Source organism: Vibrio sp. VPAP30, assembly GCF_001188205.1.
GTDB classification, from domain to species: Bacteria; Pseudomonadota; Gammaproteobacteria; order Enterobacterales; family Vibrionaceae; genus Vibrio; species Vibrio bivalvicida.
Window position 1 is genome coordinate 1 of record NZ_LBLS01000043.1, and the last position, 57,671, is coordinate 57,671.

55 protein-coding genes, 2 tRNA genes and 1 rRNA gene (1 of these 58 running past the window's edge) are annotated in these 57,671 nt (G+C 44.7%); 41 read left to right on the top strand and 17 right to left on the bottom strand.

The window, feature by feature from the left end; translation table 11 throughout:
• The first annotated feature begins 163 nt into the window (after positions 1-163).
• The 3 genes from rrf (at position 164) to ZX61_RS20340 (ending at position 537) form a co-directional block, all read left to right on the top strand.
• Positions 164-279: ribosomal RNA gene (gene rrf / locus ZX61_RS20330) — 5S ribosomal RNA — on the top strand.
• 69 nt (positions 280-348) lie between these two features.
• Positions 349-425: transfer RNA gene (locus ZX61_RS20335), tRNA-Asp, on the top strand.
• Between the two features lie 35 nt (positions 426-460).
• Positions 461-537, top strand: a tRNA-Trp gene (locus tag ZX61_RS20340).
• Positions 538-1,639: 1,102 nt separating this feature from the next.
• On the opposite strand, the gene suhB is transcribed toward ZX61_RS20340, so the two are convergent.
• Positions 1,640-2,443 (bottom strand): inositol-1-monophosphatase, encoded by an 804-nt coding sequence (suhB, locus tag ZX61_RS20350; protein ID WP_049846419.1) that lies wholly within the window; start codon positions 2,441-2,443, stop codon positions 1,640-1,642.
• A gap of 178 nt (positions 2,444-2,621) precedes the next feature.
• Between suhB and trmJ the strand changes: the two genes are divergently transcribed.
• The 12 genes from trmJ (at position 2,622) to fusA (ending at position 13,338) form a co-directional block, all read left to right on the top strand.
• Positions 2,622-3,353 carry a tRNA (cytosine(32)/uridine(32)-2'-O)-methyltransferase TrmJ gene (trmJ, locus tag ZX61_RS20355; RefSeq protein WP_049846420.1) on the top strand — a complete coding sequence of 244 codons (732 nt, stop codon included), beginning with the start codon at positions 2,622-2,624 and terminating at the stop codon, positions 3,351-3,353.
• Positions 3,354-3,466: 113 nt separating this feature from the next.
• Positions 3,467-3,973, top strand: a complete 507-nt coding sequence (gene iscR / locus ZX61_RS20360; protein WP_049846421.1) for a Fe-S cluster assembly transcriptional regulator IscR — start codon at positions 3,467-3,469, stop codon at positions 3,971-3,973.
• Between the two features lie 29 nt (positions 3,974-4,002).
• Entirely contained in the window at positions 4,003-5,217 is a 1,215-nt protein-coding gene (locus tag ZX61_RS20365; RefSeq protein WP_049846422.1) for an IscS subfamily cysteine desulfurase, read from the top strand.
• Between the two features lie 51 nt (positions 5,218-5,268).
• Entirely contained in the window at positions 5,269-5,652 is a 384-nt protein-coding gene (gene iscU / locus ZX61_RS20370; RefSeq protein WP_049846423.1) for a Fe-S cluster assembly scaffold IscU, read from the top strand.
• A 66-nt stretch (positions 5,653-5,718) separates the two neighbouring features.
• Positions 5,719-6,042 carry an iron-sulfur cluster assembly protein IscA gene (gene iscA, locus ZX61_RS20375; protein WP_049846424.1) on the top strand — a complete coding sequence of 108 codons (324 nt, stop codon included), beginning with the start codon at positions 5,719-5,721 and terminating at the stop codon, positions 6,040-6,042.
• Between the two features lie 57 nt (positions 6,043-6,099).
• Complete coding sequence (gene hscB, locus ZX61_RS20380) at positions 6,100-6,615, top strand: co-chaperone HscB (RefSeq protein ID WP_049846425.1); 516 nt, start codon at positions 6,100-6,102, stop codon at positions 6,613-6,615.
• Between the two features lie 19 nt (positions 6,616-6,634).
• Positions 6,635-8,488: a Fe-S protein assembly chaperone HscA gene (hscA, locus tag ZX61_RS20385; RefSeq protein ID WP_049846426.1), complete on the top strand. Its 1,854-nt coding sequence runs from the start codon at positions 6,635-6,637 to the stop codon at positions 8,486-8,488.
• 11 nt (positions 8,489-8,499) lie between these two features.
• Positions 8,500-8,838, top strand: a complete 339-nt coding sequence (gene fdx / locus ZX61_RS20390) for an ISC system 2Fe-2S type ferredoxin (RefSeq protein WP_038206135.1) — start codon at positions 8,500-8,502, stop codon at positions 8,836-8,838.
• Positions 8,839-8,894: 56 nt separating this feature from the next.
• The gene (gene iscX / locus ZX61_RS20395) at positions 8,895-9,089 is read left to right on the top strand and encodes a Fe-S cluster assembly protein IscX (protein WP_049846427.1); all 195 of its coding nucleotides are present in this window, start codon (positions 8,895-8,897) and stop codon (positions 9,087-9,089) included.
• Positions 9,090-9,239: 150 nt separating this feature from the next.
• Positions 9,240-10,538, top strand: a complete 1,299-nt coding sequence (pepB, locus tag ZX61_RS20400) for an aminopeptidase PepB (RefSeq protein ID WP_049846428.1) — start codon at positions 9,240-9,242, stop codon at positions 10,536-10,538.
• A 59-nt stretch (positions 10,539-10,597) separates the two neighbouring features.
• Positions 10,598-11,023: a nucleoside-diphosphate kinase gene (gene ndk / locus ZX61_RS20405; protein ID WP_049846429.1), complete on the top strand. Its 426-nt coding sequence runs from the start codon at positions 10,598-10,600 to the stop codon at positions 11,021-11,023.
• 227 nt (positions 11,024-11,250) lie between these two features.
• On the top strand, positions 11,251-13,338 hold the full coding sequence (gene fusA / locus ZX61_RS20410) for an elongation factor G (protein WP_049846430.1): 2,088 nt from the start codon (positions 11,251-11,253) through the stop codon (positions 13,336-13,338).
• A gap of 327 nt (positions 13,339-13,665) precedes the next feature.
• Here fusA and ZX61_RS20420 read toward each other — a convergent pair whose 3' ends face one another.
• Positions 13,666-14,598 (bottom strand): LysR substrate-binding domain-containing protein, encoded by a 933-nt coding sequence (locus tag ZX61_RS20420; RefSeq protein WP_049846432.1) that lies wholly within the window; start codon positions 14,596-14,598, stop codon positions 13,666-13,668.
• Positions 14,599-14,695: 97 nt separating this feature from the next.
• On the opposite strand from ZX61_RS20420, the gene ZX61_RS20425 reads away from it, so the two are divergent.
• Positions 14,696-14,902, top strand: coding sequence for a DUF1127 domain-containing protein (locus ZX61_RS20425; protein ID WP_049846433.1), 207 nt, complete (start codon positions 14,696-14,698; stop codon positions 14,900-14,902).
• 13 nt (positions 14,903-14,915) lie between these two features.
• Here the strand turns inward: ZX61_RS20425 and ZX61_RS20430 are convergent, their stop codons facing one another.
• From ZX61_RS20430 to ZX61_RS20440, 3 genes are all read right to left on the bottom strand, one after another.
• Positions 14,916-15,815: a LysR substrate-binding domain-containing protein gene (locus ZX61_RS20430; RefSeq protein WP_049846434.1), complete on the bottom strand. Its 900-nt coding sequence runs from the start codon at positions 15,813-15,815 to the stop codon at positions 14,916-14,918.
• A 103-nt stretch (positions 15,816-15,918) separates the two neighbouring features.
• Positions 15,919-17,604 (bottom strand): AMP-binding protein, encoded by a 1,686-nt coding sequence (locus ZX61_RS20435; RefSeq protein ID WP_049846435.1) that lies wholly within the window; start codon positions 17,602-17,604, stop codon positions 15,919-15,921.
• A gap of 189 nt (positions 17,605-17,793) precedes the next feature.
• Positions 17,794-18,531: a helix-turn-helix domain-containing protein gene (locus ZX61_RS20440; RefSeq protein WP_049846436.1), complete on the bottom strand. Its 738-nt coding sequence runs from the start codon at positions 18,529-18,531 to the stop codon at positions 17,794-17,796.
• Between the two features lie 453 nt (positions 18,532-18,984).
• On the opposite strand from ZX61_RS20440, the gene ZX61_RS20445 reads away from it, so the two are divergent.
• From ZX61_RS20445 to ZX61_RS20510, 15 genes are all read left to right on the top strand, one after another.
• A complete protein-coding gene (locus tag ZX61_RS20445) occupies positions 18,985-19,149 on the top strand; it encodes a Flp family type IVb pilin (RefSeq protein WP_049846437.1) in 165 nt (54 codons plus the stop codon).
• 112 nt (positions 19,150-19,261) lie between these two features.
• Positions 19,262-19,426, top strand: a complete 165-nt coding sequence (locus ZX61_RS24400; RefSeq protein WP_167350328.1) for a Flp family type IVb pilin — start codon at positions 19,262-19,264, stop codon at positions 19,424-19,426.
• A gap of 27 nt (positions 19,427-19,453) precedes the next feature.
• A complete protein-coding gene (locus tag ZX61_RS20450; protein ID WP_049846438.1) occupies positions 19,454-19,966 on the top strand; it encodes an A24 family peptidase in 513 nt (170 codons plus the stop codon).
• Positions 19,967-19,987: 21 nt separating this feature from the next.
• Complete coding sequence (locus ZX61_RS20455; RefSeq protein ID WP_049846439.1) at positions 19,988-21,334, top strand: AAA family ATPase; 1,347 nt, start codon at positions 19,988-19,990, stop codon at positions 21,332-21,334.
• Complete coding sequence (cpaB, locus tag ZX61_RS20460; protein WP_049846440.1) at positions 21,331-22,074, top strand: Flp pilus assembly protein CpaB; 744 nt, start codon at positions 21,331-21,333, stop codon at positions 22,072-22,074. Before ZX61_RS20455 ends, cpaB begins: the two co-directional genes overlap by 4 nt.
• A gap of 8 nt (positions 22,075-22,082) precedes the next feature.
• Positions 22,083-23,552 carry a type II and III secretion system protein family protein gene (locus ZX61_RS20465; RefSeq protein ID WP_049846441.1) on the top strand — a complete coding sequence of 490 codons (1,470 nt, stop codon included), beginning with the start codon at positions 22,083-22,085 and terminating at the stop codon, positions 23,550-23,552.
• Between the two features lie 8 nt (positions 23,553-23,560).
• The gene (locus ZX61_RS20470) at positions 23,561-23,827 is read left to right on the top strand and encodes a hypothetical protein (protein ID WP_049846442.1); all 267 of its coding nucleotides are present in this window, start codon (positions 23,561-23,563) and stop codon (positions 23,825-23,827) included.
• 15 nt (positions 23,828-23,842) lie between these two features.
• Complete coding sequence (locus ZX61_RS20475; protein ID WP_049846443.1) at positions 23,843-25,087, top strand: pilus assembly protein TadG-related protein; 1,245 nt, start codon at positions 23,843-23,845, stop codon at positions 25,085-25,087.
• Complete coding sequence (locus ZX61_RS20480) at positions 25,084-25,542, top strand: TadE/TadG family type IV pilus assembly protein (protein WP_049846444.1); 459 nt, start codon at positions 25,084-25,086, stop codon at positions 25,540-25,542. The genes ZX61_RS20475 and ZX61_RS20480 overlap by 4 nt, the downstream gene beginning before the upstream one ends.
• Positions 25,539-26,021, top strand: a complete 483-nt coding sequence (locus tag ZX61_RS20485; protein WP_049846445.1) for a TadE/TadG family type IV pilus assembly protein — start codon at positions 25,539-25,541, stop codon at positions 26,019-26,021. Before ZX61_RS20480 ends, ZX61_RS20485 begins: the two co-directional genes overlap by 4 nt.
• Positions 26,022-26,030: 9 nt before the next feature.
• Positions 26,031-27,254: an AAA family ATPase gene (locus ZX61_RS20490; protein WP_049846446.1), complete on the top strand. Its 1,224-nt coding sequence runs from the start codon at positions 26,031-26,033 to the stop codon at positions 27,252-27,254.
• Between the two features lie 29 nt (positions 27,255-27,283).
• Positions 27,284-28,756 (top strand): CpaF family protein, encoded by a 1,473-nt coding sequence (locus ZX61_RS20495; RefSeq protein WP_049846447.1) that lies wholly within the window; start codon positions 27,284-27,286, stop codon positions 28,754-28,756.
• 9 nt (positions 28,757-28,765) lie between these two features.
• Positions 28,766-29,734, top strand: a complete 969-nt coding sequence (locus tag ZX61_RS20500) for a type II secretion system F family protein (RefSeq protein ID WP_049846448.1) — start codon at positions 28,766-28,768, stop codon at positions 29,732-29,734.
• 2 nt (positions 29,735-29,736) lie between these two features.
• A complete protein-coding gene (locus tag ZX61_RS20505) occupies positions 29,737-30,681 on the top strand; it encodes a type II secretion system F family protein (RefSeq protein ID WP_049846449.1) in 945 nt (314 codons plus the stop codon).
• Positions 30,682-30,691: 10 nt separating this feature from the next.
• Positions 30,692-31,699, top strand: a complete 1,008-nt coding sequence (locus tag ZX61_RS20510; protein WP_049846450.1) for a tetratricopeptide repeat protein — start codon at positions 30,692-30,694, stop codon at positions 31,697-31,699.
• Between the two features lie 50 nt (positions 31,700-31,749).
• Here ZX61_RS20510 and chrA read toward each other — a convergent pair whose 3' ends face one another.
• Positions 31,750-32,895: a chromate efflux transporter gene (gene chrA, locus ZX61_RS20515; RefSeq protein WP_049846451.1), complete on the bottom strand. Its 1,146-nt coding sequence runs from the start codon at positions 32,893-32,895 to the stop codon at positions 31,750-31,752.
• 122 nt (positions 32,896-33,017) lie between these two features.
• Between chrA and ZX61_RS20520 the strand changes: the two genes are divergently transcribed.
• Complete coding sequence (locus tag ZX61_RS20520; protein ID WP_049846452.1) at positions 33,018-33,926, top strand: LysR family transcriptional regulator; 909 nt, start codon at positions 33,018-33,020, stop codon at positions 33,924-33,926.
• A gap of 63 nt (positions 33,927-33,989) precedes the next feature.
• Here the strand turns inward: ZX61_RS20520 and ygjK are convergent, their stop codons facing one another.
• Together ygjK and ygjJ are read right to left on the bottom strand one after the other, a co-directional pair.
• Positions 33,990-36,368: an alpha-glucosidase gene (gene ygjK, locus ZX61_RS20525; protein ID WP_049846453.1), complete on the bottom strand. Its 2,379-nt coding sequence runs from the start codon at positions 36,366-36,368 to the stop codon at positions 33,990-33,992.
• Positions 36,369-36,383: 15 nt separating this feature from the next.
• The gene (ygjJ, locus tag ZX61_RS20530; RefSeq protein WP_049846987.1) at positions 36,384-37,442 is read right to left on the bottom strand and encodes a protein YgjJ; all 1,059 of its coding nucleotides are present in this window, start codon (positions 37,440-37,442) and stop codon (positions 36,384-36,386) included.
• A gap of 285 nt (positions 37,443-37,727) precedes the next feature.
• On the opposite strand from ygjJ, the gene ZX61_RS20535 reads away from it, so the two are divergent.
• Positions 37,728-38,507, top strand: a complete 780-nt coding sequence (locus tag ZX61_RS20535; protein WP_235431368.1) for an AraC family transcriptional regulator — start codon at positions 37,728-37,730, stop codon at positions 38,505-38,507.
• On the opposite strand, the gene ZX61_RS20540 is transcribed toward ZX61_RS20535, so the two are convergent.
• From ZX61_RS20540 to ZX61_RS20550, 3 genes are all read right to left on the bottom strand, one after another.
• The gene (locus ZX61_RS20540) at positions 38,458-39,366 is read right to left on the bottom strand and encodes a DMT family transporter (protein WP_049846454.1); all 909 of its coding nucleotides are present in this window, start codon (positions 39,364-39,366) and stop codon (positions 38,458-38,460) included. The two genes, ZX61_RS20535 and ZX61_RS20540, sit on opposite strands and share 50 nt — an antisense overlap.
• A gap of 186 nt (positions 39,367-39,552) precedes the next feature.
• On the bottom strand, positions 39,553-39,891 hold the full coding sequence (locus ZX61_RS20545; protein ID WP_049846455.1) for a DUF5329 family protein: 339 nt from the start codon (positions 39,889-39,891) through the stop codon (positions 39,553-39,555).
• Between the two features lie 49 nt (positions 39,892-39,940).
• The gene (locus tag ZX61_RS20550) at positions 39,941-40,957 is read right to left on the bottom strand and encodes an MBL fold metallo-hydrolase (protein ID WP_049846456.1); all 1,017 of its coding nucleotides are present in this window, start codon (positions 40,955-40,957) and stop codon (positions 39,941-39,943) included.
• A 149-nt stretch (positions 40,958-41,106) separates the two neighbouring features.
• Between ZX61_RS20550 and ZX61_RS20555 the strand changes: the two genes are divergently transcribed.
• The gene (locus ZX61_RS20555; RefSeq protein ID WP_049846457.1) at positions 41,107-41,718 is read left to right on the top strand and encodes a TetR/AcrR family transcriptional regulator; all 612 of its coding nucleotides are present in this window, start codon (positions 41,107-41,109) and stop codon (positions 41,716-41,718) included.
• 68 nt (positions 41,719-41,786) lie between these two features.
• On the opposite strand, the gene ZX61_RS20560 is transcribed toward ZX61_RS20555, so the two are convergent.
• The 4 genes from ZX61_RS20560 to ebgR all read right to left on the bottom strand — a co-directional run bounded on the left by ZX61_RS20560 (position 41,787) and on the right by ebgR (position 48,244).
• The gene (locus ZX61_RS20560; protein ID WP_049846458.1) at positions 41,787-43,214 is read right to left on the bottom strand and encodes an amino acid permease; all 1,428 of its coding nucleotides are present in this window, start codon (positions 43,212-43,214) and stop codon (positions 41,787-41,789) included.
• Between the two features lie 195 nt (positions 43,215-43,409).
• Positions 43,410-43,862, bottom strand: coding sequence for a beta-galactosidase subunit beta (locus ZX61_RS20565; protein ID WP_049846459.1), 453 nt, complete (start codon positions 43,860-43,862; stop codon positions 43,410-43,412).
• A gap of 3 nt (positions 43,863-43,865) precedes the next feature.
• Complete coding sequence (ebgA, locus tag ZX61_RS20570) at positions 43,866-46,955, bottom strand: beta-galactosidase subunit alpha (protein WP_049846460.1); 3,090 nt, start codon at positions 46,953-46,955, stop codon at positions 43,866-43,868.
• A gap of 302 nt (positions 46,956-47,257) precedes the next feature.
• A complete protein-coding gene (gene ebgR / locus ZX61_RS20575; RefSeq protein ID WP_049846461.1) occupies positions 47,258-48,244 on the bottom strand; it encodes a transcriptional regulator EbgR in 987 nt (328 codons plus the stop codon).
• A gap of 351 nt (positions 48,245-48,595) precedes the next feature.
• Between ebgR and galE the strand changes: the two genes are divergently transcribed.
• From galE to galM, 4 genes are all read left to right on the top strand, one after another.
• The gene (gene galE / locus ZX61_RS20580) at positions 48,596-49,615 is read left to right on the top strand and encodes a UDP-glucose 4-epimerase GalE (protein ID WP_049846462.1); all 1,020 of its coding nucleotides are present in this window, start codon (positions 48,596-48,598) and stop codon (positions 49,613-49,615) included.
• 64 nt (positions 49,616-49,679) lie between these two features.
• On the top strand, positions 49,680-50,732 hold the full coding sequence (locus ZX61_RS20585) for a UDP-glucose--hexose-1-phosphate uridylyltransferase (protein WP_049846463.1): 1,053 nt from the start codon (positions 49,680-49,682) through the stop codon (positions 50,730-50,732).
• A 165-nt stretch (positions 50,733-50,897) separates the two neighbouring features.
• Positions 50,898-52,052 (top strand): galactokinase, encoded by a 1,155-nt coding sequence (gene galK, locus ZX61_RS20590; RefSeq protein ID WP_049846464.1) that lies wholly within the window; start codon positions 50,898-50,900, stop codon positions 52,050-52,052.
• 8 nt (positions 52,053-52,060) lie between these two features.
• Positions 52,061-53,119 carry a galactose-1-epimerase gene (gene galM / locus ZX61_RS20595; protein WP_049846989.1) on the top strand — a complete coding sequence of 353 codons (1,059 nt, stop codon included), beginning with the start codon at positions 52,061-52,063 and terminating at the stop codon, positions 53,117-53,119.
• A 45-nt stretch (positions 53,120-53,164) separates the two neighbouring features.
• Here galM and ZX61_RS20600 read toward each other — a convergent pair whose 3' ends face one another.
• Positions 53,165-53,509 (bottom strand): ribosome recycling factor family protein, encoded by a 345-nt coding sequence (locus ZX61_RS20600; protein ID WP_049846465.1) that lies wholly within the window; start codon positions 53,507-53,509, stop codon positions 53,165-53,167.
• A gap of 228 nt (positions 53,510-53,737) precedes the next feature.
• Between ZX61_RS20600 and ahpC the strand changes: the two genes are divergently transcribed.
• Both ahpC and ahpF read left to right on the top strand, forming a co-directional pair.
• Positions 53,738-54,295, top strand: coding sequence for an alkyl hydroperoxide reductase subunit C (gene ahpC, locus ZX61_RS20605; RefSeq protein ID WP_004747884.1), 558 nt, complete (start codon positions 53,738-53,740; stop codon positions 54,293-54,295).
• A gap of 271 nt (positions 54,296-54,566) precedes the next feature.
• Positions 54,567-56,159 carry an alkyl hydroperoxide reductase subunit F gene (gene ahpF / locus ZX61_RS20610; protein ID WP_049846466.1) on the top strand — a complete coding sequence of 531 codons (1,593 nt, stop codon included), beginning with the start codon at positions 54,567-54,569 and terminating at the stop codon, positions 56,157-56,159.
• A 101-nt stretch (positions 56,160-56,260) separates the two neighbouring features.
• Here ahpF and ZX61_RS20615 read toward each other — a convergent pair whose 3' ends face one another.
• The gene (locus ZX61_RS20615) at positions 56,261-57,151 is read right to left on the bottom strand and encodes a LysR family transcriptional regulator (protein ID WP_049846467.1); all 891 of its coding nucleotides are present in this window, start codon (positions 57,149-57,151) and stop codon (positions 56,261-56,263) included.
• 205 nt (positions 57,152-57,356) lie between these two features.
• Between ZX61_RS20615 and ZX61_RS20620 the strand changes: the two genes are divergently transcribed.
• Positions 57,357-57,671, top strand: the start of a protein-coding gene (locus ZX61_RS20620; RefSeq protein ID WP_082173547.1) for an aldo/keto reductase. 567 nt of this gene lie beyond the right edge of the window; only the first 315 of its 882 coding nucleotides appear in the window; its start codon is at positions 57,357-57,359; its stop codon lies beyond the right edge, outside the window.

The window sequence follows — 57,671 nt, forward strand, 5'->3', positions numbered from 1 at the left end:
CGTTGATAGGCAGGGTGTGTAAGCGTTGTGAGGCGTTGAGCTAACCTGTACTAATTGCCCGTGAGGCTTAACCATACAACACCCAAAGGGTTTTGATGGACTCAAAGCAAGAACAGATTGAATGTGTTAAGAACTTAAAACAGCTTTCCGAATTAAGAATTTGCTTGGCGACCATAGCGATTTGGACCCACCTGATTCCATGCCGAACTCAGAAGTGAAACGAATTAGCGCCGATGGTAGTGTGGGGCTTCCCCATGTGAGAGTAGGACATCGCCAGGCTTACTTTATGTTTTCAGATTTTAGAAAAATCTAAAGGCAAAAACTTAGACTTAAATGTCTAACCAGTGCGGAGCGGTAGTTCAGTTGGTTAGAATACCGGCCTGTCACGCCGGGGGTCGCGGGTTCGAGTCCCGTCCGCTCCGCCACTTATTCGAGAGTCGTCTCACTAAACACGAACAATAGGGGTGTAGCTCCAATTGGCAGAGCAGCGGATTCCAAATCCGCGTGTTGGGAGTTCGAATCTCTCCACCCCTGCCATATTTAAGGCTCTAGTCGAAAGACTGGAGCCTTTTTGCTTTTTTATATTGAAATATTCAATTTGCAGAGCAGCGGATTCCCCGACTTACCAAAAACAGCGCGTGTTGGAGCGAAGCTTTCGAATCTCTCCACCCCTGCCATATTTAAGGCTCTAGTCGAAAGACTGGAGCCTTTTTGCTTTTTTATATTGAAATATTCAATTTGCAGAGCAGCGGATTCCCCGACTTACCAAAAACAGCGCGTGTTGGAGCGAAGCTTTCGAATCTCTCCACCCCTGCCATATTTAAGGCTCTAGTCGAAAGACTGGAGCCTTTTGCTTTTTGGTGTTGAAGTATTCAATTGGCAGAGCAGCGGATTCCTCGACTTACCAAAAACAGCGCGTGTTGGGGCGAAGCTTTCGAATCTCTCCACCCCTGCCATATTTAAGGCTCTAGTCGAAAGACTGGAGCCTTTTGCTTTTTGTGGTGTTGAAGTATTCAATTGGCAGAGCAGCGGATTCCCCGACTTACCAAAAACAGCGCGTGTTGGGGCGAAGCTTTCGAATCTCTCCACCCCTGCCATATTTAAGGCTCTAGTCGAAAGGCTGGAGCCTTTTTGCTTTTTTATATTGAAGTATTCAATTTGCAGAGCAGCGGATTCCCCGACTTACCAAAAACAGCGCGTGTTGGAGCGAAGCTTTCGAATCTCTCCACCCCTGCCATATTTAAGGCTCTAGTCGAAAGACTAAGGCCTTTTTACTTTGTCTTGGATGCACCCTTCGATCAGAATTGTATTTCCGTAGAACGACGAAGGAGTGAGTAGGGCTCCTGTTCACTGTAAGAGATTCTTAACTCGTCCATTCTTTACTCACTATAATAGTCATAAAAACAAAATCTTGGCACCAAACACCAATCCTCCAAAGTTGTCTAGCCACCGTCATGAAGGCAGGAGTGGATAAGCTTTCAGGGTTTCTATACGTTAAGGAGTAGTCCTAACTTAGCCGTGTTTCGCTAAGGGGGACAGCGGTAGTCTCTGATTTGCCCCTCACAGCTTCGATGCGCAGGTATAAAAAAAGCCCACTCAAATGAGTGGGCTAGAAATTCAGCTGTGACGGAGCTTAAGATTATTTTAGTAGTGCTTCATTACCGTTTTCACGGATGTGCTTAAGCATACCTTTAACGCCGCGAGCGCTTGAAGCAACAACGTTACCAGACTTCATGTAGTCAGTGCCGCCTGCAAAGTCAGTCACGATAGCACCCGCTTCACGAGCAATAAGTTCACCAGCAGCGATGTCCCATGGCTTAAGACCAAGCTCGAAGAAGCCATCAACTCGACCAGCAGAAAGGTAACAAAGGTCTAGAGCTGCTGAGCCAGTACGACGGAAGTCTGCACAGTCAACAAATAGAGACGACATAATCTTGAAGTAAGATTCAGAGTGTTGCTTTTGCTTGTATGGGAAGCCTGTTGCTAGAACAGTACCTTGAAGGTCTTTTAATTGCTTAACACGGATACGAGCATTGTTTAGTTGCGCGCCAGCACCACGTTGTGCTGTGAATAGCTCGTTAAGCATTGGATCGTATACACAGGCTACTTCAGTTTTACCTTTGATGCGTACAGCGATTGATACTGAGAAGTGTGGCAAACCTTTAACAAAGTTTGTTGTGCCATCCAGTGGGTCGATGATCCATTGTACGTCTTTATCTTTACCTTCGATTACGCCGTTTTCCTCAGCAACGATTTCGTGCTCAGGGTATGAAGCTTTGATTGTATCGATGATGATAGTTTCAGCTTCTTTGTCTACGTTAGTAACAAAGTCATTCGCGCCTTTTTGAGTAGATTCGATCTTCTCAGCATTTTCTAAAGATTTGGCAATATGGTTGCCAGCTTTTCGTGCAGCACGAATAGCGATATTAAGCATTGGATGCATACTAATTTCCCAACGGATGTTAAAGAACAGAAAAACGGGCGGCAGTATACCAGATAAATGGTGAAATGGAAGTGGTTAATTTTTGCACTTTTAGTTTTATTAGTAGAAAGGGTCTGACCATTTTACTCAGGTATATGATACTATCTTGCAGCTCAATTTTTGTGTTCGGAAATCATCAATGCTTAACAATGTTAAAGTCGTCCTTGTCGGCACTTCTCACTCAGGAAATATTGGCTCAGCAGCTCGTGCTATGAAGGTAATGGGGCTATCTAATCTTGTACTAGTCGATCCTCAGTGTAGCATTGATGAACAAACTTTAGCTTTAGCGGCTGGTGCGGCGGATATTGCTCAAAATTCTCAGGTAGTTTCAACTCTGGCTGAAGCGGTAGAAGACTGCGCTTTAGTCGTTGGATCTAGTGCGCGCTCTCGTACTTTAGAGTGGCCGATGCTTGAACCACGTGAGTGTGGCCAGAAGTTTGTGGAAGAAGGGCAATCAGCGCCTGTTGCATTGGTGTTTGGTCGTGAACGTACTGGGCTAACTAATGACGAGCTACAAACCTGCCACTACCATGTGTGTATCCCTGCTAACCCTGAATACAGTTCACTGAACTTGGCAATGGCTGTTCAAACGTTGAGCTATGAAATTCGTATGGCTTACTTAGAACGAGAGCAAAGTCTATATGAGCCACAAGACGTGATTGAATATCCTAGACACAAAGAACTAGAATTATTTTTTGCACACCTTGAAAAAGTAGCCAAGCAAACCCAATTTATCAGTGAAGAGCAACCTGGTAAGGTGATGATTAAGTTGCGTCGAATGTTCAACCGCGCTAGACCAGAATCGCAAGAGCTCAATATTCTGCGCGGTATCTTAACTTCAATTGAGAAGCGTATCTCTCAACCAAAATAACCACTATAAGCGAATGGTTAAATACCTGACTAAAATAGTCAATCAAATACTTGACCAATTTAGTCAGGTATGTGACAATTCATACCACATTAACGGTGTGGATATGGTGTTATATGAGACTTACATCTAAAGGAAGATACGCAGTGACAGCCATGTTAGATGTGGCTCTGCATTCGCAACAGAACCCTGTACCTCTGGCTGATATTTCAGAGCGTCAAGGTATCTCTTTGTCTTACTTAGAGCAGCTTTTCTCTAAGTTACGTAAAGCTGGCCTTGTGGCTAGCGTTCGTGGTCCTGGTGGTGGTTACCGTCTAGGTGAAGATGCTCATTCAATCGCAATTGGTACAGTGATTGCCGCAGTCGATGAGTCTGTGGATGCAACAAAATGTAATGGTAAAGGAGATTGCCAGGGTGGTTCTCGTTGCCTTACACACACGCTATGGCGTGACTTAAGTTCACGTATCAGTGACTTCTTGAATAACATCACTCTTGGTGAGCTGATGAAGGACAACGAAGTACTACAAATTTCAGATCGACAAGACATTGATCTTGCCGTTAATCATGGGTTCGCTACTAAAAATACAAACACCGCGCCCATCGGTGTAAATGTCCGCTCGTAAGCGGTTTGCCTGTTACATTGGAGTAGAAAATGAAACTGCCTATTTATTTAGATTATTCAGCGACCTGTCCTGTTGATCATCGTGTGGCTGAGAAAATGGTTCAGTACATGACTATGGACGGTACGTTTGGTAACCCAGCATCTCGTTCACACCGTTACGGCTGGCAGGCAGAAGAAGCAGTAGATACCGCTCGTGAGCAGATTGCAGACCTATTAAACGCAGACCCGCGTGAAATCGTATTTACATCTGGCGCTACAGAGTCAGATAATCTGGCAATTAAAGGCGCTGCGCGTTTCTATTCGAAGAAAGGTAAGCATGTAATCACTTGTAAGACAGAGCATAAAGCGGTTCTTGATCCATGTCGTCAACTTGAGCGTGAAGGGTTTGAAGTAACTTACCTTGAGCCAGAGTCAAATGGCCTTATCGATCTTAACAAGCTAGAAGCAGCAATGCGTGAAGACACTGTTCTTGTGACCATCATGCATGTGAACAACGAGATCGGTGTTATCCAAGATATCGCTTCAATTGGTGAAATGTGTCGTGAGCGCAAAATCGTGTTCCACGTAGATGCAGCACAATCAGCAGGTAAGCTACCTATCGATGTTCAAGAGATGAAAGTAGACCTGATCTCTATGTCCGCACACAAGGTATATGGACCTAAAGGTATCGGTGCACTTTATGTACGTCGTAAGCCGCGTATTCGCCTTGAAGCACAAATGCATGGTGGCGGCCATGAGCGCGGTTTCCGTTCTGGAACTCTAGCAACACACCAGATTGTTGGTATGGGTGAAGCATTCCGTATCGCTAAGGAAGAGATGCAACAAGACTTCGAACATGCTTTGGCGCTACGTAATCGTCTTCTTGATGGTGTTAAAGATCTAGAAGCGGTAACTATCAACGGTGACCTTGAGCAACGTGTTCCGCACAACCTAAATATCAGCTTTGCGTTCGTTGAAGGTGAGTCACTACTGATGTCGCTAAAAGATTTAGCTGTCTCTTCAGGCAGTGCTTGTACTTCCGCAAGCTTAGAGCCGTCGTATGTACTACGCGCACTAGGCTTAGACGATGAGCTAGCACACAGCTCAGTCCGTTTCTCATTTGGCCGTGCAACGACTGAAGAAGAGATCGACTACGCAATCGAACAAATTCGTACTGCAGTGCTTAAACTGCGCGACATGTCTCCTCTATGGGATATGTACAAAGAAGGAATTGACCTAAGTACAGTTGAGTGGGCACACCACTAATACTGAGTCAGTCATTCCAAGGATAGAACTAGAGGATTCGAGGTAAATATCATGGCATATAGCGAAAAAGTAATTGATCACTACGAGAACCCACGTAACGTTGGTTCATTTGACAAAGAAGATCCAGCAGTAGGTAGCGGCATGGTGGGTGCTCCTGCATGTGGCGACGTAATGAAGCTTCAGATCAAGGTAACGCCAGAAGGTATTATCGAAGACGCGAAGTTTAAAACTTACGGTTGCGGAAGTGCGATCGCTTCAAGCTCACTGGTTACAGAGTGGGTCAAGGGTAAAAGTGTTGATGAAGCAGCGGCAATTAAAAATGCAGAAATCGCAGAAGAGCTAGAACTTCCACCAGTGAAGGTTCACTGCTCAATTCTTGCTGAAGATGCAATTAAAGCAGCAGTTGCTGACTACAAGAAAAAACACCAAGAATAAGTAATCTGTATATAATGGGGCTAAAATCCCCATATCATTCGCGAAAGAGACAAACTAAGGTGCAGTATGGCCATTACAATGACAGAAACCGCGGCAAGTCGCGTTAGAACATTCCTAGAAAGCCGAGGTAAAGGTATCGGTTTGCGCTTGGGTGTGAAAACGACCGGGTGTTCTGGCATGGCTTATGTGCTTGAGTTTGTTGATGAGCTTAACGAAGAAGACTCTGTATTCGAACACGAAGGCGTCAAGGTTATTATTGACCGAAAGAGCCTAGTGTACTTAGACGGTACAGAGCTTGATTACGTTAAAGAAGGCTTAAACGAAGGGTTTGAATTCAATAACCCAAATGCTAAGGGCGAATGTGGTTGTGGTGAAAGCTTCAACGTGTAATTGATAAGGCCTGTGGGTTTGTGACTCACAGGTTTATTACCAAGGATAGAATTCTCCATGAATTACTTTGAATTATTTGGGCTACCAAGTCAGTTTAAGCTGGATGGTAGCCTTCTTGCTTCACAATTCCGTGAACTTCAAAAACAGTTTCATCCCGATAACTTCGCAACTGCATCTGAACGTGACCGTTTGATGGCTGTGCAAAAAGCAGCCGAAATCAACGATGCCTTCCAAGTTTTGAAGAATCCTATCTCAAGAGCAGAATACATCTTGTCTGAGAATGGTGTTGAGATACGAGGCGAACAGCAAACGATGCAGGATCCTATGTTCTTAATGGAGCAAATGGAGCTGCGTGAAGAATTAGAAGATATCTCTTCAAGTGCTGAAGCTGAAGATGCGCTGTTCGACTTTGAAAGCAAAGTGAGCAAAATGTTTAAGCAGCAACTGACTGCGACCGAGCAAGATTTGAACCATACAGACTGGCAGCAAGCTGCTGACCGAGTTCGTAAACTTAAATTTATTGCCAAACTACAGAACGAAATAGAACTAGTGGAAGATAAACTCTTCGGCTAGTGCAATACAAGGACCATCCATGGCATTACTTCAAATTGCAGAACCGGGTCAAAGCTCGGCACCACATGAGCATAAACTCGCCGCAGGTATTGATTTAGGTACGACTAACTCATTGGTTGCTTCTGTTCGAAGTGGCGACGCGGCAACATTGCAAGATGAGCAAGGTCAAAGCATTTTACCTTCGGTTGTTAACTATTCCGGTGAAAAAACAGAAGTCGGTTACTCTGCGAAAAAGAAAGCTGAGATTGATCCAGCCAATACCATTATTTCGGTTAAGCGCTTACTTGGACGCTCACTCAAAGACATTCAAGCTCGTTATCCGAGTCTGCCTTACCAATTTAGAGCGAGCGACAACGGTCTGCCAGTGTTGCATACGGCAAGTGGTGATAAGAACCCTATTGAAGTATCTGCAGAGATCCTTAAAACATTAGGTCAACGCGCTGAGAAAACTTTGGGTGGGGAACTTGCTGGTGTTGTTATCACTGTGCCCGCTTATTTTGATGACGCTCAACGTGCCGGAACCAAAGATGCGGCTAAGTTAGCAGGTCTACATGTTTTAAGATTGCTTAATGAGCCGACAGCTGCTGCTATTGCTTACGGATTAGACTCAGGTCAAGAAGGAGTGATCGCTGTATACGACTTGGGGGGAGGCACGTTTGATATCTCTATCCTGCGTTTGTCAAAAGGCGTGTTTGAAGTATTAGCAACGGGTGGTGATTCAGCACTCGGTGGTGATGATTTTGACCACCTGCTCGCAGACTACCTGATCGAAAAATCTACACTTACTGAGCCTTTAACCGCAACGCAAATGCGTACGGTACTGAATGTTGCAGCGGCGACCAAGATTGCTTTCTCCGAGCAAGAGTCAGTAGACGTCGATGTTCTAGGTTGGCAAGGTAGCGTTTCTCGCGATGAGTTTGAAGACTTGATTCGTCCGCTAGTTAAGAAGACTTTAATGTCTTGTCGTCGTGCATTAAAAGACGCTCAAGTTGACGCCGAGGATGTGTTAGAAGCTGTTATGGTAGGCGGTTCAACACGCACTCTGCTTGTAAGAGAAATGGTCGGCGATTTCTTTGGTCGTAAGCCGCTAACAAGCATTAATCCAGATGAGGTGGTAGCGATTGGTGCGGGTATTCAAGCGGACATCTTGGTTGGTAATAAACCAGATTCAGAGATGCTGCTACTTGACGTAATCCCTCTCTCCCTGGGTATTGAGACCATGGGTGGGCTGGTTGAGAAGATTGTTCCACGTAATACGACCATTCCAGTTGCGCGTGCCCAGGAATTTACCACTTTTAAAGATGGTCAAACGGCGATGAGCGTGCACATTGTCCAAGGTGAGCGTGAAATGGTTGATGACTGCCGCTCGTTAGCGAGTTTCTCGCTAAAAGGCATTCCACCAATGGCGGCGGGTGCAGCCCACATCCGTGTTACTTACCAAGTCGATGCAGATGGTCTACTGTCAGTCACGGCGATGGAAAAGAGTACTGGTGTTCAGTCTGAGATTCAGGTTAAGCCATCTTATGGTTTGAGCGATGATGAAGTGGCAAACATGCTACGTGACTCCATGACGTACGCGAAGGAAGATATGAACGCGCGAGCACTCGCGGAGCAGCGCGTAGAAGCCGATCGCGTTATCGAAGGTTTGATCGCAGCACTGCAAACTGACGGAGACGAGTTATTGTCTGAGCCAGAGCGCACTGAGTTACTCAAAGCGATAGAATCACTGATCGAGCTGCGTAATGGTGATAGTGCTGACGCGATAGAGCAAGGAATCAAAGATACTGATAAGGCGAGCCAAGAGTTTGCTTCTCGCCGTATGGACAAATCGATTCGAGCTGCTTTGTCAGGTCAATCAGTCAATGATATTTAAGAGAAAGAGTTATGCCTAAGATTATTGTATTACCGCATGAAGATTTATGCCCAGAGGGTGCGGTTTTGGAAGCAAATACAGGTGACACTGTTCTTGATGTCGCGCTAAAAAATGGCATTGGCATTGAGCACGCATGTGAAAAATCTTGTGCTTGCACGACATGTCACGTAGTAATTCGTGAAGGCTTTGACTCACTAGAAGAGAGTGAAGAGCTAGAAGATGACATGCTAGATAAAGCATGGGGTCTAGAGCCAGAGTCTCGATTAGGTTGCCAAGCTAAGGTCGCGGATGAAGACTTAGTTGTAGAGATTCCAAAGTACACCTTGAACCATGCTTCAGAAGATCACTAATCAATAGCTTTTCTCATTCGAATTATCACTACCGGAGAGTAGAAGGAAGGTAAGCAATGAAATGGACAGATTCACGCGATATTGCGATAGAGCTATGCGAAAAATTTCCAGAAATTGATCCTAAAACTGTGCGTTTTACTGATCTTCATCACTGGATTACTGAGTTGGACGAGTTTGATGACGAGCCTAATCGTTCTAATGAAAAGATTCTGGAAGCGGTGATCTTGTGCTGGATGGATGAAATGGATTAATCCTCGGCGGAAAACCATCTCAGTTAACAAATTTTACTAAAAACAACGGACCTTATGGTCCGTTTTTTTATCAATTTCACATTAAAGTGTTAACATCCCTGAACGAATAGAAAAAGGCGTAGGCAGCGCCAGTTCGGACAAGGAGAAACCATGTCTACACAGATGTCAGTATTTCTAAGCCAAGAGGCAGCAGCACCGCATTGGGGAGAGAACGCAATTCTTTCTTTCTCTGAAGCAGGGGCAACGATCCATCTTGGTGACCATCATGATTTAGGCGCGATTCAACGCGCAGCTCGTAAGCTAGACAGCCAAGGTATCGCTTCAGTTTCTTTACAAGGCGAACGTTGGGGGCTTGAGAGTGTTTGGTCGTTCCATCAAGGTTACCGTGGGCCAAAGAAGAAAAACCAACTGGTTTGGCAAGAGCTTAAAGAACAAGATCAATCAGAGCTTACCGCGCGTATTAAAGCAACGGACTTTACTCGCGATATTATCAACAAGCCAGCTGAAGAAGTCGCCCCGCGCCAATTAGCGACTATGGCGGCCGAGTTTATCAAATCAGTTGCGCCAGAAGGCACAGTGAAGGCGCGCGTCGTCAAAGACAAAGACCTGCTTACTGAAGGCTGGCAAGGGATTTATGCGGTTGGCCGTGGCTCTGAACGTACATCGGCAATGCTCCAACTTGACTTCAACCCAACGGGCGATGAAAACGCGCCAGTTTTTGCTTGTCTGGTTGGTAAAGGGATTACCTTTGATTCTGGTGGCTATAGTATCAAACCATCTGGTTTTATGACTGCGATGAAAGCGGATATGGGCGGTTCTGGTACGATTACTGGTGGTTTAGGTCTTGCGATCATGCGAGGTTTGAACAAGCGTGTAAAACTGATCCTTTGTTGTGCAGAAAACATGATTTCGGGCCGCGCACTTAAGCTGGGTGATGTTATTACCTACAAAAATGGTAAAACCGTTGAGATCATGAATACTGATGCGGAAGGTCGCCTTGTACTTGCGGATGGTCTAATTTACGCGAGTGAGCAAAACCCTGAACTAATTATTGATTGCGCTACCTTAACGGGAGCTGCTAAAAATGCACTAGGTAATGATTACCACGCACTAATGAGCTTTGATGATGAGTTATCTCATCAAGCATTGAATGCTGCGCGTGAAGAGAAAGAAGGTTTATGGCCACTACCACTGGCAGATTTCCACCGTAGTATGTTGCCATCTAATTTCGCTGATCTTTCAAATATCAGCAGTGGTGATTACTCACCGGGTGCAAGTACAGCAGCCGCTTTCTTATCTTATTTCGTTGATGATTACAAAAAAGGTTGGCTGCATTTTGATTGCGCAGCTACCTATCGTAAGTCAGCAACAGATAAGTGGTCAGCAGGTGCCACGGGTGTTGGTGTCCGTAGCCTTGCTGGTCTGCTACTTCAGCAAGCAAATAATTAAAAGCTAAGAGGCCGTAGAGCCTCTTTCAATAAAACAAATATATAACGAAAGGATATCCTATGGCTCTAGAAAGAACTTTTTCTATTGTAAAGCCCGATGCAGTAGAACGTAACTTAATTGGCGAGATCTACCACCGTATAGAAAAAGCGGGTTTACAGATTATCGCGGCGAAAATGGTTCGCTTAACTGAAGAGCAAGCGAGTGGCTTTTACGCTGAGCATGAAGGCAAGCCATTCTTTGAAGATCTAAAAGCTTTTATGACATCTGGTCCGATTATGGTTCAAGTGCTAGAAGGTGAAAATGCGATTGCGCGTTACCGTGAATTGATGGGAAAAACCAACCCAGAAGAGGCCGCTTGTGGTACTATTCGTGCCGATTACGCACTAAGCATGCGTTACAATTCAGTTCATGGCTCTGATAGCCCTGCGTCTGCAGCTCGTGAAATCGAATTCTTCTTCCCTGAATCGGAAATCTGTCCTCGATAATTGCAGGACAGCCTTAATAATAGATATGCTGTCTGTATAGTTTATAGGCAGCATTTTTATTCTGAAAAAACTTCGTCAATTCGTTGAAATGCGCCATTAAAGGGCAGATTAGCTGCTAGTATTGGTGAGAAAAGTTTTTTTTACATACAGCGCATGCAAGGGTATCAGTCTTGACAGATTGTGATATACTCTGCGCGCAATTTATACCTTATAAACAGAGTAAGACAATGGCAGATTTATCAAAGTACAGAAACATTGGTATTTTCGCGCACGTTGATGCGGGTAAAACTACCACCACTGAGCGTATTCTAAAGCTTACTGGTAAAATCCACAAAACTGGTGAAGTACACGACGGTGAGTCTACAACTGACTTCATGGAACAGGAAGCTGAGCGCGGTATTACTATCCAGTCTGCTGCTGTAACATGTGAGTGGAATGGCCACCGCCTAAACGTTATCGATACTCCGGGACACGTTGACTTTACAGTAGAAGTATACCGTTCACTTAAAGTTCTTGACGGTGGTATCGGTGTATTCTGTGGTTCTGGTGGTGTTGAGCCTCAGTCAGAGACTAACTGGCGCTACGCGAACGATTCAGAAGTTGCTCGTCTGATTTTCGTAAACAAACTAGACCGTATGGGTGCAGACTTCTTCAACGTTGTTGATCAAGTGAAGAACGTTCTTGGTGCAAACCCACTAGTAATGACTCTGCCAATCGGTCGTGAAGACGATTTCGTTGGTGTTGTAGACGTACTAACTCGTAAAGCTTACGTTTGGGACGAAACTGGTCTACCAGAAAACTACGAAGTTCAAGACGTTCCAGCTGATATGGTTGACGATCTAGAGCAGTACCGTGAAGAGCTAGTTGAAACTGCTGTAGAGCAAGACGACGACCTAATGGAAGCTTACATGGAAGGCGAAGAGCCATCTATCGAGCAACTAAAAGCTTGTATCCGTAAAGGTACTCGCGACCTAGCGTTCTTCCCAACGTTCTGTGGTTCTGCGTTCAAGAACAAAGGTATGCAACTTATCCTTGATGCTGTTGTAGATTACCTACCAGCTCCAGCGGAAGTTGATCCTCAGCCTCTAACAGATCCAGAAACTGGTGAGCCAACTGGTGAAGTTGCTACTGTATCTGCAGATGAGCCACTAAAAGCGCTAGCATTCAAAATCATGGATGACCGTTTTGGTGCACTAACATTCGTTCGTATCTACTCTGGCCGTCTGAAGAAGGGTGACACTATCCTTAACTCAGCAACTGGTAAGACTGAGCGTATCGGTCGTATGTGTGAGATGCAAGCTGATGAGCGTAACGAACTTACTGAAGCGCAAGCTGGTGACATCATCGCTATCGTTGGTATGAAGAACGTTCAGACTGGTCACACTCTATGTGATCCTAAGCACGAATGTACTCTTGAAGCTATGATCTTCCCAGAACCAGTAATCTCTATCGCTGTAACGCCAAAAGATAAAGGCGGCAGCGAGAAGATGGGTATCGCGATCGGTAAAATGGTTGCAGAAGATCCATCATTCCAGGTTGAGACTGATGAAGAGTCTGGCGAAACTATCCTGAAAGGTATGGGTGAACTTCACCTAGACATCAAGGTAGATATCCTTAAGCGTACTTACGGCGTTGAGCTAGAAGTAGGTGCTCCACAGGTAGCTTACCGTGAAACTATCACTCAAGCAGTTGAAGATAGCTACACGCACAAGAAGCAGTCTGGTGGTTCTGGTCAATTCGGTAAGATCGACTACCGTATCAAGCCAGGTGAGCCAAACTCTGGTTTCACGTTCTCTTCAACAGTTGTTGGTGGTAACGTACCTAAAGAATTCTGGCCTGCAGTTGAGAAAGGTTTTGCATCTATGATGGATAACGGCGTTCTAGCTGGCTTCCCTACTCTAGATGTAGAAGTTGAACTATTCGACGGTGGCTTCCACGCAGTTGACTCTTCAGCTATCGCTTACGAAATCGCTGCTAAAGGCGCATTCCGTCAGTCTATGCCTAAAGCGGGTGCACAACTTCTTGAGCCAATCATGAACGTTGACGTATTCACTCCAGAAGACAACGTTGGTGATGTTATCGGTGACCTTAACCGTCGTCGTGGTATGATCAAAGACCAACAAGCTGGTACTACAGGCGTTCGTATTAAAGCAGACGTTCCTCTATCAGAAATGTTTGGCTACATCGGTCACCTACGTACTATCACTTCTGGTCGTGGTCAGTTCTCTATGGAGTTCGGTCAATACGCACCATGTCCAGCAAACGTTGCTGAGCAAGTAATCGCAGAAGTTAAAGAACGTAACGAGAAGAAGTAATTCTTACGTTAGCTAGATAGCTTTGAAAGCCCCAGTCGAAAGACTGGGGCTTTTTTTTGGGAGGAGTGCGGGAACGGGCTTCGCTCTAAGGAGTGCTGGAACGAACTGCGCCCTATGGAACGCTCTGCTATGACAATCGAGATCGGGCTTAGCCCTTCGAGAATTATTGGGTCATTCAATAGAGTGACGAAGGAGCGAGTAGGGAATCTCATCAAGTATCTGATTCGCTTCAAGAGATCCCCAATTCACTCGTTCTTCGCTCTCGAGGATGACAAGAATAAAGGGTTGACGCAAAACGCCAGCACCGCAAATCACCTCGAACCCCGCTCACCTTGGGCTGCGACTATCGATAATCTCCAAACCTAAATGATCTAACTTCTGACATTCTTTAGCTTGGTCAAAAATCCACTCACAGAAGCGTTTGATTTTCTTTCTTTTAAAGTAGGCACGCGGTGCGCACAGAAAATAGTTGTAGTCGGTACGCTGCGCTAGATTGCCGATTCTAACTAGCTTCCCTTCATCAATATAGCGCTGAGCTAAAGTATGTTTCGCTAGCGCAACACCTTGAACGGCTAAAGCGCCTTCTAAAACAAAATGAGAACCATTGTATTTCAGAGTCGGTTTAGAGGCCTTGTGACCAACGTTGTTAAGCCAAATTCCCCAGTCTAGGTCACGCCAGTAATCTTCGATCAAATCCGCACCAGTTAGGTCGCTGAGTTGGTAAATGCCGTGCTGCTCTTGGTAGATGGGGTGACAAACGGGATAGAGCAACTCTTCAATAAGCAACTCTGAGGTGATGTTTGGATAATCACCGGGCCCATATCGAATACACAAATCGAGATTAGAGTTTTGAAAGTCCGCCAGTTCGCTGGTGGGTTCAATCATCAGTTCTAGATCTGGATTTTGCTGTCTAAAGTGGCCAATTCTCGGCACAAGCCAGTGTTGAGCGAAGGAAGGTAATGTCGAAATGGATAACTGGTTGGGATTCGGGTCTTGGTTGATTTGTCGGATACCGCGATGAAGATGCTCAAACCCTCTTATAGCTTGCTCATAGAGTATCTCACCTTCCATCGTTAGTGTGACTTTGCGATGCTGCCTTAGAAACAGTTCTGCGCCTAAGAAGTCTTCAAGTTGGCGTATCTGCTGGCTAATGGCTGCAGCGGTCACATAGAGTTCTTCAGCTGCGAGTTTAAAGCTGCCGAGCCTCGCTGCGGTATAAAAGTAATAAATGCTCTGCAAAGGTGGCAATCGATCTTTCACTTTAGTTTTCCTTAACTGAAGGTTAATTTGTATCGTTTGAGCAACATAGGTTCATGGTTAATTATTTACTCATCAAATGCAATAGAGGAAAGAAACCATGGAAACTTCAGAGTGTAGCTACAAACAGAAACTATATGAAATCTTCGTTTGGGATAAAAAAATCTTAACTATACTGAAGCGCTGGTGGCGGAATCATCGCACTCGAAAACAGTTAGAAAACTTGCCAGATCATTTACTCGATGATCTTGGATTAACTAAAGAGAAAGCTTATGACGAAAGCATTCGTCGATTTTGGGATGAGTAATCCGTATATAGGGTTACTCAGCAATCTCGTTGTGCAGCCAGTTGGCAAATGCTGCTATGCGTTGACGGCGAGGGGATTCGCTATCATAGAAAAGGTTGAATTGAATTCCCGGAGTCATTCCAATATCAAACGGCTTAATGAGTAGCCCCCTTTCTACGTAATCACTAGCCAACGAATCGGAAGCAAGGCAAGCACCATGGCCGGCCATCACGGCATTCATTGCGTGGTCAAAGGTGCTGACATCCATCCACTGTACGGACTCTTTGTTCATAGTAACACCTGCTTGAGCAAACCAGGTCTGCCAAGGGTAGCCACCAGATTCATAGTGAATAAGCCAAGTGTTCAGCAGTTGCTCTGGGCTAGTAAGTTCAATGCTCTTGGCTAGATTAGGTGAACAGAACGGGTAGATGGTTTCTTCAAAAAGAAATTCTTTATGCAGTTTTTGGTTACTGTTGATATCTAGTTCTTCACCTTGCCATATAGCGAGGTCCGCATCACCCAGTTTGAGGTTTGGTGCCTCACAGCTAGTGATAATTCGAATTGGAATACTTGGGTGCTGGGTAGAGAACTTCCAAAGTCTAGGCAGTAGCCAGCGAGAGGCAAAGGATGGAGTGGAACTTACACACAACAGGCCTTCTACAGGCTCACTTTGGATTTGATTGAGGCCACTGACAATATTTTCAAAGCCTTGAGATACATGTTTGAACAAGATTTTACCTTGCTCGGTTAGACGCATTTCTCGGCCATCACGGACAAATAACTTACAGCCTAAACCGTCTTCAAGTTGGCGTATTTTCTGACTGACCGCGGCTTGGCTGATAAATAGCTCCTCAGCTGCGCGGCTATAGCTGTTGAGCCTTGCTGCAACTTCAAAGTAGCGCAATCCCGCTAAGTGGTGCAGCCTTGCATCCATATCGACTTCCTGTGTTTTGTCCTAATGAGTTGGCATCATAATCGGTTTGGTCAGAAAAGCAAAAGGAGAGCCAATGCTCTCCTTTATATTTAGTGAGCTAAGATTATTCTTCCCAAACCACAAGTTGCCCTTTTGGCCAGCTTTGGCCCACATCATGGTATTTCTGTTCCAAGACATGACGTTTAATCTTTAGTGTTGGGGTTAAGATCCCATTCTCAATACTCCAAGGGTCTTTGATCATTAGCACGCCTTTGATCTGCTCGTGAGACTCAAGATCTGCGTTCATTCTTGCAATGACTTTCTTGGTTGTTCTCTCGTAGCGTTCTTTATCAAAGTTAGGGAAATCGTGTGGAACCACCAGTAGAATAGGGGCCGGTAGACCAAGTCCGATTAAGCACATCATTTCAACGCGGCTATACTCAAACAGTTTTTTCTCAATTGGGACAGGGGCGACAAACTTACCTTTGGCGGTCTTGAAGGTATCTTTTTTACGGCCTTGAATGGTTAGGTAACCGTCACTATCAATAAAACCGATATCGCCTGTGTGCAGCCAGCCTTCAGCATTGAATGATTCTTGGGTTGCAATGTCGTTTTTGTAGTAACCAGAGAAGAGGCCTTTGCCACGAACCAAAATTTCCTCATCTTCGGCTATCTTAAGTTCGATACCAGGGCCTGCGTTACCGACACTACCGATTTTGTCAGCACGGAACGGATAATTGAGCGTGCTGTAGGCAAACGACTCTGTCATCCCCCACGCTTCCGTAATATGGAGGCCAACACTGTGGTACCACTCTAGTAGTGCTGGGGAAACAGGTGCTGAACCACAGCCCAGTACGCGTGCTTGGTCTAAACCTAATCCTTCAGCAAGTTTCTTTTTGATAAGAGAACCTACGAACGGTATCTTAAGCAGAATGTTGAGTTTTTTCTGCGGTAGCTTATCTTGGATACGTTGTTGGAATAGTGTCCATAGGCGAGGTACAGAGATGAACAGTGTCGGGCGCTGCATTTTTACATCTTCTATAAAGGTATCTAAAGACTCCGGAAAAGCCGTTTGAACACCACCCATGACCGATGAGCCAAAGATGTACACGCGTTCTGTGATGTGCGCCAGTGGCAGGTATGAGAACAAGCGATCATTTTCTTGAATGCCAATATGATCAATCAATTGTTGAACAGACCAGCTAAATGCACCATAAGTTAACATTGCTCCTTTAGGTAGCCCTGAAGTCCCAGAGGTATACACTAGCGACATCAGCTTGTCGTCATAGTGTTCAGGCCTACTTTGGCTAGGCTCAGCAGAAGCTATCAACTGTTTAAACTGATGTTTGCAGTTTGGTGCGGTATCGTAAGGCAGTGAGATGGTGATCAGATCAGGAAATGAGTCTATCACTTGTTGAGTGGCCGCTGGATCATCGAGCTTACCACCGATTAACACTTTACTTTCGCTGTGTGTTACACAGTATTCAATCGTATCTGCTCCCGCTGTAGGGAAGATTGGCACGCTGACAAAGTCACCGAGCATCATTGCAAGGTCGCAGATAAACCATTCGGCACAGTTTTTCGAAACTAAAGCGACTTTATCTCGTGGTTGAACCCCTAAGGCATTTAAAGCACTCACAAGCTTTAGCGCTTGCTCTGCAACCTCTGCATATGTGTATTCAACAAACTTGCGATTGATAATTTGTTTAAGATAAACCTCATTTGGGCGCTCCTCTGCCCATTTTAGGATCATCTCATTTGGTGGTGGGAGAGCACAGGTTGGTTTGCTTAACTCGTTAGGCTGAATCATTCTCTAACTCCATGTTATTTGCAAAGTTATGGTTATGTTTTTATTGTTAATAGACTGTTAACTCTAACATGTTAATCCAAGCGGAGGAAAGCACTTGTCATGAATTTTCGTGCATCTTGTGAACAACATACCTAAATGTATTCACTTTGACTGGCTTATGAGCTTGCGGCTGTTTCGAGTCGTCTATTACTAGTGTAGTTGACGATAGATGGCAGGGCTGATTCCGGTTTTCTTTTTAAATATACGAGAAAAGTACGAGACGTCGTTGTAACCACATTGGAAGGCAATAAATGAGATTTTCTCTTTCCTATCGTTAGTTAAAAGGTGTTTGGCGAGATTGATTCTTTTTAGTGTCAGGTAATCGCGAAAGCTGACACCTATTGTTTTGTGGAAAAACTTAGAAAAGTAAGTCACTGAATAGTGGCAATATTCTGCAACGTCCTCTTCTCGAATTGTTCTTGATAAGTTTTTTTCTATATATCGCAGCATTTCGACTAAATCTTTGCTGATATGTTTTTGAGATTGTTTCTCAACTAATTTATGAATGTCTAAAATTTCTTGGTGCTTAGTAAACTGATAGTAAACCTGTTTATTTAGTTCATCTGACCATAACCTAACATCATCATGCTCAATGGAAAGTACAGAGAATATGACATCAAGGTCGCTAACGTCTTGTGGAACGTCATCATTACAGACAAGGACAAGTTGTTTATCGAGATTTTGGCAAAGTTTTATCGCAGTATGGAAAAGAGAGTCGTAGCGTGTTTCATAAAAGAAAAAACAGAAGTGAATATCAGGTTCGCTTAAGACAGATACGTCATAGCCATAATCGAGAATATGGAAATACCTTTCTAAATCTCTTACCTGATCTTTTGGTATGTAAGTAACTGATTTTCCTAACCAGTATCCTTTATGTAGTACTTCCACTGTATGCAGTCCTTAGTTAATCTTATTTAGAATAATGAGGAACTATAATCTTGAGCTTAGTATGAGATAGAGTGGTTGATCAATGACGCTATTGAGCCACCATTAAGTTAATTGATTATTTTTATGGATTCGGATCACGTTTTTTGTTTCTTGGTATTTTGTCAAGTATCAAAGATGAGAATTTTAATATTTGTCTTGTTGTAGGCTCGTTTTAATTCAATCAAACCAAAGTAATTTAATGTTAATCAAGATGTTAGTTAAAGTAAAAAAAATAGAGCTATTATTTTAATTATCAAAATTGTGCGCTAAATAAGACAAAAAAGTCCAAATGTTAATTAAAGTATTAGCAAAAAAGTACAATAGATAGATAAAAAAATCCTAACTGTTATGTCCTAATAACTCTAAATTATCAATAAGCGCTACAGCTTAATGAACTTTGGAAGGAGACATATCATGAGCAAGCTTATTACAAACATCACTGCATTTATGAAAGACGAAGAAGGTTTAACGGTTGTTGAATACGTTGTAGGTGCAGGTCTACTCGTACTAGGTCTAGCTGGTATATTCGATCTATTTAGTGCCGAATTACAAGCAGAGCTAAGTACTATTTTTGCTTAACTTTTTATCTGAAATTAGATAAGCAAACTATTGAAACCCGTCTAATATATATTTAAGGCTTGTAGAACTAAACTATAGTTTTACAAGCCTTAATAGTATCTAGGGGGAAATTATGCAAACAATAACTCATATTAAAGATTTTTTTCAGGATGAAAGTGGCCTTACTGTGGTGGAATATGTAGTAGGTGCAGGCTTAATGGTGGTGGGCTTAGCTGGTCTTTTTGTTGCTTTTAGTGACATTTTGGTTGCGGAGATGGGCACCATTTTCGCTGGGTAGCAATGTTATGGATGACAGGTACCTATTATGAGTTATCTTATCTGGTTGGGGTTTATTGTCGTTGCCGTAACGGACGCAAGAGAGAACCGAATCCCGAATTTGTATCTGCTTCTAATTTTGGCAATTTGCATTGTCGATAAAGGGTTGTCAGCAGCGCCTGTTGAGAATCTTCTTTGGTCTGCTGTAGCTGGACTGGGTTTCTTCGTTTCCGCACTACTATTGCATTTTATACGAGTCATGGCTCCTGGTGATGTCAAATTACTAGGTGTCGTTGGCTTTTGGCTTGGTTGGGGAAACTTAATTGATGCCACTGTTTGGATTGCTTTATCTAGCGTTGTCGTTGGGGTGCTTTATGCAGTGATGAATAGGGCAGAGAGCGGCAGTTCAATCAAACAACTTGTTTCTAAATATTCGATGATAGCGGCCTATGGCTCGAGTTCTCACGCCGCGCTATCAGCAGGAGAAAAAATAGAGCGCAAGCTTCGCATGCCTTTTGCCCCCGTCGTGGTCATTGGTTTAGCGATGTATCAATACTTTTAAACTTATAGACAAGGAGTCTATATGGTTCAATCTACAGCTAAAATTAGGCACAGAGTAGAATTGACACCGCAGGCAGATTCGCCCCCAGTGCCAACATCCTTTGACGCTTTAGAAGTTCCCAAAGCGGTATTAGAAAATCTACTGCTCAAGCATTTAGCCGCGTATCCAAAGTCCGATATTCTCCAGTTGACTAAGTTGATGTGTATCAACAGCCATATGATTGAGGAAATGCTTAGTGACTTACGCGCTAAATCTCAAGTCGAAGTCTTTCAGGCACAGAGTTCTACCTTTGCCGCCGCCTCTACTGGGCATGTTCGCTATGGTCTGTCGGAGCAAGGCATGACAGAAGCCGATATTGCCTTCGCAAAGGACGCATATTTAGGTCCCGTTCCTGTCTCTCTAACTAGCTATGATGCCATGGTTAAGGCGCAAGATGTGCGCGCGCAAATGGTAAATCGACAAGACGTTACTTACGCCTTGGAAGAAGTGCTGGGCGCCGATCGTATGATAGGCAGCTTAGGCCCTGCGATTAACTCGGGTCGCGCGCTGTTACTTTATGGTGACGCGGGTACTGGTAAAACCTTTGTTGCGACAAGAATCTTAAACTCTCTAAACACGTCGGTTTATATTCCATATGCTGTTTACGCAGCGGGTAATATCATCAAGGTGTTTTCTCCTCAGCATCATAAACGTGTCACTAGTGCTGAAAATCAATCCATTACGTTTAAAGAACAGTTTGACCGCCGCTGGAGCCTGTGTGAACGCCCAAGTATCCAAGTTGGTGGTGAGTTAACTATGGATATGCTAGAGGTCAACCACAGTGAGCACAATCGGGTTTGGATGGCCCCTCTTCAAATGATGGCTAACAATGGCATCTTTATTATTGATGACCTAGGTCGTCAAACTATGCCTGTTGCAACGTTGCTCAATCGTTGGATTGTCCCAATGGAATATTTTTATGATTACTTATCATTACCTAATGGGCAGCAAATCACCATTCCGTTTATTTTAACACTGGCCTTTTCTACGAACTTAGATCCGGAAAAGATCAGTGACCCCGCATTTTTACGTCGTTTAGGCTACAAAATTCAGTTTGGCCCTCTACTGGAAACGGAGTATCGCCAGTTATGGGATATTTTCTCTCAAAGCCGCCAATTGGAGCTTGCAGAGGACTGTATATCATCACTTTTAGAGTTACATCGTCAGCATAGCGTTGGCTTCTATCCTTGTATTCCAAAGGATTTAGTAGGTATCAGCCGAGATATTATAGTGTTTGAAGAAGTTGCCCCGGTCATTACCTCCGAGATCGTCAGCCGCGCATGGGAAGTTTATTTTACTGCTGATGGCAAAGGAGGAGGAGCTCGATGAGTCGGAACCAAGTGATCTTACTATTCTTATTATCTATCGCTTTTGGGCTTGGTGCGGTTTTTTTCGCCAAGCAGTGGATGGATCGGCAGCTTACACCACAGACTGAAGTTGAAGTGGTTGAGCGTGAACCTGTCATTATTGCTGCTCAGGAAATTCCATCTGGCAGTGTGATTGAAGAACAGCATATTAGCTCTAAGTTACTTGAAGTGTCATGGCGTGGAGAAACGCAGTTTGTTTCGGAAGAGGATCTTCTAGGTCAAGTCGCGGCGACCACTATTTACCCAGGTGAAATCGTTAATCGAAACCGTCTTGCCAATTCTGGTGAAGGCTCGACGCTTGCAGCTCTGATACCAGAAACGAAGCGAGCAGTGACGATTCGGGTTAATGACGTTATTGGTGTTGCAGGTTTTTTGTTGCCGGGTAATAGAGTCGATGTGTTGAACACCATTAGTTATAGCCCAACCTCGGCGACGACATTAACGGTATTAAAAGATATCAAAGTGTTGGCGGTAGACCAGACCGCGCGAACGAAAGAAAATAAACCCATCATAGTACGAGCAGTGACTTTAGAAGTGTCACCAAGACAAGCTGAAAAACTTTTGACGGCGCAGAGTAAAGGCGAGATTCAACTTGCTCTTCGAAATCCTCATGAAGAGGAAAAACCGGTCAAAAGATACGTTGCACCGAGTGTCACCATTTTGAAAGGCACAGAGAAAAGCAACATCAGAGTCAAGGATTGAGGTGAGCTATGCGTAAGATAATCATACTAATAAGTCTTTTATTATTTAGTACTTTAACTGTACACAGTGCGACCCAGTCTGGAAAAGTGGTTAAGGTGCCGCACCATAAATCAACCCATGTCACTTTAGCAGGCAAAGCTAAACGGGTTTCTTTAGGTGATCCTGAAGTGCTCGATATTGTGATGCTGAAATCAAACGAGGTGTTCCTTATCGGTAAAAAACTTGGCTCGACCAATCTAATGGCTTGGGATAGCCGAGGGCAACTGATTGAATCAATCAATATTGAAGTCACCCACGATTTGAATAGTTTGAAGGCTAAGTTATATGAGTTTCTGCCTAATGAGCAAATTGAGGTTCATAGTGCTCAAAACCGCCTCATATTAAGTGGGCAAATCAGTAATCAGTCTGCGATGAATATTGCTCTCCGAGTCGCAGAGACTTATGCAGCAGGCCAAGAGGCAGATAAAGAGAAAAAGTCTCTCAGTGAACAGGTCGAAGCAACGGGGGTCATTAATCTTATGACCATCGGTGGTGCACAGCAGGTGATGCTGGAAGTGACCGTTGCTGAAGTACAGAGAAGCCTCGTACGTAAGTTTGATGCCAATTTTCATTTTTTTCAGAAAAGTGGTGACTTAAGTTGGGGGGGAACTTCTGCGGGTGGTGTGATTGATGATTTGCCATCAGGAGCAATTGGACCGATTTTTAATGCACCGAGCATCGATAACACCGGGTTACTGGGGACTTTTATTGATAGTAATACCTTGTTTACCTTTGCGCTTGATATAGCTAAGCAAAACGGCACAGCGAAAGTTTTAGCTGAACCTAATTTGACGGCATTAAGTGGTTCTAAAGCTGATTTCTTGGCGGGTGGTGAATTTCCGATTCCCGTACCGAATGAAAAAGGCAGTATTACTATTGAATATAAAGAGTACGGGGTTGGTTTGAAGTTTATTCCTACAGTACTTAGTGATCAGAAGATTAATTTAAATCTGGCGATTGATGTCAGTGAAATTGCCAATACATCGTCATTGACCATTTCTCCTAGTTTGACAAACAGTACTTATATTATTCCACCAATTACTCGCCGTAGCGCATCCTCGACGCTTGAGCTTGCGGATGGACAGACTATTGGTATTGCGGGGCTAATCAGCGAAAACGTCCGTGATGTGATCAACGAAATGCCAGGTTTTAGTGATATCCCGGTACTTGGTCAGATGTTCAATAGTCAGGAGTTTGTTTCAGGTGAAACAGAGTTGGTTATTTTAGTAACACCTAGACTAGCGAAACCCGTTGATCGAAACAGAGTCACTTTACCAACAGACTCTTTTGTCGAGCCAAATGACTTTGAATATTACTTGCTGGGTCGCGGTGCCTATCTGGCCCCCGCTCGTTCTTCTAAACCAAGTGAAACTGCTGAACAAGAATATGTCGATCACTCTAAAGGTGGTACTGAAGGCACATTTGGACACAGCTTATAGGGGGCATCATGAGACAGGTTAAATTTTTCATCAGCTTACTAGCGTTGTCATTGTTGCTTCTTGGATGTGTAAATAATGCAGAGCGATTAGGAGCACATGTGACTAAACTTAAAACAGAACAAATTTATAACCCGGACGCAACTCGGGACAATTTAGGAGTCATTCCTTCAGGTAGTGGTGAACGAATGGAAGGTGCTTATCAAGTTTACACTGGGAAACAAGATTCCGAGTTGAAAGGTACTGAGAGTCAATTCCTCGAAGGGTTTGGAGAATAGCCCTAAGGAGCTATTATGAGTTGGAATCTGAACGGTCGAAAAAACAATCGGCAAAAAGGACTGGTGTTAGTGATGGTGACGGCAGCCATGATGGCACTTGTTGGTGTGGCCGCATTGTCCATCGATGTTAACCATGCACTGATGAATAAATCACGACTGCAAAACAGTGCTGATGCGGCTGCGTTGGCTGCCGCAACTGTGATTGATAGTGACGGTTCTACTGGAGAGGCAACAACTGCAGCCAATACGACCTTAACCAATATGGTTAATGCTTCGGGAAATAGCTCGATGTCATTTTCTGATGGTTCAGTGATAGTCCAGTACTCTAACGATCCGGAAGTTTTTCCTACTCCTCCACTTACCCAAGCTGCAGGCTTTGACGATGATGACGATACTTTTGTACGAGTTGTCGTAAGTAACTACGAGCTAGATAATTTCTTTGCCAAGGTAATGAGCGTTGAAAAAAAACTTAGTGTTTCGGCTGTTGCCGGACCTAGCCCAAGTGCGCCTGCAGTTAATGTGGTTCCTATGGCGGTGTGTGAAGACGAATCTGCGTCTGGTAGCAACGGCTACGATACTGGAAAATTGTATGCTCTGAAATTAGCTGACCAGAGCCAATCAGATATGGGAGCAGGCAACTATCAGTTACTTGATTTTGGTTCAGGTGCAGCCACCGTTCGCGATGCTTTAGCGGGTGGATATGAGGGTAGGGTTGGTATCGGCGATACGGTACTTACCAAGCCTGGTAATACTGTTGGGCCAGTAGGACAAGGACTTAATACTCGATTTGGGAACTACAGTGGTGGTGGGTTGGATGCCTCTGATTTTCCTTCTGATGTTTATGTCAAGGAGCCGACCAAGAAAGCTACGTTAGATAACAATGGTGATGTCAAATATGATGATAACTCCGGTGCTGGAGGAGAAGGTTGGGCATACACGGATTATGAGGCAGCGCTACCTTGTAATGGTGATAGCGACTGCCGAATAGATTCCGGTGGGCAATATGACAGGCGCATTCTGATTGTCCCAATAGTTGACTGCTCTGGTGCATCCGGGGGAACAAGCAGTTTTACTGTGACTGCACTAGGTTGCTTTTTTATGTTGCAGCAAGCTCCTACCTCGAATAGCGGCAAAGAAGCTGTTTTTGGTGAATTCCTCTATGACTGCTCCGCATACGGTGGGACGCCAGGGCAAAATTCAGATGATGATGGGCCATACCTCATCGTTCTTTATGAGGATCCTGATAGGGAGGACTCATGATGAATATAAGACGTAGAAGAGCAGCTTTGGTAAAAGATAAAGGTTTAGCAGCAGTGGAAATGCTGATAGCGGTTCCTGTTCTTCTTACTATCCTGATGGCTATTACTGAATTTGGTAGTGCATTCATTCAATATAATACGCTGAATAAAATGGCCCAAAATGGTGTGCGCCACGCCACTGCAGATATACTAGGCACGGGTAGTGTTAACCCTTGTAATAATGCCACCACAGTTTCAGAGACCAGAAATGTTGTGCTATATGGTAAAAGGAGCCCTGGAACAAGTGGTTTGATTATGGATGGGGTTACTGCAGAAGATGTCTCAATTACTTGTGCAAACAAATACATCACCATCACCATTAACCATGTTTATTCACCTCTAATTGACAGTTTTGCTTCGGATATTTCTTTCGATGTGCCTTTGATTGCTTCAGCAGTAATGAGGACAGAGCCATGAAAAAGCAAAAAGGCGTGAGTGTTATTGAGTTCACTATAGTTTCTACTGCGCTATTGCTCATTCTGTTTTCTGTTATTGAGATTGGGCGTTATGTCTACTCATTACAAACGATCAACGATATTACTAGGGTTGCGGCGCGCTTAGCTACGGTATGTAGAGTTGAAGATCAGAATGATATACCAGCATTAGCCATCCCTGATTATGCGCCTGGCGGTCTAACTGCTGAAAACATTGTTATCGATTATTTGGATGAATCTGGAAGTGTTATCAATGGAACTCTGACAGATGATGATGTGTTTTCTACAATTAGATATGTGAGAGCGCGAGTTGTGGACTTTGAGTATCAATTCACAGGGTTATTAAGTTTTGTCAATTTTACTGGGTTATTAGCTGTCCCCGAGTTTGAAACGATTCGACCGCGCGAGAATTTAGGCCATCACAGACGTTCGGATGGAACCGAAAGTAGTTCTGATTGCTAGGAGGCATATATGGGAGAGGCAGTGAAGATTACGCCAAATGGAAGCGCTCCACTTAGGTTAAAAACCAATCTCACGATTTGGGTGTTTTACTCGTCGGATGCTTTTCATTTGCATATCAGTCACGAGCTGTCTAAGTGTCAGAGTATTAGCTATGAAATGATCTCGTTTCATGGCTTGGTCGTTGGTAATTTAGCCCACTTTTCTCCGCCAGATCTAATTTTTGTTGAGACTGGGCCTAATTGGGCACAAAAGATTGTCGAATTACAAAATTATGAGGCTCCGGACGGAAACAATGATAACCACGAGGCCTCATTGATCGTCTTCGGTAATGAAAGTGACAATGGTGCACTTAAAATCTCATTGCGTATTGGCGCGGCTGATTTTGTTTCCAATACGGCGCAAATAGAAGAGCTTATCCCATTACTAAAAAATGTCGCGGAAGAAAAAGTCGCCAGCCGGAACCTCGGTGAATTACTGGTGTTTATGAACACTAAAGGGGGCTCTGGTGCCTCAACGATTGCGCTCAATTCAGCCATTAAAATAGCCAGAAGAAATCCAGAGAAAGTGTTGTTACTTGACCTCGACCTTCAGTTTGGCGTGGTCAATGATTACCTTAGTATCAGCCCCACCTACAGCATGACCGATGCGTTAGCAAATGTTTCTGATCTTGATGAAGTGTCACTGAGTACTTTTGTAACCAAACATTCTAGTGGGCTGCATATTCTCTCGTTTAAACGAGAGAACAGCCATGAGAACTATGAAAAGGCCAAGCATCTTAATAAGCTGCTACCTTTGTTAAGAGAGCACTACCCTTATGTCATAGTTGATTTGTCTCGCGGTCTAGACCGCCTGTTTGCACCAGTGTTAGCACCGGCAAGTAAAGTGTTTCTTATTGCACAACAAAACTTAGTCGCGATCAAAAATACTACTCAAATGATTAAGCTCTTATCGTTTGAGTTTGGCATCAATAAAGAGCAAATTGAGATTGTGATCAATCGCTATGAGAAACGTCAGTCAATAAGACTTAAAGATATTCAGGGAACGATCGGAGATATATCAGTCCATGTTGTGCCGAATGAATTTAAAGTGGCACTGGAAAGTGCCAACTTAGGTCGTCCATTCATTGAAGCGAAAAAAAGCAGTTCAATTTCCAAGTCTATTAGCCGCTTTGTTAATTCTCTTACTCCACAACCCGATGAGAAAAAAGGTTGGTTTAAGCGGTTATTCTCATAGTTTTTCATGCACAGTGACAGAGAGCCATTATGTTTTTTAAACGAAAAAACCTGAATCCTGAGTTGCAAGAAAAAGTGAACGTTGTAGATCAACAACAGGAAACAGGAGTGCCATTAATCGACTCTGACTCCCATTTAAATGGGAGTGCTACTGATTCTAACTCTTTCAAAGAACGAAAAAAATTAGAAACAGAAGCAAAAGATAAAGTGATAGAAGAAACTCGCAAGCAACTCACTCAAGAGCAAGAAGTAAAGCACTATTATCACCAAAGGTTGCTCGAGACATTGGACCTCGGACTTTTGGCAAGTTTAGAGCCTGAAAGAGCTAAAGCAGACTTGCATGATGCGATTGTTCAGTTGATGGCCGATGACCAGACTCACGCGTTAAGTGCTGAAGGGCGCAAACGAGTCATTCAGCAAATCGAAGATGAAGTGTTTGGTCTTGGTCCTTTGGAGCCATTGCTACATGATGCCACAGTGTCAGATATCTTGGTTAACGGGCCTAAGCATGTTTTTGTTGAAAGGCGCGGTAAGCTTGAACAGACGCCATACACTTTTCTTGATGAACGTCATCTGCGTAACATTATCGACCGAATTGTTAGCCAAGTAGGACGCCGCATTGATGAGGCTTCGCCAATGGTGGATGCGCGATTGACTGATGGGTCGCGTGTGAATGCGATTATTCCTCCTTTAGCACTAGATGGCTCGTCAGTCTCTATTCGCCGCTTCGCGGTTGAAAAACTCAACATGGACAACCTGCTTGACTTCAACTCTCTATCTCCGGAGATGGCGAAGTTTGTCGAAGCAGCCGTCCGTGGTGCGCTTAATGTCCTCATTTCTGGTGGTACTGGTTCGGGGAAAACCACCACTTTGAACATATTTTCTAACTTTATTCCTTCAGATGATCGCATTGTCACCATTGAAGACTCGGCGGAGCTGCAACTACAACAACCACACGTTGTTCGCCTAGAGACACGCCCCGCAAACCTTGAAGGCAAAGGGGAAATTACTCAGCGAGATTTGGTCAAAAACTCCCTACGTATGCGCCCCGACCGCATCGTGCTAGGGGAGGTGCGTGGTGCTGAAGCGGTCGATATGCTTGCGGCGATGAATACCGGCCACGACGGTTCGTTAGCGACTATTCACGCCAACACTCCTCGAGATGCGCTTTCTAGGGTAGAGAACATGTTTGCTATGGCTGGTTGGAATATGTCGGCCAAGAATTTACGTTCACAGATTGCGTCTGCGATTCATTTAGTGGTGCAGATGGAGCGCCAGGAAGATGGTAAGCGTCGAATGGTGAGTATCTGTGAAATCAATGGTATGGAAGGTGAAATTATTACCATGTCGGAATTGTTCCGCTTCAACCGTCAAGGAATGGATGAAGAAGGCAACGTTCGAGGTTTTTATACAGCGACAGGGGTTGTTCCCCAGTGTCACGACCAATTGTCTAAAAAAGGTATGCAACTTCCATTTGATATTTTTAATGAGACATTCTCATAAGGGGGCGTTATGCAGCAGGATGCGACGTTATTCTTTATTCTACTTTTCTTTGCCGTGGTGTTTATTTCTCAGGCACTCATACTTCCTGCTGCAGGGAGCAAAGCAAAACACAAAGAGCTGTCTCAGAGGCTAAAAGAGTCACAAACCAACCTTGACGAGGAAGCGCGTTCATTACTACAAGAACACTATATAAAGAGCTTAACCCCGCTTGATAGAAAGCTGGTTAAATTTGAAACCTTCTCGTCGCTAAAAAAAATGATTGAGTTGTCAGGATATGACTGGAGTTTAACCCAAACATTAACCGTTACCTTAATGTTCTCTGTAATAGGCTTGATCACTGCGTTGATATTTAGGCAGCCTATTTATGTCGGTCTCGCCGCTGCAGTCGGGGTATGGTTTATCCTTTATTTTTGGTTGAACAAGAAAATATCCGATCGCCTAGCTGCATTTGAAGAACAATTGCCTGAAGCACTTGATATCATGCGCAGGATGCTTCAGGCCGGTCAGCCCGTCACTCAGGCATTTAATGAAGTAGGGAATGAAATGCCTGCACCGATAGGCATTGAGTTTAAGAATACCTTTAACTTACTCAACTACGGTTACGATATGCGCATGGCTATTATGCAGATGGCAGAGCGTACCCCCACCGTTTCCATGCTTGCTTTCTCCAGCGCGGTATTACTACAAAAGGAAACGGGCGGTAACTTGTCAGAAAACTTAGAAAAAGTCTCTAGAGTGCTGCGTGCTCGTTTTAAATTGCAACGTAAAATCAAAACCCTTTCCGCTGAGAGCCGTTTATCTGCATGGATACTTGTTCTTTCGCCTTTTATCTTATTTCTATTCTTATCTTTTATTAACCCGGAATATGTTGAACCTCTATACCGAGACCCCCGAGGGTTGGATCTTGTTAGTGGTGGCATAGTGAGCCTATTTATAGGATCGATGTGGATAAGAAAAATTATCAACTTTGAGGTATAGATATGGAAGACCTCATTTACCAACTTAATGAACTACAACTAGATGAGCAGACTGCATTTTTAGTTTTGATTCTTATTGCAACCATTTTAATTTTCTTCACAGTTTTGATGTTACTACTTGGCTCGAAATCGCCACTGACTCAAAAACTAGAAGAAATTCGTAAAAGCACTGGTGGAGAAAGGCTGAAGAAAAGTCGACGTTTAGACAATACACTGGAATCATTAGCACCGGTAATGCAACCGTCGAACAGCAAAGAGAATGCAACGATTCGCAGTAAATTGATGCATGCGGGCTATCATGATGCCAATGCAATCACTATTTTTTATGCCTTTAAAGGTATGTCGATATTATTGGGTTTGTCTATTGCCGCTTCGCTGTACTTCTTCTTTCCTGATTTTGGTCAACTAAATCTTGCCATGATTGGTAGTGTTGGTGTTGGCTTATATGTACCTAATATCACCCTGAACTATTTGGTAGATAAACGCCAATCTAGAATTCGTGGCGGTGTGCCTGATGCTCTTGATCTACTCGTGGTATGTACGGAATCTGGTTTAGGCTTTAGTGCTGCACTTCGCAGAGTTGCTGATGAGTTGACGATCTCTCATCCCGATTTTGCCGATGAACTTGATACCGTATGTGCCAAGATTAAAGCAGGTGTTGAAATGTCTGATGCTTTCAATGAATTGGTCGAACGTACGGGCTTAAAAGAGATTGCTGGCTTGGTTACTATGCTTTCACATGCTTCTAGAATTGGTGGCAGTTTGTCGCAGACTTTACGTGAATATACCGAAGATTTTCGTGATAAACGCAATCAAGAAGTCGAAGAGATTGCCGCCAAAATACCAACAAAAATGATTTTCCCATTACTTTTGTTTATTTGGCCTTGTTTTTTTATCGTTGCAATTGGCCCTTCAATGCTGTCATTGACAACGTCGCTAGGGAATTAAGGATTCTGCTATGAAAGGATTACGTTTTTTACTGCTGCTAATACCACTTTTCCTGCTCTCGGCTTGTGCGAGTAACGAACCTCAATTGGACACCTCTCTCTATGAAGGTAAACCGATAGATACGTTGTCGTTAGAAGAGCCACCGAAAACGGAAAAGGAGGCGATTCAGCGGGGAGATGTTGCTTTAAGTTCTGGTAATACGGATCTGGCTTTATACGAATACATTCGTTCGCTTGCGTTTGAGAATGGGCAGTACAGAGATCGTGCCCTATTTAATATTGGACGTATTCACCAGTCACGAGACAACCTAGCACTTGCGGAAAAAGCCTATTTAATCGCGATTGAAGAGAACCCTAATAATATTAAGGTGCTTGAGCAACTGGGGATTCTCTACAGCCGTAATGGTGATATTGAACAGGGAAAAAGCTACTTTTTGCGTGCGGTTAATGCTGATCAGTTGAGGTTCAACAATGGCGAAACGCTCGAAGGAGAGGATTTAATGACGGTCAAATCAGTGGCAAGCCTAAAAGTCGACCGTCATTCACCCGAGTATGCTTTTATGGGGTTAGGCGTTGCCGCTGATTTGGGTAAACAGCACGAGTTGGCTCAGGCATTTTATAAACAAGCACTGAGCATTGAGCCTGAATCGGTCAAAACTCTGACTAATGTCGGTTACTCTTTCTACATGTCTGGAGATTATCGTAAAGCGCAACGATTTGTTTTGCAGGCGCTTGATATCGATCCTGATAACGAGAAAGCATTGAATAACTTAGCACTGGTTTATTTAGGAAAAGGAGAGATCAACCGAGCGCTCAATGTTTTCTCACAGCATATGGATAAGCCTGAAGCATTGAATAATGTCGGCTATTTCCTGACTCTACAAGGCAAGCCTGACAAAGCTATTCCCTATCTTCAGCAGGCGATTAATACCAAGTCCACCTACTACAAAGTCGCTAATGAGAATCTAGAAAAAGCGTTGGCGATGGTCAGGGAGGAGCAAGCGCAGCAGGCTGAATAGAAGCAAGGAGAGCAATATGCTCTCCTTGCTAACTTTAGGCGGATATATTTTTAGCTGAGATAGCCTGTTGCGAACCCTGCTGCCATAAACAGAGCAACCATCCAAACAATCGGTAGCTTGTGTTGTTTCATCAAGTAGAAGCCAACCAGTACCAGCGAGATGTCCAGTGGATTTATCACTGCACTGGTAAATACGGGTTGGTACAAAGCGGCAACCAATAAACCAACGACCGCAGCATTGACTCCATTTACAGCACCAGAGACTTTGTGATTCTTAGCTAACGATTGCCAGTTCTTTAGTACCCCTAGTAGCAGCAAGAAGCCAGGTAAGAAAACCGCTAAGGTCGCCATCAATGCACCCGTAATCGGGGCTGAAGGCATCAACTCGTAACCTATGTATGTCGCAAAGGTAAACATAGGTCCAGGTACCGCTTGCGCCGCTGCATAACCTGTTAGAAAAGCATCTTGGCTGAGTTGATCACCGACGATATTTTGCAGTAGTGGCAGAACCACATGGCCACCACCGAAGACTAAACTACCTGCTTGGAAAAAATCATTGAACAGCCCTATTGCAGGCAATGCTTGCGCCGCAAACGGCAATCCAACAAGTAAAGCGGCAAATAGGGCTAGAGGGGCAATAGAAGGTTTAAACTTGCTGGTGCTTTGCGCATCGTCATTACCTAAGTATTTCACACCGATCAAGGCCGCCACAATCAACACGCCCATTTGGGTCGCAATACCCGGTAGTAGTAAGAGAGCAACGGCCGTCATTACGCACAGTGCAACCGAGAGCTTCTCTTTACAGAAGTTTTTGTACATTCCCCAAGTGGCATCTGTAACGACCACCACCGCGAGCAGTTTTAAGCCATGCACAATGTTTTGGAACGTACTCGCTTCAGTGAGTTGGCTACTCAGCACCGCGAGCGCCAACATAATGATGACAGACGGTAGGGTAAAGCCGATAAACGCCATACACGCCCCGCCAAGGCCACCACGTTTATAACCTAAGGCAAAGCCAACTTGGCTGGAGCCGGGACCGGGCAAGAACTGGCTAAGCGCAACAATTTGTGCGTACTCTTTGTCGTCTAGCCAGTTGACCTTTTCAACAAAGGTATTTCTGAAATAGCCAATATGCGCTGCTGGGCCGCCAAAGCTAATCCAGCCAAGCATAAAGAAGGTTTTAAAAATCGACAGCATGGTTAGGTTACTCTTTTGCTAGGTCAATAGACCTTAAATAGTGCCAATAATGTACGCAATGAACTAAAATGATTCAAATTGATAGTCTTAATATGAACTATGAATCAAATGGGATTAGGTGAGTGAAAGAGTTTAATTGGAAAGGAGTCGACCTCAATTTGCTGGTGGCTTTTCAAGCCTTGTTTCAGACCAACAGTGTCAGCGCGGCTGCAGAGCAGTGCTTTGTTAGTCAGTCGGCAATGAGTCATACCTTGCAGCGAATGCGTATGCTTTTTGAAGATCCTCTATTCGAGAGGGTTGGAGCGAAAATGGAGCCCACACAACACGCTCAAGAGATTGCTCCGACAATCGACAGCTTACTGGGCAGTATCAAGAACGACTTACTGGTTAAGAAGCATTTCACAGCCAATGGCTATTCGGGAGTATGGAAAATAGGCTTAACCGATTACGCAGAGCAGCTATTTGCTCCGGCTCTATATGATGCGATCAAGCAGCAGTCACCGAACTCGCAAGTGAACTTTTTTAACGTTAACCGCAGTAATTACGTTGAGATTGCAGAGAGTAAAGGCTTGGATGTTGTGATTGGCAGCATTGAAAACCTTAACCGTCGTTTCCTCTCAGAGCATCTTTATACCGAGCAACACCTGTGTTTGTTTGATCCTAGTTCCGTGACCACGAGTGAACCGATGAGCCTTGAAGACTTTGTTGGCTATGAACATGCCCTCGTTAGTCCAGACGGTAGCTTACAAACTCAGGTTGATAAGCGTCTCACTAAGTTAGGTTATGAGCGCAGAGTTGGGGTGGCTTCACGCAACTTTCTTACGATTCGGCGTTTGTTACTCGGGCGAGAGTTGCTGTGTATTGTGCCTAAACGCTTTGCCGAGATGGAAATGTACAGCCATGATCTGCAAGCGATCGCTAGCCCGATTGAGATTCCTGACTTTGATATTCGTTTATTGTTTTTAAAGGCAAATCAGTATGAAGAGAAGAGCGCTTGGATTAGAAAAATGGTAGCTTCGGTGGTGAGCTAGTGTATACAGATATGAGTACTTTGAGTTAAGGGAGCCAAGTTGCAATTGGCTCCCTTTTCTAGACTATTTACTGTCAGTAAAGAAGTCGTTGTAGAGCATATACAGATGCGCCGCGCTCCAAGAAAAATTCGGTGCACCTTGTTGAGCGCCCGATAGTGGGTTGTAGTTCTCGCGGATTGGGCCATCTTCCACTAAGCCATCAGCGTGGTTAAAGAAGGCTTTAGCCATTTCAACCGCATCGTCGCGGTAGCCATACTTCTCCATACCCTTAAGACCAAAGTAGAACTGATCGACCCATACGCGGCCGCGCCAATAAATATCTGGACCAAAGGCTGGGTTGGTTAAAGCGGCTGTTCCCAGTGGAACGTAAGTGTTGAACTCTTTTGTATCTTTCATCACTTTGACGACTGCGTCTGCATGCTCTTGGGTTGCAGCGCCATTAAACAGTGGAGACCAGCCTTCAGGGCCCATGCCACGCTCTACGATAGGCTTACCCGCACAACCGTTGGCAAGCGGCTGATTTTCAATACGGATGTCGTAGAAGAAACCAGTGCTTTCGTCGAACATACAGGTGTTGATGTAATCGGCTAGGTGTTTCGCTTTCGCGCGGAACGCTTTTGCTTCTGCTTCTTTACCTAACATGTCGGCCATTTCCGCTAGGTATTGGTTATCGCTGAACATGTAGCTTGCTTGGTCAACAGACTCTTGCAGCAATGAGTAACCCAGTAGAGTGCCATCTTCCGCACGGTTTTGTGCAAACTCAACGTCCCAATCACTACGCTTGCCACCGTCGGCAACATAAGCATCTAGCTGATCTTTGTCGATGAAACCGAACACAGCAGCGTCATCACGGCCAGATTCCCAAGAGGCAGCCGTTTGAGCTGGGCTCTCGATGTAATCGTAGTCGCCTTTCTCCATGACTTCAGCAAGTGCATTTTTGCCAATTATGGTCTCGTGCTCGTCGCCACGTACGACGGTGAAGTACATTTCACCTTCTGGTGTGTTATGCGCTTTATCGACAGCTGCACCGTACTCAGGAACGCCGTTACCATTGTTATCACGGTTACGTAGCCACCAGTCGTGGTAAGCCACTAGCTTAGGATACATTTCCTCGATCCACGCTTTATCACCAGTGGTCTTGTACACTTCCATTACAGCCCATGCCGCAAGGCTTGGTTTAGTGTTACGCTCGTTCCAGTTACCGCCATCACCACCACGTTCAGGGCTTAAGTTGTAAGCCAGTAAATCTGGCACATAGCCTTTATCCCATGGGCGTACTGGATCATTGGCTTGAATTTGATAAGCGAACATGGCGCGAATATTGTCTTTAGCAACATCTGGGTTGAAATGAGCCATTGCATAGGCTTGTTTCCACGTATCCCACGGCCAAGTTTGGTTGCCAGAGAACCAACGAGCAGTAACAGAAGGTGTGACAGAGTCAAACTTCATTGCACCAGCTACACCACGCCAGTTACCGTTCAATGTTTCCATCGCTTTGACTGCCACACGTTCTTGCGCGGGTGTGGCACTTGGATTGCTTAGCCCTTTATCTAGGTAGTTTTCCCAGCGCTGCGCAGAGGCGTCTAGGTAAGATTCAGGGTTGTCTAGAATCGCAGCAATGTTTGCTTGCTCAGTTTGATTCTCTTGCGCGGTTAACACGTGTGTGTAAGTGGTGTAGATCGTCGTTGAGCCGTTTACGCTCGCTTTAGATGTAAAGCGATGGCCATCAACTTCCGTTTCCATATCGATGGATTTATGGATTTGATACTCAGACGCACCAGAAGTCAGTAGATCCCAGGTAGAGCGAACTTTGCCAAACGTTACTTTTAGGCCATTGTCTGTTGCGATAATCGTACGGTTGTAATCTGGGTATTGCTCATCAATGGTCTTATCTGATTGAGGTTCACCTTCTTTAGCATGGTATTTCTCAAGCAGTTCACCGTCCCACACAAGTTCTACAGGTGTGTCAGAGGTGATTTTTGTTTTTAATAAAGACGTGCGGTCTGAAGCGAAACGGATAGTCATTTCAACCGTCACATCTTTGGATATGAGTTTTTGAACCAGCGCACCAGGTAGGCTGTACGCTTCCATTTCGAACGCCACTTTCTGGCCATCTTTGTACACGCTTAGGCGGTCGAAGTTGTTAGCCATAAAATTAATGTATTCTTCGGTTAATAGCGCTGTACCTGGGAAGCCGCCCATACCGTCTGCGTTATCTGGCAGCAAGTGACCGTGCCATGCACCTAAATCGAAAAATGGGTTGTAGCGTTGGTGATCATCAAAGTCGTAATCGCGCATGTATTCTGGCGAACCAGTACGATCAATGACGTTTTTGAATTCGTTCGCTTGTCGTTGCGCGTCTGAAGAAGTAAGCGCGTTACAGCCAGATAGCGTGACAACAGAACCAACGGCTAAAGCGATAAGCGTTTTACGTAAAGTCATGAATTAATCCTCGGTTTACCAGTAGAAGTATTGCATTGCGAAAAGTTGAGCGTCCCCAGTAACATTGTCGTTACCAACTGCGAAGCGGCTATCGACGGCTGTTGCCCATACACCGTTGCCGTATTCCCACCAAACACCAGCGTTGATGTAGGATGTGATTTCGTCTTCTGCAGTATCAGATTTGAAGCTTGCGTAGTTATAGGCTGCCGATAGATAGACGCCTGGAGTAGCTTCGTACCAAGTACTGGTCATGAAGCCAGATTCAGTACCGTCAGAAACTTGGTTGCCTTTATCGGTGTCGTGCCATACACGTGCTGCAACATTTTTGTATTCAACACCCAATAGAAATAGCTCACCGCCATCGTTGTTACGAACTTCAGCACCACCTAAAAGTGTGAGGTTTTCTGCGATATCATATTGAATATAACCGTTAACCATTGCGTTCTTGTCGATCCACTGATCAGCAAAGCGGTCGTATTTACCAAAGTTCACCCATGAGTCATCTTCAGAGAAGTCAGACTCAGGTGCAGCTGAAATGCTGTAGCGGAGTTTGCCTTCTATATTTTGGATTTTTGCACCTACAAATAGGTCGCGTGTATTAGATATTACGTAACCGTACTCTACCGTCGCGTCTCCCCACCATTGGATGTCATCCAGAGAAGAGTCCATACGACCAACCATAAATTCTGTGTTGCCATCTGTACGGTAGCCAGCATAGAAGCGGTTAAAACCACCTTCGAAGCCTCCCCAGCCGTGACCAGTCGCCCAGGCGTTACCCTCAGAATCCGCTTGAACTGTCCAGCCTTCCATATAAGCCAGACCAAACCAGTTACCATATTCAATCGCCAAACCACCTTCAATGTAAGTACCGTCGGCGTAACGGCCTTTGTCGTCCCCCTCCAGAGCAACATGACCACCCATTCCCAATTCACCGTAGAAGTCGAAGCTCAGTTCTGGTGAGCTTGCTTGTGGTGGTTGAGTGGTGTTGTGGTTGGCTTCGCTTTCAGTAGCGTGCACGTTAACAGCAGCAAGAACTAACCCGGATAAAATAGTTTTAGTAAAATGTAATTTCATTTTAGTCACTTCTAATTGTGTATGAATTTGCTTAGTGAGATTGGTTGATTCTGTTGGGGTGTGCTCTATAGGCGTATGATCAACTTTGCGCACTAGCTGATGATAATTTTATCGATCAATCTAAGTTGCACTAAATGATCTTTAGTTAATGTGTGATGTGTGTTTAGTAAAATTTTACTTATTGAGTTTTTTTTAGATTTGAACGAGATTAGTGAGATACTTTGACAGGGAACAACTAGTCTTCGAACTGTTAGTTAGTGTTGAGTTATACAGAGAACATAAATAATGGTAAAAGTAAGCGAGGTTATATTGAGTGGCAAAATAACAGTTCGAGCATATAGCCGCTCCTCTAATGGGCATAGTCATAGCCATCATCAGGTTTTGCTACCTTTGCGTGGCTTTATCGATTTGACCTTAGATGGACAGGCGGCAACTGTCTCTTATGGCGATTGTGTGGTGATTCTGTCTGGTTGCTACCATGAGTTTCGAGCACGAGAAGACTTTCGTTTTCTGGTGATTGATGTCAATGAGTTGCCTACACCATTGCTAGAGCTAGAGCTAGAGCTAGAGCTAGAGCTAGAGCTAGAGCTAGAGCTAGAGCATCCGATTCTGGCACTGGATGAAGCAACACATCAGTATCTCAGTTTTATTGAAAAACAGCTTGAGCAAGATATTTCAGGAGAACTGGAAGAGAACATGTTGTCTCTGCTGTTTGAACTATTAGCCCGCCAGTGCTCCAGTAGCAAAATGGATATGAGGATCAAAAACAGTATCCAGTACCTTCATCAAGACATCGCTAAGAGTCATTCTATTGAAGAGCTTGCTAAAGTTGCCTGCTTAAGTGCGACTCAGTTTAAGTACCTATTTAACAAAGAAGTACAGCTCTCCCCACTTAAGTATTTAACTAAGCTACGTATGGAAAAAGCGCGTACCTTGTTAATCAACACCGATATGCCGATTGGCCGGATTGCTGAGGAAGTGGGCTTTAGTAACCCATCTTCCTTTACGCGTAGCTTTAGTGGTTATTTTGGCTTGCCACCGAAAGCTTATCGCGTCCACGAGTAAGTCTCGGCTGACGACGATATAAAACAATGCAAATGGCGACGATAGCCATACCAAGCATAGTCAAAGGTGTTAACGTCGTACCGAACAACAGATGATCAAACAGATAGGTTAGCATGGGGATTGCGTAAAATAGTATGCTGACTTTATCAGAGCTGTCCCGTTTTACCATGTACATCAGCAGTAAGAGTGCCCCGACGGAAACCACCAAACTCATCCACAAGACTGAGAATACAAACTCTGGCTGCCAATCAATATAACCTTCAGTGCTCACGCTAAGAGCGAAAAACACAATGCTCGATAAAACACATTGATACCACATAGCTTGAAATGAATTCATTGTCACACAAGCTTGCTTGACGGTTCCCATTGTGAGGGAGAGGAGTGCCAAAACCGAAAACAGTATCCCTATCCATTCAACGTTGTCGAGGCTTTGCGCACCAGCAATGGCAATAGAGAGCCCAGTGAAACCAAAACTCAGTAAGACTAATTTAGTACGACTGACTTTTTGCTTGCAGAGCAATGGTGTAATTAAAGGCTGGATGCCTAAAACTAAAGTCACTAAGCCAGGAGACATACCTGTAGCGATCGCTAGAATATAGAATGCTAGGTATAGCACTTGTAGCAGTAAGCCGACCGACAAGACGATTTTTAATTCTTCTTTGCTCGGCTTAAGAAATTGAGTATTGAAAAGATACTTGGCGATTAAACATATCATGCTGATACTCGCCAAAGAAATCACCGCACGTATTGCTAGAAAACTCCATTCAGAAGAGAACTGCAATCCAAGTTTTACAATAACCGCACCACTGCTCCACATCACCAGAAATAGGATCGGAGCGAGGGAATCTAACTTTATCATCAGATTTAACCTTATTAATTCAACTGTAGAGAATGATGCGGTGGCCACCTACATGGGTACTTACTATAGCTTGGCTAAATCGTAACAACTGATCCCATCGGACGGTTTTCTGTTCGTGGAAGGCGAAGTTGGTGAAAGGAAGGAAAAGAAAAAGCACCTCACGGGAGCTTAGGGTGTCTATGACATTTATTGAGTGGTGTCACTTTGGGTGAGTTGAAGTAACCACTGCTGACTTGTGATTTGTTGTGTTCCACATTCGACCATATAAGGTTTACCAGTGAACCAACTTTTGGATGCGACTTCGCTAATGAAGGTCTCGATATCTTCGACCTCATCTTGGGCATAATCCCACTTACTTTTAATATGCTCAGCGGCTTCAGTCGGGGTATAGGCCTTTCCGTTTCGATAAAAAGTACAGGATGATTGCTCAATCTTGCTGATTAAACTGTCTACATCATTTTGAATGCTGGCAGCTGCAGAAGTAGCCAACATCGCTAACACTATGACGAGATACAACCGTTTCATCACTTCCCCTTAATCCGTATTTGGCCTCGATCACTTACCCTGTTCGTCCTTATAGGTTCCACCAAGGTTTGAGTTTTAGTGGCTCGTTGAGTTCAACACGTTGTCCAAACTCAGGACTGACCATGGTGACACCGCGCTTTTCACTAATCTCCATCGCTTGCTGCATTGGTTCGTTCCAATCATGCATAGCGAGATCAAAGGTGCCGTTGTGAATTGGCATCATCACCTTACCTTTAAGATCAATGTGCGCCTGAACACTCTGCTCAGGGAACATATGGATGTCCGCCCATAAGCTATTGTAAGCTCCAGTTTCTATCATGGTGAAATCAAATGGCCCATATTTATCACCAATTTCTTTAAATCCTGAGAAGTAGCCAGAGTCACCACTAAAGAAGACTTTATTCTGCTGACCGTTAATCACCCAGCTTCCCCATAGAGTGCCGTCGCGATCAGTTAGTCCGCGTCCAGAGAAGTGTTGGGTTGGAGTCAGCACATATTCCACGCCATTGTGCACATGGGACTCCCACCAGTTAAGCTCAACTATCTTCTCTTCAGGAACATTCCACTCTCTCAAGGTTTGTCCTATCTTTAACGGCACAATAAACACGGCCACTTTCTCTTTCAGCGCTTTGATCGATGCTTTATCCAAGTGATCGTAGTGGTCATGACTGATCAGTACTGCATTAATACTTGGTAGCTTTTGTAGCGAAATAGGTGGTTGATGGAAACGCTTTGGCCCTGCCCATTGTACTGGTGATGCACGGTCACTAAACACCGGATCAGTCAGGATTAACTGCTGATCAATCTTCAGCGCAATACTCGAATGCCCTAGGCGGTATAGAACATCTTGCTGTTCATTAGCGAGTTGCTCTGTGGTAATCGCATGTACGGGTAAATCAAAGCTTGGCGCTGGATTCAAACGTTCGGTTGTGAAATAGGCTTTCGCGATCTTTAGGATGTCACCAAAGCCGCTTTTGTATTCAAGCTCGGTGTTGGCAAACTTCTCAGGATATTGCTTACCCGAAGCTTTATCTGAACTAGAACAAGAGATGATTGAGGTGGTCATAATTATCGCTCCTACAGTAGCTAACATTGTGCGTTTCATAGTGACTATCCTAAAGTAAACTATACGGTGTAGTTTACATGCTTTGCTTTTAAAGTAAACTGCTTGGTGTAAAATAGATCTCAGCGCAATGAAGTAGGATCGTTAACTCTATGAAAGTTAGAAAGAAAGGTCGTAGCGAAATAAAACGTGAGGCTATTTTGCTAGCGGCGAAACAAGCTTTTCAGGAATTTGGTGTGCAAAATACCAGTATGGATAAGCTATCTGCCATGGCTGAGGTCTCTAAGCGAACGGTTTATAACCATTTCGAATCCAAAGAAGCGATCGTAATGGAACTACTGGCTGAACTGTGGCGAACTTCAATGGCAGAGCATGAAATCACAGGGCTTGTTGAACTGACTTTAGAACAGCAGCTTGTTGCTTTGCTAGAAAGCGAAATCAATGTTGTGACTGAACCGCACTATGTTGAGCTGGCTAAAGTGGCATTGAGTTATTTCTTCCACAAGCCCGATGAGCTGAAAGAGCAACAAGAGAAGATGTCTAAACAAGAGACGGCATTGTTTCGTTGGTTGCAAGAGCAGGCAGAGCAGCAGACGCTTGCGATTGATGATGTCGTTGTCGCGAGCACGCAATTGCACAGCTTGGTTAAAGGTAGTGCTTTCTGGCCGCAGGTACTTAGTATGAAGCCATCGCTGACCAAGCAAGAGGCGAGGGTTCTGGCAGAGCAAACTGCTAAGCTGTTTATGAGTCAGTATTGCGCTTAAGTTCGTTTAAAAAGCCCATACCAATATGGTATGGGCTTTTACATTGTTAGTGATTTTACAACTAATCGTTATGGTTGTTTGGCGGTCTGTAACTTGATGTTGTTGTTTGCCTGTTTTTTCTCAAAGCGAGAAATCCACCACCACGCAAGGCCAGAGAACACTGCGGTCATAAACACGTTGATGAAGAAGGCACGTACCAAGTCAACGCCGGTTGGGAAGGCAGATGCTGTCATACTTACCACAAAGATAGCGATCAGTACCGAGACCACACTCATGCCAAACTTGCGTGAACCCATACGGAAATCACGCGGCGTATCATCATGTTTGAGGCGGAAGACGAAGTAAGCCGCCATGATGAAGATTGGCGGAAGCATTGCTGTGCCCGCGGTTAAGTTGATTGCTTGGTTCATCATATCTTGAACTGATTCCGAGCCGAAGCCGTTGACAATCAACATCACCACAACGAAAGCAAATTGCCACCATGCAGCACGCACTGGCACGCCGTGTTCATTGAGTTCGGTTGTTTTCTCACCGTAAACCCCCTTGGGAATTTCAGAGAAGTGGATTTTCACAGGTGCTGCTGTCCACATCATCATAGAGCCGAACATTGCGATAAATAGAACGATACCAACAAATCGGCCGACAACTAAGGTTGATATCTCGAAGTATTGGGCCATGCCGGTAAAGATTTCGACCATACCGCCGGCGTAAGTCAGCTCTTCACGAGGAACAAAAACGTTAACCAGTAGTGAGCCAATAGCATACATGGCACCAATCAGAACACCTGCCATAATGATCACCTTGATAAAGGATTTTTGACCACCTTTGACATCTTTTAGGTAAGCGGCAGCGGTTTCCGCTCCACCAGCTGCTTGGAAGATCCAACACATAATACCTAGTGTCGCCCAATTGATGGTTGGGCTCATTGCTTCCATTGTAATAGGTTCCGCTGGCGTGTATTCGCTACCACCCAGAGCCATGAGTGCGCCCAATACATAGATAGCAAATAGCGCGAACACTCCGTAAGCGACGATCTCCGAAATTTTACCGAGCCAACTTGCCCCTTTGGTGGAAATATGGGTGGCCGCTGCAAATAGGACGATCGAGATAATCGAGGTCACCATAGGTGAGAAAGTGTACTCGTAGCCAAGCATCGCGTACGAAGCATAAGCGATGACGTTAGGCAGTAGGGATACGAACCAGAATAGGTTTACAAACCAGTACAAGAAAGAGCCTAAGTATGCCGCTTTGGAGCCTAATGGTTTTTTCAGCCAGTCGTACATGCCTGATTCTGAGTTCTTATTCGCTGAAACGAATTCAGCAATAATGAATACGAAAGGGATGAAGTAAACGATGGTTGCAAGTAAGAAAATAGGCGCTGAACTTAAGCCTAATTCAATATTGTTATTTACGATGTTACGGACGTTAAATACCGCCGCAAAGGTCATCGATAGCAGGGCGAACTTGCCAATGGTGCCGCGCATAGATTCAGACATAGAGTCCTCCGATGAATCACGTCAATTCCTTTGGTACTAAAAGTTACACTGCTATTGAGCGTTCTGTCATCCTGCGCGAATAGTATGTTATGCCGCGTTAGAGTCCAGCGCTATGATCGACTTTTGTGACTTTAGTACCTAAGGGTTTGTAGTCGTTATTGTCTGGGCCAGTTGTGTTGACCCTGTATATTGTGTTTATTTATTTAGGAAATAGCCGTCTTCGATGGTGACCTTTAGTACCACCTTACGAACTCGGTTATCTCCCTGAAAACGGTAAGCTTTGTTGTTGTCGAAAATGGTGACTTGGCCTTCTGTGAGCTCGCGTTTATCACCTTGGCCAGAGAAGTATTCTCGATCGGTTTCATCGCGGTACCTATCGACCAAGTTAAGCTGAGATTTCTCAGCGAACTCTACGGTTTCTGTCCCTTCTAGGTAGTAGTGAACGTCGAAGTAGCGGCGGTTGCCTTCAAAGGTGTCTGTATGATGAGGAACACCATCTTCAATCATGTAAACCAGCGAGTCGCCAATTGAGTACATGACACCGCTCTTGATATTGGATATGTTCTCAATCGCTTCGATACATCGGTTCCACTTACGACCATCGCGGTAAATCTCTTTGAATTGTTCTAAGTTCTCTAACACGATCATGGGTTATGCCTCATTTGCTGTAGTTGAAGTAAAGAAACCTTGTTCAAAGCGGTGTTGTGCCATTACTTGAGCGCTGCAGTCACCAGCTTGTAGTGGTACTAAGGTCAGCCCGTAGCGGAATTCGTCCATGTAGACGCGGTATGAATCAAGCACTTCGCTACCCCAAGAGTTAGAACCTAGACCCATCAACTTGTGGTCTAGGTTGAGCGTGATGTAGCCACTCTTTTCTAGCTCAATCGTATGCTGCGCTTGGTGCAGGTTTTGGTTGGTGTAGAACCAAGCGCTGAAGTTGATTTCTTGCTGAGGTTTAACCAATAAACCTGTGCCATTGCGATTGGTTAGTGCGGCCCAGCGAACCTGTTGGCGGTTACCGTTGTTTTGTGGGAACGGGTAGTTCTCAAACATGTCAGCAACTGTGCTTTGGTAAACATCAATCATGTTGGCTTGCTTGCTGTCTTGGTAGTTCTCTTCAGGGCCGCGGCCATAGTATTTCACTTGGTCGAAGTCACCATTGATGCCAAGGTCTAAACCAATCACTGGAATGACATGAGGGTAGTCACCGTAACGCTCACCGCTCAGTTCAACATTCAGTTGGCCTTCGGTATTGACTTGGTAGCGGTATTCACAGCGCATGCCGAAATCAAACACTGGTGGAGCAATAATGCTGGTGGTCGTGATTTCTACTTTGCCGTTCACTTGCTCAACATTTAGTGTGCGGAAGTGCTCTTGCATGATTTGCAGATGTGCTGGCTCCCACAGACCTTCATGTTCTTGCTTGTGGTTGTCGATCATTGGTTTGAAGAAGTTCAGCTTAGGCTGGGACTTGATCAGCTCTTCGCCATTGACAATCCAAGAGGTTAGCTTGCCGTTTACCTTCGAGAAGTTAAGCGCGAAGTTGTTACCTGAGATTAGGTAATCGAGGCGACTCTCTTCTACGTTAAGTGGCGTAGCGTTATGGTTGCTAAATGCAGCTTCAGTCGCTGTGTTCTCTTTTAGTTGGTATTGGTACAGTGCAATGTTGTGGTTCGCTGCGCTGTAAAGCGTGCAAGAATCTTTGCGTACTGTGAAGTTGATGAAAACTTCACGCTCATCAAGCTCAGGAATTGCGATTTCAATCTCACGCTCTGAGTTAGCAGCAAGCTCTTCCACTTTGAACTGAACTGTGCGGAGTGTTTCACCTTCTGCGCGAATGTCAGCGGTGATGGTGTAATCATTGAGGTTGGTAAACCAAAGTTTGTTCTCAACGATGAACTTACCTGCTTGCTCATCAATCGCGCGGATTTTCACCGGTGCGATGACCTGCTTGTACTCTTTCAAGCCTGGGCCCGGTGTTTGATCTGGGTAGACCAGACCATCCATACAGAAGTTGTAGTTGTTTGGATAATCGCCGTAGTCACCACCGTATTTGTAGAAGCTTTCGCCTTTCTCATCGCGAGCAAGAATGCCATGGTCACACCATTCCCAAACGTAGTGACCTTGAATATGGTCATGCTGGTAGAACACGTTCTGGTATTCGGTTAAACCACCTGGACCATTACCCATAGCGTGGGCGTATTCACAGATGATGCGCGGCTTTTCATGCGGGAATTCACCGAAGTAGTTCATCAGCTGAGCTCGTGAGTACATAGTTGAAATCACATCCACCACTTCGGCGTCACGGTCTTCTTCGTAGTGCACTAGGCGCGTATCGTCGATCGCTTTAGTTGCCTCGTACATAGAGCGAATATTACAGCCATAGCCAGACTCGTTACCCAGAGACCACATGATGATAGACGGGTGGTTTTTTTGCGCATGAACGTGACGCTCGGCGCGCTCGACGAAGACGGCTTCCCACGCTGCATCGTTAGTAATACGGCTTAGATCGCCAACGTTAGCAAAGCCATGGGTCTCAACATCGGTTTCTGCCATGACGAATAGACCATAAATGTCACACAGTTCGTAGAAGCGAGGATCATTAGGGTAGTGCGCAGTACGTACTGAGTTGATGTTGTGTTGCTTCATCAACACGATATCTTTTTCAACGCGATCCATGCCGACAGCGCGACCTTTTAGATGATCGTTATCGTGGCGGTTTACCCCGTGTAGCATCACATATTGGTTGTTGATGTAGAACAGGCCGTCGCGAACTTTAATGTCGCGGAAGCCAATACGCTGCGGGATCACTTCAAGGGTTTTACCTAGGTTGTCTTTTAACGTTACAACCAGTTGGTAAAGGTAGGGGTTTTCGGCAGTCCAGTGAGTAGGGCTGTCCATTTCAATCTTAAAGTGAGTCTGCGCTTTGTCGTCGATAGTCAGGTTGCTACATGAGCCTTGTGCAACAACCTGACCTTTATCTATTAGGGCGTAATCAAGGGAATAACCTGAAGCTTGTAGAGTGGTCAAGTTTTCAAGCTCTACTTGGCAAGAAAGGGTCGCGGCAAGGTAATCGTCGCCGAAATCAGTGCGAACTGTCAGGTCTTGGACGTGAACTTGCTCTTTACCAACTAGGTAAACATCGCGGAAGATACCCGCAGTCCACCACATGTCTTGGTCTTCAATATAGGTAGAGTCAGCCCACTGCATCACACGAACCGCAAGAAGGTTATCACCTTGCAGCACAAACTCAGAAATATCAAATTCTGTGGTTAGGCGGCTGCCTTTACTAAACCCGACGTATGCGCCGTTTACATACACTTCAAAGTAAGTTTCGACACCGTCAAACTTGATGATGGTTTGCTTGTTGTTCCAGTTTTCACCCAGAGTAAAAGTACGCTGGTAAGCACCAGTCGGGTTGTCTGATGGGACGAAAGGGACGTCAATTGGGAATGGGAAACCTTCGTCGGTGTATTGAAGATCACCGTGGCCTTCCATTTGCCACATATTAGGGACGGCAATTTGACCCCACTGTTCCATTTTTTGCGAGTAAAACTCTTCAGGAACCAACATTGGGTTAGTGAAGAAATTGAAGTTCCATTGGCCGCTCAACAGCATAAAGTGGCTACTTAGCTCACGTTGGAATGTTTGGGCAGTCTTAACTGAGTCGTATGAGAAGAAGTAAGCACGTGGTGCCATACGATTCTCATGTAGATGAAGGAAGTTTTCCCAGTTGTTCACGTTTATTCTCCCTCGGCTAAAACGATCGAATGATCATGCCGACGTTGTAATGAAATAATTGCTCACTGAGCATCTAGGAAAGATATTAGTAAAAGTTTTACTAAAATAAATTAATGAAAACGTTTTACTTTAACTTGATCACGATTTATTGACTGAATTATCTGAAAGCTGTGATCTGATTAAAAGAGTGATTATTAAGCAGTGAAAGTGAGGGAACTAAGGTAAATAGTAGAGTGATTAGAGCGAAAAAGAATAAAAAAGCGCTGAAAATCAGCGCCTTAATCATTGTGTAGGAGAGTTAATTAATGCTTTGTCGTATCTCGTAACTTGAGTTTACTTGGGACATAAACTTGTAAGGGTAGGGCGCGGCCGTCACGAGCTTTTTCGAGCAGCAAGTTCACCCCTTGAATGCCCATCATTTCAGAGTGAATTCGAACCGTAGAAAGAGAAGGAAAAGTAAATTTAGCGGTTGGAATATCGTTAACGCTGATAAGTGAAATGTCTTGCGGAATATTAAGACCATGCTCATGAATCGCGCGCAGCACCCCGATAGTAATCGAATCAGAAGCAATAAATAGTGCGTTAGGATAATTCGGCTTAGCGAGCAATTCTTTGGCTAAATCATACCCTGAAGAACTAGTGAAATCGCCGCGATAGATATCATCTAACGACACCACTCCTTTTAACTGGCCATATTCAGCAAACGCTACTTCACGGATATCGGCACTATTTGGTTCATCTTGACCACCGATAAAGCCGATACGTTGATAACCCTGTTCAATAAAGAAGTCGGTGATCTCTTTACTAATTCTTACCAAATCGATGTCGACGGAATCATACTCGGAGTCTGAGTCACTAAAGTCGACGTAACAGATATTTTCCGTGAGTTTCTTTACTTCAGATAAAACCTCAGGGTGGCTACGACCAACCAAAAGAACACCTGTAATTTTACTGCCTTCTAATGAAACTTCATTGTTATAACAATTAGTAAGCTCAATGCCTAGTTTGTCACATTGGGTCTCAATGCCGTGGCGAATCGACAAATAATAAGGGTCATTCACTTCTGCTTCTTGCTTGTAGTTGTAGACAGCAAGAAAGTGGTGATTGTGCTTTTTCCCCAGTCCAGCACGTTTTGAGCTACTGGTTTTGTATTCTAACTTTTCTGCAATTTCCAGAATGCGGTGCTTGGTTTCTTCTTTCACGCTGAGTGTCGGATCATCGTTTAAGACTCGCGAAACCGTCGCTAAAGAAACGCCTGCCTCAGTTGCAATATCTTTTAGTGTTGCCATTTGTTCTTACATCCCTTTTTGAGCGGGCAATCTAACTATTGGTCTCTATTGTAAACAAACACACTGATGAAGTACTAATTTTTAGTAAAAATTGTTGTCAGCTTTGCCCTGAGTGTAAAGCAGCAGAGATGGTTAGCTAGAAAACCAATAAAAACAGGGATTAGAAGGGATTTTAAGCCCAGAGCTAAAATCATTTTCTGCCTAATATCTTCCCTCCTCTAATGAGTGATTTTGTGGAAACGTTTACACAATGCGAATTTGATCACGGATCTGTATGCGGTTTGATTGGTAGACTTTTTCCAACATCAAGCATTGAGTATTTAGTGCTCAAGATTATCTGGAGAGCAAACAGTGAAAGTTCTAGTCACAGGTGGGATGGGATACATCGGCAGTCATACCTGCGTTCAAATGATTGAAGCAGGGATAGAGCCAATTATCGTAGACAATCTAGCTAACTCAAAACAACAAGTGTTGAGCCGCGTTGAAGGATTAACGGGTAAAAAGCCAAAGTTTCACATGGGCGATATCCGAGACGAGGCGTTTCTAGACTCTGTGTTTGCACAGCATGACATCGACGCCGTTATTCATTTTGCTGGACTTAAAGCGGTCGGTGAATCGGTGGCAAAACCTCTTGAGTACTACGATAACAATGTTAACGGCACCTTAGTCTTAGCGCGTTGTATGCGTAAAGCTGGTGTGAAAAGCATTGTGTTTAGCTCTTCGGCAACCGTGTATGGCGACCCGCAAACTGTGCCAATTACTGAAGACTCTCCAACAGGGGCCACAACCAACCCCTATGGCCGCAGCAAATATATGGTCGAGCAGTGTTTGAGTGATCTCTTTAATGCAGAGAAGGATTGGAGCATCACGCTACTACGCTATTTCAATCCGGTGGGGGCTCATCCATCAGGCACCATGGGTGAAGACCCGCAAGGTATTCCAAACAATTTAATGCCTTTCATTGCTCAAGTTGCAGTGGGACGACGCGAATCTTTAGCGGTATTTGGGGATGACTACCCAACACCAGATGGCACTGGAGTCCGTGACTATATTCATGTGATGGACTTGGCCGATGGTCATATTGCAGCGCTAAAATCTGTTGGCGATAAAGCGGGCTTACATGTTTACAACCTAGGTACGGGTAAAGGCTCTAGTGTGCTTGAGATGGTAAATGCATTTGCTGCAGCTTGTGGTGCGCCTATTCCTTACGAGATCTGTCCGCGTCGCCTAGGTGATATTGCTGAATGTTGGGCGAGTACAGATAAAGTGCAGCGAGATTTAGCTTGGAAAGCCACTCGCAGTGTCGATGAAATGACGGCTGATACATGGCGCTGGCAATCAGAAAACCCTAACGGCTATTCCCCCGAGTAACAATGTTGCACTCCAATTTCATTGGCGAATGCACAAAGGTATTTTTAAAAGTTGAGTAAGTAATATGTCGAGTATTGAGTTTAACCCAGTTGATCATCCACACCGCCGCTATAACCCGCTGACAGGGCAGTGGATTTTAGTTTCACCGCATCGCGCCAAGCGTCCATGGAGTGGGGCGGATGAAACCCCAGCTACAGCTGATTTGCCAAGCTATGACGGTAAGTGTTTTTTATGCCCAACTAACGAGCGTATTTCTGGTGATGTAAATCCTGATTACCAAGGCACTTATGTATTTAACAATGATTTTGCCGCGTTGATGACTGACTCGCCAGAGGCGCCCGAATCAGAAAATCCATTGTTTAAAACTCAGGGTGTAACAGGGTTGAGCCGGGTTATCTGTTTCTCCCCAGATCACAGCAAAACTTTACCTGAGCTTGCCGTTGAAAAAATTCGTGGCGTGATCGATACCTGGAATGAACAAATTGAAGAACTAGGTAAAGACTATGTTTGGGTGCAAGCTTTTGAGAACAAGGGCGAAGTCATGGGCTGCTCTCAGCCGCATCCGCATGGTCAGATTTGGGCGAATAGTTTTCTACCCAATGAAATTGAGCGCAAAGAGCAAAATCTAAAAGCTTACTATCAAGAAAAGGGCACCAATTTACTGGTCGATTATGTTCAAGCTGAATTGAACTATGGTGAGCGTATTGTGGTGGAGACCGAACATTGGGTAGCGCTAGTCCCTTACTGGGCGGCTTGGCCATATGAGACCATGCTACTGCCGAAAACGCATATTCGCCGAATGAGTGAGCTGACAGAAACGCAGCGTGATGATTTGGCTGTGGCAATCAAAAAACTCACCAGTCGTTATGACAACTTATTCCAATGCTCTTTCCCTTACTCAATGGGTTGGCACTACGCACCTTTCTTTGAACAGGGTACGGATATTGAACATTGGCAACTACACGCACTCTTCTATCCGCCACTGCTACGCAGCGCAACGGTTCGTAAGTTTATGGTGGGATATGAAATGCTGGCAGAAAGTCAGCGTGATTTAACCGCAGAGCAAGCCGCGCAGCGTCTACGTGATTTGAGCGATATTCACTACAAAGAACAGTAGCCTCTGTCATTTTGCCGATAGTGAATAGATAAAAATTTGAGATTCCTGACATCTCGTCCCTCGATTCTGGAATGACAAACTCAATCATTAGCGAAGTAGTCATTCTCGAGAGTGAGGGACGAACGAGTTGGGAATCTAACTAAATATTGAAGCTGAGAATTTACTATGTCTGATCTAATCCAAAACGTAAAAACTTCTTTTCAACAAGCGCTGGGCTATGCACCAAGCCACATTATCCAAGCACCGGGGCGCGTTAATTTGATCGGTGAGCATACCGACTACAATGATGGTTTTGTTCTACCCTGTGCCATTGACTACCAAACTGTCGTTGCAGCAGCTAAGCGTGACGACAATATTGTTCGAGTTGTGTCGGTTGATTATGGCAATGAGCTTGATCAGTTTGATATCAGCCAAGAGATTACCTTTCAGCAAGACAAAATGTGGCCTAACTACATTCGTGGTGTGGTGAAGTGTCTCATAGAGCGCGGCTACGAGTTTAGTGGCGCGGATATTTCTGTCAGTGGTAACGTTCCTCAAGGCGCAGGGCTTAGCTCATCAGCAGCGCTTGAAGTGGTGATTGGTCAGACATTTAAGGTGCTTTACAACCTAGAAATCTCCCAGGCTGAGATTGCTCTTAATGGTCAGCAAGCTGAGAACGAATTTGTCGGATGTAATTGCGGCATTATGGATCAGATGATTTCTGCTGAAGGTAAAGAGAATCACGCAATGCTGCTTGATTGTCGCAGCCTAGAAACACATGCGGTTTCAATGCCTGAAAATATGTCAGTGGTGATTATCAACTCGAACAAAAAGCGTGGATTGGTCGATAGTGAATACAACACTCGCCGTAAGCAATGTGAAGAAGCGGCTCGCATCTTTGGTGTAAAAGCGTTGCGTGATGTCACTATTGAGCAGTTCAATGCTAAGGCGTCTGCATTAGATGAGTTAGTAGCAAAGCGTGCGCGCCATGTGATCAGCGAAAACGACAGAACGGTTGAAGCGGCTGAGGCGTTGCGTAATCACGATATGAAGCGTATTGGAGAGTTGATGGCCCAATCCCATGCCTCTATGCGTGACGACTTTGAAATCACAGTCAAAGAGATCGACACCTTAGTTGAGATCGTTAAACAAGTGATCGGTGAGCAAGGTGGCGTTCGGATGACAGGAGGCGGTTTTGGTGGTTGTATTGTTGCGGTTATGCCACCTGAACTTGTCGAGCCAGTAAAAGCGGCGGTTGCAGCACAATATCAAGCTGCGACTGGACTGAATGAGTCTATCTACGTGTGCCAAGCTAAAAATGGCGCGGGTGTGGTGGAGTAACTTAAATGATGGCTCATCCTCTTTTTGAGAGTATGACTAAGCAGTCTGCCTATGATGGGCAGCCTGCTCAGTTAATCGAATTGACCAATGCTAGAGGGGTTAGCATTGTGTTGATGGACATCGGAGCTACGTGGCTCAGTTGTCGTTTACCTTTGGCGTGCGGGGAGCAGCGTGAAGTCTTGCTTGGTGTAGGGGCTATGGCTGACTTTGAGTGCCAACAAAGTTACATGGGGGTAACGGTTGGTCGCTATGCAAACCGCATTGCCAATGGTCTTTTTGATCTCGAAGGTCAGCAAGTTCAGTTGGTGACGAATCAAGCGGGCAATTGCTTACATGGTGGTGTCACTGGCTTTGATAAGTTGCGCTGGGACATTGTCGAGCAAACCGCTCAAAGGGTGGCTTTTAGTCTCCAATCTCCAGATGGTGACCAAGGTTTCCCCGGTAATCTAAGTGTCTCTGTCACTTATCAGCTCGATGACGAAGGAAGCGTCTCGATTGAATATCTTGCTCACACCGACAAAGCAACGCCAGTCAATCTGACGAATCATGCCTACTTTAATCTCAATGGAGCGGGCAGCGAGTTAGACGCGCGCCATCATACTTTGAATGTTTGTTCTGATTACTATTTGCCAACCAGCGATGTAGGGATTCCACTCGGTGAGCTGGAAAGTGTGAGTGGCACCGGATTCGACTTTCGCGTGGCAAAAAGCATTACGCAAGACTTGTTGCAAGATGAGCAACAGCAAGCGGCGAAAGGCTATGATCACAGCTATTGGTTTGAGCCAAACCGAGACCGAACATTACCCGTTGCCAGCCTAGTTAGTGAAGACAGCTTGGTGACTATGCGAGTGTTAACCGATAAGCCCGCAATGCAGCTTTATACTGGCAATTGGTTAGCGGGAACCCCTGCGCGCGATGGGGAAGAATATGCAGACTACGCAGGCGTAGCATTGGAAACCCAATTTTTACCTGATTCGCCTAACCACCCAGAATGGCAGCAACCAAGTTGTATTCTCTACCCAGAACAGGAATACAGGTATAAAACCACCTATCAATTTGCTTTCTAATTTAGCTTCGAACAGACCCTAGTAACGCCAGTCTGACAACTGGCGTTAAAACCCTTCAAATTCGTCAATCGCGGCTCTTGCTTCAGAGAGAGAACACCCCGACTGAGTAACGAGCTGATTGATTGTGATATTTGGTGACTCAGCAATGATGGCTGACAGATCAACAACGGGAGTGGGCAAAGCTTTATCGATCGCTTTCACAATCCACAATGTATCTTCCGTAACCAAGTATTGTTTGAGTTCTCTTAACGCTTGTTCCTCTCCGCTAAGCAGCCAATGCCGAGAACGTCGGATACGCTTTACTTGGCAGCCATTAGCAACAATCGCGCTGATGACCTGCGCTTTATCGTTAACGCGGTGAACAAAACTGTTTAACGGAACGGAAATCATGGTGAGTCAATAAAGGGGTTAATAGATGCCACTTTATCGCAACACACCTCAATTCGCCACGCTCTCTACTTCCATGTGGAGTTGATAGATTTTCTCTATCTCGATTGATAGCGATTCCCTATCAGAGCAATAGAAACGTTCAAATTTACCTATCAATCTGGTCAGGGCAATATAACTCCATCGACGCAAGGCAGCGTTCAAACACTAGATTAGAAAGAGAGTAAAATCATGATCAACACACAAATCAAACCATTCTCAGCAACAGCATTTAAAAACGGCGAGTTCGTAGATATCACAGAGCAAGACGTGAAAGGCAAATGGGCAGTATTCTTCTTCTACCCAGCTGATTTTACTTTCGTATGTCCAACTGAGCTTGTAGACCTACAAGAGAAGTACGCTGAACTTCAATCACGTGGTGTAGAAGTTTACTCAGTATCAACGGATACTCACTTCTCACACAAAGCGTGGCACGATACTTCTGACAAGATCGGTACTATCGAATATTTCATGGTAGGTGACCAAACTGGCACTATCACTAACAACTTCAACGTGATGCGTGAAGGTCAAGGTCTTGCTGACCGAGCTACTTTCCTAATCGACCCAGAAGGTACTATCCAAGCAATGGAAATCACTGCTGAAGGTATCGGTCGTGACGCAGAAGACTTACTACGTAAAGTTAAAGCAGCACAGTACGTTGCAGCAAACCCAGGTGAAGTTTGCCCAGCGAAATGGAAAGAAGGTGAAGAGACTCTAGCGCCATCTCTAGACCTAGTAGGTAAAATCTAACCTCATTACCAGGTTTGTACAGGTATGCCTTGCTCTGCTCCTATTGAGCTTGGCATACCGCCTTTAATGACAAAGCCACACCCGAATAGGGTGTGGCTTTTTGCGTTTGATTTTTTGCAGAAAAGAATTCTGATGGCGTGGAGTTTTCGATAGGTTTTGCCTACCAAACTAATAGAAACGTTCAAATTTACCTATCTACGACGTCAGGGCAATATAGCTTCATCAGCGCAGTAGAGCGCATCTGAATCACAAATGAATAGTAGGTAATATCATGTTAGACCAAGCGATGAAGCAGCAGCTTAAAGCATACCTAGAAAACTTAAAAACAAACGTTCAGCTTGTATTGAGCCTTGATGAAAGCGAAACAGCAAGCAAGCTCCAAGCTCTGGCGAATGATATCGCTTCACTGACAGACAAAATCCAAGTAACGCGTGACGACAACGCAAGCTTACGCAAACCAATTATGCAGGTTGTGAACCAAACACAAGGGACAGCGATTGGTTTTGCAGGCTTGCCAATGGGTCACGAGTTTACTTCATTGGTTCTCGCTCTTCTTCACAGCGGCGGCCACCCAATCAAGCTAGAAGCGGAAGTGATTGAGCAGATCAAGCAGCTAGACCAAGCACTAAACGTGGAAATCTTTATTTCACTATCATGTCAAAACTGTCCTGAAGTGGTTCAGGCGTTCAACATGATGTCTGCGATTAACCCACTAACCAAAACAACCATGATTGATGGTGCTGCATTCCAAGATGAAGTGAAATCACGCGATATCATGGCGGTGCCAAGTGTCTTCATCAACGGTGAGCTGTTTGGTCAAGGCCGTATGTCACTGGCTGAAATTCTCAACAAAGTTGATTCTGGCGCAGCTGAGAAAAAAGCAGCCAGCCTAAATGAACAAGCGCCATTTGATGTTTTGGTTGTTGGCGGTGGTCCTGCTGGTTCTTCAGCGGCAATCTACGCAGCACGTAAAGGCATTCGCACAGGTGTTCTCGCTGAGCGTTTCGGTGGTCAGGTGATGGATACGATGGCGATTGAGAACTTTATCTCAGTCAAAGCGACAACCGGTCCTAAGTTAGTTGCGAGTCTAGAAGAGCACGTTAAAGAATACGGCGTGGAAGTAATAACTGAGCAACGCGCTGCCAACATTATCGATGCAGAGCAGACCGAAGATGGTTACATCCACGTTGAGCTTGAAAGCGGCGCAGTACTAAAAGCTCGCACAGTGATTACCAGTACAGGTGCACGCTGGCGTGAAATGAATGTTCCAGGTGAGCAAGAGTACCGCAACAAAGGGGTTGCTTACTGCCCACACTGTGATGGCCCACTATTTAAAGGCAAGAAAACAGCAGTAATCGGTGGCGGTAACTCAGGGATTGAAGCGGCGATTGATCTAGCAGGTATCGTTGAACATGTTACTGTTCTGGAGTTTGCAGACACCTTACGCGCTGACCAAGTTCTGATCGATAAAGCCAATGCGACAGCTAATATTGAAATCATCAAGATGGCGCAAACCACACAAGTGTTAGGCGACGGCAACCGTGTCACGGGCTTGGAATACCAAGATCGCAACACAGGTGAGATTAAGAGCATCGAACTGGCTGGTATCTTTGTTCAAATTGGTCTAATGCCAAACAGCGAGTGGTTGAAAGGTACTAAGGTTGAGCTCTCACCACGTGGTGAAATAGAGATTGATGCACATGGTGCAACCACGATGAGCGGTGTCTTTGCTGCAGGTGACGTAACCACAGTGCCGTACAAGCAAATCATCATCGCCATGGGTGAGGGGGCAAAAGCAAGCTTAGGCGCGTTCGATTACCTAATTCGCACACCAGCTCCAGCACAGGTTGCTGAAACAGTGTAGAGCATTTATCCCTGTCCATATTCATTTGCAAACATTTTGTCGGTAATTTCGACGCCACTTCCAAGCGATTGGAAGTGGCTTTTTTTGTTTGTATGTAGCGACTACTTATCTTCAAACCACTTTTGGGTGAAATCGATAAAAGCGGTAAGCTTGCTGCTGCTGCGCAGTTGCGGTGGGTAGATGAGATAAATATTGCTTCTTGCGATAAAGTAGTTCGGCAGTAGCTGTACTAATTGTCCGCTGTCTAAAGAAGGCTGCACCAAGTAGCTTGGCATTTTTATAACCCCCTTGCCTTGTTGCGCGGCAGTCAGAAGCAGTAAGTTGTCGTTTATCAGCATATCGCCATTCGTTTCGACCTCAATGCTCTTGGTACTATCGACAAACTGCCAGCGACGTAAGTTGGGATCGGATAAACAGTTGTGATTGACTAGCTCGTCTGGGTGACTGGGTAGGCCATGTTTTTCAAGATACTGTGGCGATGCACAGCAGATGTGTTGATAGGGAATAAGCTTTTTCGCCACCATATTATCTGGTGGATTGTTGGTGGCTCTAATTGCCAAGTCGAGATGACTTTTGGTTAGATCTTCGCGGTTATAACCAACATCAAGATCAAACTCGATTTCTGGGTATTGCTGCTGAAATTGATGACAGATATCGATCAAGAAACGATGGCTAAAAATGGTGGGCGCAGTAATTCGAAGTAGGCCACTGACATCGCATTTGGTGTGGTCGAGCTCTTTTTCTAACTCGACGATCGATGTATTAATAAACTGCATCTTAGCGAGAATTTTTTCTCCCGCCGCAGTCAGGCGCACATTACGCGTTGAACGAATCAGTAGACTTGTATCTAATTCTTGCTCTAGCTGATTGATTTGTGAAGAAAGGTAGCTGCGTGAAATGCCTAAATTTTCCGCGGCCTTAGAAAAGCTGAGTTGCTTTGCGACTTCACTAAATAACGCATATCGTTCAAAGCGTTTGTGCATCTTTTGCATATCTGACTCGCCTTCGTTGTTGAATCTATCGTCAATTATATCGTCCTATATAGAATATTAAACTTTGCTTATTGTGCTGTATATCGAATTATCTTTTCTTGTTAGCTAGTTTAATCCCTAGCTTTCATACCAGTATACTGGGCATAGAACAGATTAAACTCACGGCAATATTGCAATGGTGAGGTCTATGTATCAGGGGATAGAGATGAACAAGACACATCCGGTGTTTTCACCAATGATCCAAGGTTACTGGCGTATGGCTGAGTGGGGAATGAACACCCAACAGCAGTTGTCATTTGTTAAGCAGCACCTAGAGCTAGGCATTACGACGGTAGACCATGCGCCTGTTTACGGCCCAGACTCTGCGTGTGAGCGTATGTTTGGAGAAGTGTTAGCGCTAGATAGCGGTTTGCGCGACCAAATTGAGATTGTTTCAAAATGCGGAATTTATCGCGGTGAAGATCCTCAGGTTAATCACTACAACAGTGGTAAAGCCGCCATTGTTGAATCCGTTGATCAA

Excerpts from the sequence above, each read along its gene's own strand:
- iscR (WP_049846421.1), top strand. The coding sequence starts at position 3,467 with ATGAGACTTACATCTAAAGGAAGATACGCAGTGACAGCCATGTTAGAT.
- ZX61_RS20480 (WP_049846444.1), top strand. The coding sequence starts at position 25,084 with ATGATGAATATAAGACGTAGAAGAGCAGCTTTGGTAAAAGATAAAGGT.
- ZX61_RS20615 (WP_049846467.1), bottom strand. The coding sequence starts at position 57,151 with ATGCAAAAGATGCACAAACGCTTTGAACGATATGCGTTATTTAGTGAA.
- ZX61_RS20560 (WP_049846458.1), bottom strand. The coding sequence starts at position 43,214 with ATGTCTGAATCTATGCGCGGCACCATTGGCAAGTTCGCCCTGCTATCG.
- ZX61_RS20455 (WP_049846439.1), top strand. The coding sequence starts at position 19,988 with ATGGTTCAATCTACAGCTAAAATTAGGCACAGAGTAGAATTGACACCG.
- ZX61_RS24400 (WP_167350328.1), top strand. The coding sequence starts at position 19,262 with ATGCAAACAATAACTCATATTAAAGATTTTTTTCAGGATGAAAGTGGC.
- ZX61_RS20545 (WP_049846455.1), bottom strand. The coding sequence starts at position 39,891 with ATGAAACGGTTGTATCTCGTCATAGTGTTAGCGATGTTGGCTACTTCT.
- chrA (WP_049846451.1), bottom strand. The coding sequence starts at position 32,895 with ATGCTGTCGATTTTTAAAACCTTCTTTATGCTTGGCTGGATTAGCTTT.
- ZX61_RS20550 (WP_049846456.1), bottom strand. The coding sequence starts at position 40,957 with ATGACCACCTCAATCATCTCTTGTTCTAGTTCAGATAAAGCTTCGGGT.
- ZX61_RS20470 (WP_049846442.1), top strand. The coding sequence starts at position 23,561 with ATGAGACAGGTTAAATTTTTCATCAGCTTACTAGCGTTGTCATTGTTG.
- iscA (WP_049846424.1), top strand. The coding sequence starts at position 5,719 with ATGGCCATTACAATGACAGAAACCGCGGCAAGTCGCGTTAGAACATTC.
- fusA (WP_049846430.1), top strand. The coding sequence starts at position 11,251 with ATGGCAGATTTATCAAAGTACAGAAACATTGGTATTTTCGCGCACGTT.
- ZX61_RS20555 (WP_049846457.1), top strand. The coding sequence starts at position 41,107 with ATGAAAGTTAGAAAGAAAGGTCGTAGCGAAATAAAACGTGAGGCTATT.
- iscU (WP_049846423.1), top strand. The coding sequence starts at position 5,269 with ATGGCATATAGCGAAAAAGTAATTGATCACTACGAGAACCCACGTAAC.
- ahpF (WP_049846466.1), top strand. The coding sequence starts at position 54,567 with ATGTTAGACCAAGCGATGAAGCAGCAGCTTAAAGCATACCTAGAAAAC.
- ZX61_RS20505 (WP_049846449.1), top strand. The coding sequence starts at position 29,737 with ATGGAAGACCTCATTTACCAACTTAATGAACTACAACTAGATGAGCAG.
- hscA (WP_049846426.1), top strand. The coding sequence starts at position 6,635 with ATGGCATTACTTCAAATTGCAGAACCGGGTCAAAGCTCGGCACCACAT.
- ygjJ (WP_049846987.1), bottom strand. The coding sequence starts at position 37,442 with ATGAAATTACATTTTACTAAAACTATTTTATCCGGGTTAGTTCTTGCT.
- ZX61_RS20485 (WP_049846445.1), top strand. The coding sequence starts at position 25,539 with ATGAAAAAGCAAAAAGGCGTGAGTGTTATTGAGTTCACTATAGTTTCT.
- ndk (WP_049846429.1), top strand. The coding sequence starts at position 10,598 with ATGGCTCTAGAAAGAACTTTTTCTATTGTAAAGCCCGATGCAGTAGAA.
- ZX61_RS20425 (WP_049846433.1), top strand. The coding sequence starts at position 14,696 with ATGGAAACTTCAGAGTGTAGCTACAAACAGAAACTATATGAAATCTTC.
- ygjK (WP_049846453.1), bottom strand. The coding sequence starts at position 36,368 with ATGACTTTACGTAAAACGCTTATCGCTTTAGCCGTTGGTTCTGTTGTC.
- ZX61_RS20450 (WP_049846438.1), top strand. The coding sequence starts at position 19,454 with ATGAGTTATCTTATCTGGTTGGGGTTTATTGTCGTTGCCGTAACGGAC.
- ZX61_RS20435 (WP_049846435.1), bottom strand. The coding sequence starts at position 17,604 with ATGATTCAGCCTAACGAGTTAAGCAAACCAACCTGTGCTCTCCCACCA.
- pepB (WP_049846428.1), top strand. The coding sequence starts at position 9,240 with ATGTCTACACAGATGTCAGTATTTCTAAGCCAAGAGGCAGCAGCACCG.
- hscB (WP_049846425.1), top strand. The coding sequence starts at position 6,100 with ATGAATTACTTTGAATTATTTGGGCTACCAAGTCAGTTTAAGCTGGAT.
- galM (WP_049846989.1), top strand. The coding sequence starts at position 52,061 with ATGGCTCATCCTCTTTTTGAGAGTATGACTAAGCAGTCTGCCTATGAT.
- ZX61_RS20565 (WP_049846459.1), bottom strand. The coding sequence starts at position 43,862 with ATGATCGTGTTAGAGAACTTAGAACAATTCAAAGAGATTTACCGCGAT.
- ZX61_RS20365 (WP_049846422.1), top strand. The coding sequence starts at position 4,003 with ATGAAACTGCCTATTTATTTAGATTATTCAGCGACCTGTCCTGTTGAT.
- ZX61_RS20430 (WP_049846434.1), bottom strand. The coding sequence starts at position 15,815 with ATGGATGCAAGGCTGCACCACTTAGCGGGATTGCGCTACTTTGAAGTT.
- ZX61_RS20510 (WP_049846450.1), top strand. The coding sequence starts at position 30,692 with ATGAAAGGATTACGTTTTTTACTGCTGCTAATACCACTTTTCCTGCTC.
- trmJ (WP_049846420.1), top strand. The coding sequence starts at position 2,622 with ATGCTTAACAATGTTAAAGTCGTCCTTGTCGGCACTTCTCACTCAGGA.
- ahpC (WP_004747884.1), top strand. The coding sequence starts at position 53,738 with ATGATCAACACACAAATCAAACCATTCTCAGCAACAGCATTTAAAAAC.
- cpaB (WP_049846440.1), top strand. The coding sequence starts at position 21,331 with ATGAGTCGGAACCAAGTGATCTTACTATTCTTATTATCTATCGCTTTT.
- ZX61_RS20535 (WP_235431368.1), top strand. The coding sequence starts at position 37,728 with ATGGTAAAAGTAAGCGAGGTTATATTGAGTGGCAAAATAACAGTTCGA.
- galK (WP_049846464.1), top strand. The coding sequence starts at position 50,898 with ATGTCTGATCTAATCCAAAACGTAAAAACTTCTTTTCAACAAGCGCTG.
- ZX61_RS20500 (WP_049846448.1), top strand. The coding sequence starts at position 28,766 with ATGCAGCAGGATGCGACGTTATTCTTTATTCTACTTTTCTTTGCCGTG.
- ebgR (WP_049846461.1), bottom strand. The coding sequence starts at position 48,244 with ATGGCAACACTAAAAGATATTGCAACTGAGGCAGGCGTTTCTTTAGCG.
- ZX61_RS20600 (WP_049846465.1), bottom strand. The coding sequence starts at position 53,509 with ATGATTTCCGTTCCGTTAAACAGTTTTGTTCACCGCGTTAACGATAAA.
- ZX61_RS20585 (WP_049846463.1), top strand. The coding sequence starts at position 49,680 with ATGTCGAGTATTGAGTTTAACCCAGTTGATCATCCACACCGCCGCTAT.
- ZX61_RS20540 (WP_049846454.1), bottom strand. The coding sequence starts at position 39,366 with ATGATAAAGTTAGATTCCCTCGCTCCGATCCTATTTCTGGTGATGTGG.
- suhB (WP_049846419.1), bottom strand. The coding sequence starts at position 2,443 with ATGCATCCAATGCTTAATATCGCTATTCGTGCTGCACGAAAAGCTGGC.
- ZX61_RS20475 (WP_049846443.1), top strand. The coding sequence starts at position 23,843 with ATGAGTTGGAATCTGAACGGTCGAAAAAACAATCGGCAAAAAGGACTG.
- ZX61_RS20495 (WP_049846447.1), top strand. The coding sequence starts at position 27,284 with ATGTTTTTTAAACGAAAAAACCTGAATCCTGAGTTGCAAGAAAAAGTG.
- ZX61_RS20490 (WP_049846446.1), top strand. The coding sequence starts at position 26,031 with ATGGGAGAGGCAGTGAAGATTACGCCAAATGGAAGCGCTCCACTTAGG.
- ZX61_RS20445 (WP_049846437.1), top strand. The coding sequence starts at position 18,985 with ATGAGCAAGCTTATTACAAACATCACTGCATTTATGAAAGACGAAGAA.
- ZX61_RS20465 (WP_049846441.1), top strand. The coding sequence starts at position 22,083 with ATGCGTAAGATAATCATACTAATAAGTCTTTTATTATTTAGTACTTTA.
- iscX (WP_049846427.1), top strand. The coding sequence starts at position 8,895 with ATGAAATGGACAGATTCACGCGATATTGCGATAGAGCTATGCGAAAAA.
- fdx (WP_038206135.1), top strand. The coding sequence starts at position 8,500 with ATGCCTAAGATTATTGTATTACCGCATGAAGATTTATGCCCAGAGGGT.